Annotated in this window: 49 protein-coding genes and 1 pseudogene; 30 read left to right on the top strand and 20 right to left on the bottom strand. The window is 54.9% G+C overall.

The window, feature by feature from the left end:
- Positions 1 to 35 precede the first annotated feature (35 nt).
- The gene (ydeE, locus tag HMPREF3143_RS19815) at positions 36 to 1229 is read right to left on the bottom strand and encodes an efflux MFS transporter YdeE (protein WP_023292430.1); all 1194 of its coding nucleotides are present in this window, start codon (positions 1227 to 1229) and stop codon (positions 36 to 38) included.
- 194 nt (positions 1230 to 1423) lie between these two features.
- On the opposite strand from ydeE, the gene eamA reads away from it, so the two are divergent.
- Entirely contained in the window at positions 1424 to 2329 is a 906-nt protein-coding gene (gene eamA / locus HMPREF3143_RS19820) for an O-acetylserine/cysteine exporter (RefSeq protein ID WP_023327461.1), read from the top strand.
- Between the two features lie 32 nt (positions 2330 to 2361).
- On the opposite strand, the gene marB is transcribed toward eamA, so the two are convergent.
- The 3 genes from marB to marR are packed head-to-tail and all read right to left on the bottom strand — an operon-like array spanning position 2362 to position 3450.
- Positions 2362 to 2580, bottom strand: coding sequence for a multiple antibiotic resistance protein MarB (gene marB, locus HMPREF3143_RS19825; RefSeq protein WP_008502238.1), 219 nt, complete (start codon positions 2578 to 2580; stop codon positions 2362 to 2364).
- Between the two features lie 33 nt (positions 2581 to 2613).
- Positions 2614 to 2994, bottom strand: a complete 381-nt coding sequence (gene marA, locus HMPREF3143_RS19830) for an MDR efflux pump AcrAB transcriptional activator MarA (protein WP_008502237.1) — start codon at positions 2992 to 2994, stop codon at positions 2614 to 2616.
- 21 nt (positions 2995 to 3015) lie between these two features.
- The gene (marR, locus tag HMPREF3143_RS19835) at positions 3016 to 3450 is read right to left on the bottom strand and encodes a multiple antibiotic resistance transcriptional regulator MarR (RefSeq protein WP_008502236.1); all 435 of its coding nucleotides are present in this window, start codon (positions 3448 to 3450) and stop codon (positions 3016 to 3018) included.
- A 255-nt stretch (positions 3451 to 3705) separates the two neighbouring features.
- On the opposite strand from marR, the gene HMPREF3143_RS19840 reads away from it, so the two are divergent.
- Positions 3706 to 4371: a MarC family NAAT transporter gene (locus tag HMPREF3143_RS19840; RefSeq protein ID WP_008502235.1), complete on the top strand. Its 666-nt coding sequence runs from the start codon at positions 3706 to 3708 to the stop codon at positions 4369 to 4371.
- 95 nt (positions 4372 to 4466) lie between these two features.
- Here HMPREF3143_RS19840 and HMPREF3143_RS19845 read toward each other — a convergent pair whose 3' ends face one another.
- On the bottom strand, positions 4467 to 5663 hold the full coding sequence (locus HMPREF3143_RS19845) for a sugar transporter (RefSeq protein ID WP_070534156.1): 1197 nt from the start codon (positions 5661 to 5663) through the stop codon (positions 4467 to 4469).
- A 177-nt stretch (positions 5664 to 5840) separates the two neighbouring features.
- Between HMPREF3143_RS19845 and HMPREF3143_RS19850 the strand changes: the two genes are divergently transcribed.
- The 3 genes from HMPREF3143_RS19850 to HMPREF3143_RS19860 all read left to right on the top strand — a co-directional run bounded on the left by HMPREF3143_RS19850 (position 5841) and on the right by HMPREF3143_RS19860 (position 8024).
- Entirely contained in the window at positions 5841 to 6629 is a 789-nt protein-coding gene (locus HMPREF3143_RS19850; protein WP_055321919.1) for a PhzF family phenazine biosynthesis protein, read from the top strand.
- A gap of 28 nt (positions 6630 to 6657) precedes the next feature.
- Positions 6658 to 7449, top strand: coding sequence for a PhzF family phenazine biosynthesis protein (locus HMPREF3143_RS19855; protein WP_045354027.1), 792 nt, complete (start codon positions 6658 to 6660; stop codon positions 7447 to 7449).
- A gap of 92 nt (positions 7450 to 7541) precedes the next feature.
- Positions 7542 to 8024 (top strand): GNAT family N-acetyltransferase, encoded by a 483-nt coding sequence (locus HMPREF3143_RS19860; protein WP_023292427.1) that lies wholly within the window; start codon positions 7542 to 7544, stop codon positions 8022 to 8024.
- Here HMPREF3143_RS19860 and HMPREF3143_RS19865 read toward each other — a convergent pair.
- Complete coding sequence (locus HMPREF3143_RS19865) at positions 7978 to 8856, bottom strand: putrescine utilization regulator PtrR (RefSeq protein ID WP_070534157.1); 879 nt, start codon at positions 8854 to 8856, stop codon at positions 7978 to 7980. The two genes, HMPREF3143_RS19860 and HMPREF3143_RS19865, sit on opposite strands and share 47 nt — an antisense overlap.
- 98 nt (positions 8857 to 8954) lie before the next feature.
- On the opposite strand from HMPREF3143_RS19865, the gene sad reads away from it, so the two are divergent.
- The 9 genes and pseudogenes from sad (at position 8955) to HMPREF3143_RS19910 (ending at position 19325) form a co-directional block, all read left to right on the top strand.
- Positions 8955 to 10343 carry a succinate-semialdehyde dehydrogenase gene (gene sad, locus HMPREF3143_RS19870; protein WP_070534182.1) on the top strand — a complete coding sequence of 463 codons (1389 nt, stop codon included), beginning with the start codon at positions 8955 to 8957 and terminating at the stop codon, positions 10341 to 10343.
- A gap of 112 nt (positions 10344 to 10455) precedes the next feature.
- Positions 10456 to 12046: pseudogene (locus HMPREF3143_RS19875) on the top strand (methyl-accepting chemotaxis protein).
- Between the two features lie 62 nt (positions 12047 to 12108).
- Positions 12109 to 13035, top strand: coding sequence for a glutaminase B (glsB, locus tag HMPREF3143_RS19880; RefSeq protein WP_008503201.1), 927 nt, complete (start codon positions 12109 to 12111; stop codon positions 13033 to 13035).
- A complete protein-coding gene (locus HMPREF3143_RS19885; RefSeq protein ID WP_021242499.1) occupies positions 13035 to 13391 on the top strand; it encodes a DUF4186 domain-containing protein in 357 nt (118 codons plus the stop codon). Before glsB ends, HMPREF3143_RS19885 begins: the two co-directional genes overlap by 1 nt.
- A gap of 113 nt (positions 13392 to 13504) precedes the next feature.
- Positions 13505 to 14953, top strand: coding sequence for a GGDEF domain-containing protein (locus tag HMPREF3143_RS19890; RefSeq protein ID WP_069598286.1), 1449 nt, complete (start codon positions 13505 to 13507; stop codon positions 14951 to 14953).
- A 110-nt stretch (positions 14954 to 15063) separates the two neighbouring features.
- Positions 15064 to 16029, top strand: coding sequence for a sensor domain-containing diguanylate cyclase (locus HMPREF3143_RS19895; RefSeq protein WP_021242497.1), 966 nt, complete (start codon positions 15064 to 15066; stop codon positions 16027 to 16029).
- An 82-nt stretch (positions 16030 to 16111) separates the two neighbouring features.
- Entirely contained in the window at positions 16112 to 16639 is a 528-nt protein-coding gene (locus tag HMPREF3143_RS19900) for a GNAT family N-acetyltransferase (RefSeq protein ID WP_070534158.1), read from the top strand.
- A 118-nt stretch (positions 16640 to 16757) separates the two neighbouring features.
- Positions 16758 to 18209 (top strand): tagaturonate reductase, encoded by a 1452-nt coding sequence (locus HMPREF3143_RS19905; protein ID WP_070534159.1) that lies wholly within the window; start codon positions 16758 to 16760, stop codon positions 18207 to 18209.
- Between the two features lie 201 nt (positions 18210 to 18410).
- On the top strand, positions 18411 to 19325 hold the full coding sequence (locus tag HMPREF3143_RS19910) for a bestrophin family protein (protein ID WP_023292420.1): 915 nt from the start codon (positions 18411 to 18413) through the stop codon (positions 19323 to 19325).
- Here HMPREF3143_RS19910 and HMPREF3143_RS19915 read toward each other — a convergent pair.
- On the bottom strand, positions 19313 to 19861 hold the full coding sequence (locus HMPREF3143_RS19915; protein WP_023292419.1) for a GNAT family N-acetyltransferase: 549 nt from the start codon (positions 19859 to 19861) through the stop codon (positions 19313 to 19315). The genes HMPREF3143_RS19910 and HMPREF3143_RS19915 overlap by 13 nt on opposite strands.
- 176 nt (positions 19862 to 20037) lie before the next feature.
- Between HMPREF3143_RS19915 and HMPREF3143_RS19920 the strand changes: the two genes are divergently transcribed.
- The 8 genes from HMPREF3143_RS19920 (at position 20038) to HMPREF3143_RS19955 (ending at position 27074) form a co-directional block, all read left to right on the top strand.
- Entirely contained in the window at positions 20038 to 21000 is a 963-nt protein-coding gene (locus HMPREF3143_RS19920; protein ID WP_032674783.1) for an Ssp4 family T6SS effector, read from the top strand.
- Positions 21000 to 21587: a hypothetical protein gene (locus HMPREF3143_RS19925; protein WP_070534160.1), complete on the top strand. Its 588-nt coding sequence runs from the start codon at positions 21000 to 21002 to the stop codon at positions 21585 to 21587. Before HMPREF3143_RS19920 ends, HMPREF3143_RS19925 begins: the two co-directional genes overlap by 1 nt.
- 11 nt (positions 21588 to 21598) lie before the next feature.
- Complete coding sequence (locus HMPREF3143_RS19930) at positions 21599 to 22069, top strand: GNAT family N-acetyltransferase (protein WP_008503210.1); 471 nt, start codon at positions 21599 to 21601, stop codon at positions 22067 to 22069.
- A gap of 12 nt (positions 22070 to 22081) precedes the next feature.
- A complete protein-coding gene (locus HMPREF3143_RS19935) occupies positions 22082 to 22522 on the top strand; it encodes a GNAT family N-acetyltransferase (RefSeq protein ID WP_070534161.1) in 441 nt (146 codons plus the stop codon).
- A gap of 145 nt (positions 22523 to 22667) precedes the next feature.
- Positions 22668 to 23663, top strand: a complete 996-nt coding sequence (locus HMPREF3143_RS19940) for an alpha/beta fold hydrolase (protein WP_021242489.1) — start codon at positions 22668 to 22670, stop codon at positions 23661 to 23663.
- A 44-nt stretch (positions 23664 to 23707) separates the two neighbouring features.
- Positions 23708 to 24448, top strand: coding sequence for a response regulator (locus tag HMPREF3143_RS19945; RefSeq protein ID WP_070534162.1), 741 nt, complete (start codon positions 23708 to 23710; stop codon positions 24446 to 24448).
- Positions 24445 to 25746, top strand: coding sequence for an ATP-binding protein (locus HMPREF3143_RS19950; RefSeq protein ID WP_070534163.1), 1302 nt, complete (start codon positions 24445 to 24447; stop codon positions 25744 to 25746). The genes HMPREF3143_RS19945 and HMPREF3143_RS19950 overlap by 4 nt, the downstream gene beginning before the upstream one ends.
- 137 nt (positions 25747 to 25883) lie before the next feature.
- Positions 25884 to 27074: a cytochrome c biogenesis protein/redoxin gene (locus HMPREF3143_RS19955; RefSeq protein ID WP_070534164.1), complete on the top strand. Its 1191-nt coding sequence runs from the start codon at positions 25884 to 25886 to the stop codon at positions 27072 to 27074.
- Between the two features lie 5 nt (positions 27075 to 27079).
- Here HMPREF3143_RS19955 and tam read toward each other — a convergent pair whose 3' ends face one another.
- Entirely contained in the window at positions 27080 to 27838 is a 759-nt protein-coding gene (tam, locus tag HMPREF3143_RS19960; protein WP_047748916.1) for a trans-aconitate 2-methyltransferase, read from the bottom strand.
- Positions 27839 to 28277: 439 nt separating this feature from the next.
- Here tam and HMPREF3143_RS19965 point away from each other — a divergent pair, with 439 nt between their 5' ends.
- A complete protein-coding gene (locus HMPREF3143_RS19965) occupies positions 28278 to 28916 on the top strand; it encodes an acyl-homoserine-lactone synthase (RefSeq protein WP_070534165.1) in 639 nt (212 codons plus the stop codon).
- Between the two features lie 14 nt (positions 28917 to 28930).
- Here the strand turns inward: HMPREF3143_RS19965 and HMPREF3143_RS19970 are convergent, their stop codons facing one another.
- Together HMPREF3143_RS19970 and HMPREF3143_RS19975 are read right to left on the bottom strand one after the other, a co-directional pair.
- The gene (locus HMPREF3143_RS19970) at positions 28931 to 29623 is read right to left on the bottom strand and encodes a helix-turn-helix transcriptional regulator (RefSeq protein WP_008503218.1); all 693 of its coding nucleotides are present in this window, start codon (positions 29621 to 29623) and stop codon (positions 28931 to 28933) included.
- 286 nt (positions 29624 to 29909) lie between these two features.
- A complete protein-coding gene (locus HMPREF3143_RS19975) occupies positions 29910 to 30494 on the bottom strand; it encodes an NUDIX hydrolase (RefSeq protein WP_070534166.1) in 585 nt (194 codons plus the stop codon).
- Between the two features lie 86 nt (positions 30495 to 30580).
- On the opposite strand from HMPREF3143_RS19975, the gene HMPREF3143_RS19980 reads away from it, so the two are divergent.
- A complete protein-coding gene (locus HMPREF3143_RS19980) occupies positions 30581 to 31354 on the top strand; it encodes a DeoR/GlpR family DNA-binding transcription regulator (RefSeq protein ID WP_021242483.1) in 774 nt (257 codons plus the stop codon).
- Between the two features lie 17 nt (positions 31355 to 31371).
- On the opposite strand, the gene HMPREF3143_RS19985 is transcribed toward HMPREF3143_RS19980, so the two are convergent.
- Positions 31372 to 31758: a VOC family protein gene (locus tag HMPREF3143_RS19985; RefSeq protein WP_021242482.1), complete on the bottom strand. Its 387-nt coding sequence runs from the start codon at positions 31756 to 31758 to the stop codon at positions 31372 to 31374.
- 94 nt (positions 31759 to 31852) lie between these two features.
- Positions 31853 to 32296 (bottom strand): PACE efflux transporter, encoded by a 444-nt coding sequence (locus HMPREF3143_RS19990; protein ID WP_070534167.1) that lies wholly within the window; start codon positions 32294 to 32296, stop codon positions 31853 to 31855.
- 401 nt (positions 32297 to 32697) lie between these two features.
- On the opposite strand from HMPREF3143_RS19990, the gene HMPREF3143_RS19995 reads away from it, so the two are divergent.
- From HMPREF3143_RS19995 to HMPREF3143_RS20005, 3 genes are all read left to right on the top strand, one after another.
- Positions 32698 to 33735 (top strand): aldo/keto reductase, encoded by a 1038-nt coding sequence (locus tag HMPREF3143_RS19995; protein WP_070534168.1) that lies wholly within the window; start codon positions 32698 to 32700, stop codon positions 33733 to 33735.
- A 195-nt stretch (positions 33736 to 33930) separates the two neighbouring features.
- Positions 33931 to 34839, top strand: a complete 909-nt coding sequence (locus HMPREF3143_RS20000; RefSeq protein WP_070534169.1) for a LysR family transcriptional regulator — start codon at positions 33931 to 33933, stop codon at positions 34837 to 34839.
- Positions 34840 to 34943: 104 nt separating this feature from the next.
- Entirely contained in the window at positions 34944 to 35531 is a 588-nt protein-coding gene (locus HMPREF3143_RS20005; protein ID WP_070534170.1) for a hypothetical protein, read from the top strand.
- A 28-nt stretch (positions 35532 to 35559) separates the two neighbouring features.
- Here the strand turns inward: HMPREF3143_RS20005 and yjjJ are convergent, their stop codons facing one another.
- From yjjJ to HMPREF3143_RS20030, 5 genes are read right to left on the bottom strand one after another with little or no spacing between them, the layout of a single operon-like run.
- Positions 35560 to 36864, bottom strand: coding sequence for a type II toxin-antitoxin system HipA family toxin YjjJ (yjjJ, locus tag HMPREF3143_RS20010; protein ID WP_070534171.1), 1305 nt, complete (start codon positions 36862 to 36864; stop codon positions 35560 to 35562).
- 44 nt (positions 36865 to 36908) lie between these two features.
- A complete protein-coding gene (silA, locus tag HMPREF3143_RS20015; protein ID WP_070534172.1) occupies positions 36909 to 40085 on the bottom strand; it encodes a Cu(+)/Ag(+) efflux RND transporter permease subunit SilA in 3177 nt (1058 codons plus the stop codon).
- 10 nt (positions 40086 to 40095) lie between these two features.
- Positions 40096 to 41343: an efflux RND transporter periplasmic adaptor subunit gene (locus HMPREF3143_RS20020; RefSeq protein ID WP_025911096.1), complete on the bottom strand. Its 1248-nt coding sequence runs from the start codon at positions 41341 to 41343 to the stop codon at positions 40096 to 40098.
- Positions 41344 to 41354: 11 nt separating this feature from the next.
- On the bottom strand, positions 41355 to 41693 hold the full coding sequence (gene cusF / locus HMPREF3143_RS20025) for a cation efflux system protein CusF (protein ID WP_008503519.1): 339 nt from the start codon (positions 41691 to 41693) through the stop codon (positions 41355 to 41357).
- Positions 41694 to 41721: 28 nt separating this feature from the next.
- The gene (locus HMPREF3143_RS20030; RefSeq protein WP_070534173.1) at positions 41722 to 43107 is read right to left on the bottom strand and encodes an efflux transporter outer membrane subunit; all 1386 of its coding nucleotides are present in this window, start codon (positions 43105 to 43107) and stop codon (positions 41722 to 41724) included.
- Positions 43108 to 43269: 162 nt separating this feature from the next.
- Here HMPREF3143_RS20030 and HMPREF3143_RS20035 point away from each other — a divergent pair, with 162 nt between their 5' ends.
- Together HMPREF3143_RS20035 and HMPREF3143_RS20040 are read left to right on the top strand one after the other, a co-directional pair.
- Positions 43270 to 43953 (top strand): copper/silver response regulator transcription factor, encoded by a 684-nt coding sequence (locus tag HMPREF3143_RS20035; protein WP_008503517.1) that lies wholly within the window; start codon positions 43270 to 43272, stop codon positions 43951 to 43953.
- Positions 43943 to 45397: a Cu(+)/Ag(+) sensor histidine kinase gene (locus tag HMPREF3143_RS20040; RefSeq protein ID WP_070534174.1), complete on the top strand. Its 1455-nt coding sequence runs from the start codon at positions 43943 to 43945 to the stop codon at positions 45395 to 45397. The genes HMPREF3143_RS20035 and HMPREF3143_RS20040 overlap by 11 nt, the downstream gene beginning before the upstream one ends.
- Positions 45398 to 45400: 3 nt before the next feature.
- Here HMPREF3143_RS20040 and HMPREF3143_RS20045 read toward each other — a convergent pair whose 3' ends face one another.
- A complete protein-coding gene (locus HMPREF3143_RS20045) occupies positions 45401 to 46306 on the bottom strand; it encodes a LysR family transcriptional regulator (RefSeq protein WP_070534175.1) in 906 nt (301 codons plus the stop codon).
- A gap of 117 nt (positions 46307 to 46423) precedes the next feature.
- Between HMPREF3143_RS20045 and HMPREF3143_RS20050 the strand changes: the two genes are divergently transcribed.
- Positions 46424 to 47827: an MFS transporter gene (locus HMPREF3143_RS20050; RefSeq protein WP_070534176.1), complete on the top strand. Its 1404-nt coding sequence runs from the start codon at positions 46424 to 46426 to the stop codon at positions 47825 to 47827.
- Positions 47828 to 47865: 38 nt separating this feature from the next.
- Here the strand turns inward: HMPREF3143_RS20050 and HMPREF3143_RS20055 are convergent, their stop codons facing one another.
- Together HMPREF3143_RS20055 and HMPREF3143_RS25810 are read right to left on the bottom strand one after the other, a co-directional pair.
- Positions 47866 to 48351 (bottom strand): Hcp family type VI secretion system effector, encoded by a 486-nt coding sequence (locus HMPREF3143_RS20055; RefSeq protein ID WP_045354100.1) that lies wholly within the window; start codon positions 48349 to 48351, stop codon positions 47866 to 47868.
- Between the two features lie 21 nt (positions 48352 to 48372).
- Positions 48373 to 48567, bottom strand: a complete 195-nt coding sequence (locus HMPREF3143_RS25810) for a hypothetical protein (protein WP_139145880.1) — start codon at positions 48565 to 48567, stop codon at positions 48373 to 48375.
- Between the last annotated feature and the right edge of the window lie 72 nt (positions 48568 to 48639).

The following is a 48639-nucleotide window of genomic DNA, read 5'->3' on the forward strand; positions in this document are numbered from 1 at the left end:
CGGGTGGCGGCTTCGCCTTACCCGGCCTACATTTGCTACGCCGCTTTGGGTGACTCGCACCATGCCTTCACGCTCATCCCGCGCAAAATCATCAGCCACGCCACAATAATCGCGGCCATCATAATCACAAACAGCGACCAGTGCGGCAGGTTGGTCAGGATGATACCGGTGATCATCGGGTTTGCCGCCGCGCCGAGCCAGCCCAGCGCCTGCGCGGAGAAATAGCTCGCCTTCATTCCCGGTGGCGCAATGTTGTCAATCAGCATGTATTCACCAGGGGCATAGATAATCTCACCCAGCGTAAAGATGGCGGCAGCGATGCCCCAGTAAACCAGGTTTTCCCCGGAGAGCATAAAGCCGCCCAGCCCCACGATAAAAAACAGGGTGGCGAGGGACATCAGCGGGCGGATATTGCTGGCTGAGATTTTGCGGCCCAGCGCATATTGCAGCGTTACCACCACGGCGGCGTTGACGGGCAGTACCACGGCGACCACCTTTTCGGCGAAATCGCTGTCCGCATGTGCAGCGAGAACGTATTGCGAAATACAGCTCGCGAACGACCCGCCCACGTACGACGCCAGCAGGCCAGAGAGCGTGTACCAGAACAGCGCGCGGTCTTTCAGCAAGACCGACGGCTGCCACGGCGTCTTCTCCTCGGCGGTATCTAACGCCACGCTTTTCTGCACAAAGAAGTGGATAAAGCCCAGCGGCAGGGCGGCACAGAAGGCTGCCAGCCAGAACGGCAGCTGCAGGCTGTACATCACCAGCAGGGTGCCAATCGGCGGGCCGACCGTCCAGCCAATGTTCAGGAAGCTGTAGTTCAGCGAGAAGACCCGCGCCTTCTGGCTGGAGGTGAGCACGTCGGAGAACCAGGCTTTCAGCACCGTCGAAAAGACGGAGTAGGCGCAGTTGATCAGCGCAAAGAACAGCACCACCAGCGTGACGTTATTGACCAGCGGGATCGCCACAAATCCGGCGATAAAGGCTACGATGGCGATGAGCATGTAGCGTTTTTTATCAAACTTATCGGCCAGAATACCAAATCCCAGGCTGAACACCACGCCAATGGTCAGCGCCACGGTCAGGGCATAACCAATATTCTCGACGCTCATGCTGTAGACGCGCGTGAGATAGATGGTCATGAACGGCAGCGTTGCCCCTCTACCGATGGTTAACAACAATGACGATGCCAGCAGCGCTGCGGTTGAGCGCCTGAGAGATGGTTTCATATTCCTGCCCGACAGTTGCTTATGCTTTTATTCGATGTGTGTTAACAGGATTACCATGACATAAGGGGCTTGTATAGCACCCGATTTATCCCTAAGTGCTTCAGCTGCCTGCCAGAAATAATGATCTTCTCGTGGCGCACTTTTTTCTGTTACCTTGAAGTGTTAACAAATTATTAATAATTCAGGGGCGGGATATGACGCGGAAAGACGGGCTGCTGGCACTGCTGGTGGTCGTAGTATGGGGGCTCAATTTTGTGGTCATCAAGCTGGGGCTGCACAACATGCCGCCGCTGATGCTGGCCGGCTTACGTTTTATGCTGGTCGCTTTCCCGGCCATCTTCTTTGTGGCGCGTCCAAAGATCCCCTTTAAACTGCTGCTGGGCTACGGTCTGACCATCAGCTTTGGCCAGTTCGCGTTTCTCTTTTGCGCCATCAAGTTCGGTATGCCGGCCGGTCTGGCCTCGCTGGTGTTACAGGCGCAGGCGTTCTTTACCATTATTCTCGGGGCGTTTGTGTTTGGCGAGCGCCTGCAGGGCAAACAGCTGGCGGGGATCACGCTGGCGGTGTTTGGCGTGCTGGTGCTGATCGAGGCCAGCCTGAATGGTCAGCACGTGGCGCTGCTCGGGTTTATGCTGACGCTGGCGGCGGGGCTGAGCTGGGCCTGCGGGAATATCTTCAACAAGCTGATCATGCAGCACGAGGCGCGCCCGGCGGTGATGTCGCTGGTGGTGTGGAGCGCGCTGATCCCGGTTATCCCGTTTCTGCTGGCGTCGAGTATTCTGGACGGTCCGGCGGTGATGCTGAACAGTCTGGTCGACATCGATATGACCACGATCCTCTCTCTCGTCTATCTGGCCTTTGTCGCCACCATTGTGGGCTACGGGATCTGGGGATCGCTGCTGGGGCGTTATGAGACCTGGCGCGTCGCGCCGTTATCTCTGCTGGTGCCGGTGGTAGGGCTTGCCAGTGCGGCGATATTGCTGGATGAAACGCTAAGCGCGCTGCAGCTGTTCGGTGCCGTGCTGATCATGGCCGGGCTGTACATTAACGTGTTTGGTCTGCGGGTGCGTCGGACGACGCGGGTAAGCGAAAAGGCATAAAAAAAGCCCCGCGTCTGCGGGGCAAAAACGAATCAGAAGCCGTGCTGATTATAATAAGGCACGCCTAATTCGTCGGATTTGTCGCTACCAGCACCCATGTGGTTGAAATCATAGGGCGACTGGTCATGTGCGGACGGCAAAATCATCGTATCAGGATTATTTTGCTGCGTTGCACGAGGGGTTTGCTCCGCGAAGGTCTGGCTGGAGAACAGCACCAGCAAGGCGAGGGCGGCGGAGGCGATAACTTTCATGATTTCCTCGGTTACGTCTGTGACAGGCGATGATTAACTACAGTGTTTTAACGGATACAGGTATCGGGATTCGCCCGGCACGCTGGTGATTCGGTACTTATGAGGCGGCACGTCAAAATAGTTCTTGAACGTACGCGTCAGGGTTTGCTGCGATTCAAATCCGTAACGCTCCGCCAGATAAAGGATCGGCTCATTGCTTTCTTTCAGTTTCTGGGCAATCTCCGTCAGCTTGCGGCTGCGAATATATTGACCTAATGAATGGCCGGTCTCTTTTTTGAACATCCGTTGCAGGTGCCATTTGGAGTAACCCGAACGCTCTGACACTTTTTCAAGGGAGAGCGGCGATTCCAGGTTATCCTCGATCCAGTCCAAAATGCTATGAATGGTGATAGCGTCAGTATTGCGTCTGGACATCGTCATACCTCTTTTTTCTGTTTACGGCAGGATTTTCTTCAGCAAAAGCTCAAGGGTTGCCACTTCATCTGCCGTTAAGTTTTTTGTTAGTTCCTGATGCAGTGTTTGTCCTACTAATTGATGACATTGCTCGCACATGGCCGCGCCATCGCTGGTCAGCTTCACCAGTACGCCGCGTTTGTCATTCGGGTTAGGGCTTCGTTCTATCCATCCTTTGCAGACGAGACGATCGAGCATGCGGGTTAACGCACCCAGATCGACAGAGAGCACCTTTTTCAGCTCAACCGGCGTGATACACACTTCGCAGCGAATGGAACACAGCACTTTGAACTGTGTTGCGGTGATATCCAGCGGTGACAGATAGTCATTGAGCAGGCGATCTTTTTTCTGATTGACCATATGAATAAGACGACCCAGCGGAACAACGTCGTTAAAGATATCACTGGTGCTTTTCACAATGGTTGCCCTGGCAAGTAATTAGTCACGGCAGATATTATTGCTCAGGCAAGTATAAGTCAACTGAATGAATCAGCCGATGCCACGAATTGCTAAAACGTTTCATGAACTTTTTTTAAGGTGTTTCAAATCATAGGGATAACTTCCTGTTATCTTTTCAGAAGGAAAATAATCGTTACGTTGCGCCCATGGCTGAATGTCACACTTTCCCCCTATAATTGCTGTGTTAAATATGGATAAGGACGACAACGCACTATGTTGGATTTGATTAAAGCAATCAGCCTTGGGCTGGTGGTCTTGCTGCCGTTGGCTAACCCGTTAACGACGGTGGCGCTTTTCCTCGGGCTGGCAGGGAATATGAATAGCGCCGAGCGCAATCATCAGTCGATGATGGCCTCGGTGTATGTGTTTGCCATCATGATGGTGGCTTACTACGCCGGGCAACTGGTGATGAATACCTTCGGGATTTCCATCCCTGGCCTGCGCATCGCCGGGGGGCTGATCGTGGCCTTTATCGGTTTCCGCATGCTGTTCCCGGCGCAAAAAGCGCATGAGTCGCCGGAAGCGACCAGCAAATCGGAAGAGCTGGAAACCGAACCGAGCGCGAATATCGCCTTCGTGCCGATTGCCATGCCGAGCACGGCGGGGCCGGGGACCATCGCGATGATCATCAGCTCCGCGTCGACGGTGCGTGACAGCGCAACCTTCCCGGACTGGGTGCTGACGGTGGCACCGCCGCTGATTTTTGCGATTATCGGGATTATCGTGTGGGCATCGCTGCGCAGCTCCGGCGCCATCATGCGCTGGGTAGGCAAGGGCGGTATCGAGGCGATTTCCCGCCTGATGGGCTTCTTACTGGTCTGTATGGGCGTGCAGTTTATTATTAACGGCGTGCTGGAGATTATTAAGACCTATCATTAAGTTCATTGCCGGGTGGCGGCTTCGCCTTACCCGGCCTACGAAATACGTCTTTTTGTAGGCCGGGTAAGCGCAGCGCCACCCGGCACCAACAAACCTCACCCGTGCTGCCCCTGTTCCTCCAGCGCCACCGGCCACTTACGGAAGATAAGCACTGACCAGATCAGCGCCATCAGGGCCGGAATGGCACCCAGATAGCCAATCGCCGACATCGACACGTGCAGGATGACCTGGTTACCCACCAGCGCACCCGCGCCAATCCCCAGATTGAAAATTCCCGAGAACAGCGACATGGCGACGTCCGTCGCATCCGGCGCCAGGGCCAGCACCTTCACCTGCATGCCCAGGCCAATAATCATGATCGCCACGCCCCAGAACAGGCTGAGGATCGCCAGATGGCTTTCACTGCCCGCGGCGGGCATCAGCAACAGCAGACAGGCCAGCAGCAGGCAGATAGCGCTGCTTACCAGCGAGGAGGCATGCCGGTTACCCAGCTTGCCGAACAGCACGCTGCCAATAATCCCCGCGCCGCCGAGGATCAGCAGTAAGACGGTGGCAAAGTTGGCGCTAAAGCCTGCTACCACCTGCACAAACGGTTCAATGTAGCTATACGCCGTGTAATGGGCCGTTACCACAATGGCGGTCAGCAGGTAGATGCTCAGCAGCGCAGGGCGACGCATCAGCAGCGGCAGGCTTTTCAGCGAGCCGGAATGTTCGCTCGGCAGCGCGGGCAGCAGCTTAATCAGACACACCAGCGTCACCAGCGCGCCCATGCCGATGGCGAAGAAGGTGGTACGCCAGCCGAAGTATTGCCCCACGATGCGGCCAATCGGCAGGCCCAGCACCATCGCCAGTGCGGTACCGGTAGCAATCAGGCTCAGCGCCTGCGCGCGTTTACCCGCCGGTGCGAGGCGAATCGCCAGCGACGCGGTGATCGACCAGAACACCGCATGGGCAAAGGCGATACCGACGCGGCTGATGACCAGCACCGTAAAATTCCACGCCATAAACGACAGCACGTGGCTCGCGATAAATAAGACAAACAGACCGATCAGCAGCCTGCGCCGCTCTATCTGGCTGGTCAGCAGCATGAACGGCAGGGACATCAGCGCCACCACCCAGGCGTAAATGGTCAACATAATGCCCACCTGCGCCGTTTCCATCTGGAAACTGTTGGCGATGTCAGACAACAGCCCAACCGGCACAAATTCTGTGGTGTTAAAAATAAACGCGGCAATGGCCAGCGTGACCACGCGTAGCCACGCAACCCTGCGGGAAACTGTGTTCGTTGTCATAGGGATGTCGGAGATTCGTTGCTGAAAAGAAGAGGAGACGATCTTAAAACGTTGAATGGCGAAAACTCAACCATTATGTGACGCAGATCTCAATATTTACCTTATGAAAGCGGTAGCCGGGAGCGCTGTTTTCATTGAATATAAAAGAACAACACAATAAAAACAGGCGGTAAGACAATGCAGGAGATTGATTTTTATCTGGTCGATGCGTTCAGCAATACCACGTTTGGCGGCAACCCGGCCGCCGTTTGTCCGCTCAAGGAATGGTTACCCGATGAGACCTTGCTGAAAATGGCGCAGCAGCATAATCAGTCGGAAACGGCCTTTTTCGTCTGCACTAAAGGAGGCATTGAGCTACGCTGGTTTACCACGCTTACCGAAGTCAATCTCTGCGGCCACGCCACCCTTGCCGCCGCGTACGTTCTGTTTAATGAACTGGATTATCCCGACTCGCGGATCCACTTTGATACCGCCTCTGGCCGCCTGACGGTCAGCCGGGAGGGGGAGTGGATGACGCTGGACTTCCCGGCATGTCCAACCCAAGAAGAGACGCCGCCGCCGGAGATGCTCTCGGCGCTCGGTATCCGTCATTACGTTGCAGCCCGCAAAGGGCGCGCCTGGCTGATCGTGCTGGACAATCGCCAGCAGATTGAAGCGCTCGCGCCACGCTTTTCGGCGATGACGCCGGGCGAGCATAAGGTGAGCGTGACGGCACGGGGTGAGGGGGAATACGATTTTGTCAGCCGCTTTTTCTCCCCCGGGGTATCCGTTCCGGAAGACCCGGTCACCGGCTCCGCGCACACCATGCTGATCCCATACTGGGGTGAACGGTTGGGGAAAACAGCCATGCTTGCCCGTCAGGTTTCCGCGCGCGGCGGCGACGTGCGCTGTGAGCTGAAAGGCTCGCGCGTGCTGATGAGCGGACAGGCTTCACTTTATCTGAAAGGCACAGTTTTTCTGCGCTAAATAACCCATAACAAGAGAGGAAGAGACAATGCAGGAAATTGATTTTTATCTGGTGGATGCCTTCAGCGACAAAACCTTTGGCGGCAACGCGGCAGCGGTATGTCCTCTGGAAGCGTGGCTGCCGGACGAGACGCTGCTCAAAATGGCGCAGCAGCATAACCAGTCTGAGACCGCTTTTTTTGTACGCACCGACGGTGGGTTTGAACTGCGCTGGTTTACCACGCTCGATGAAATTAACCTGTGCGGCCATGCTACGCTTGCCGCATCGCACGTTATTTTCGAATACCTTGACTATCCGCACACTGAAATTACCTTCACCACGCGCTTCGTGGGCGAGCTGACGGTGAAACGCAGCGGCGACTGGCTGACGCTGAACTTCCCCGCGTGGTCAACCGAGGTGGTCGAGAACCCACCTGCGCTGCTGTTTAGCGCGCTGGGCATCCCAGACGCAAAAGAGGTGCGCGTCGGACGTGATTACCTGGTGGTGCTGGAGAGCCAGCAGCAGGTGGAAGCGTTAACGCCGGATATTGGGGCGATGATCCCGCTGGATAAAATGGTCTGCGTGACGGCGTCGGGCGAAAAATATGACTTCGTCAGCCGCTTCTTCTGCCCGGGGGAAGGGGTGCCGGAAGATCCGGTTACCGGATCCGCCCACAGCATGCTGATCCCTTACTGGAGCGAAAAGCTGGGTAAAACGTCACTTTATGCCCACCAGGGGGCGCACCGTGGCGGGGATCTGCGCTGCGAAATGAAGGGCGACCGCGTGCTGATTGGCGGTCAGGCTACCCTGTACCTGAAAGGGAAAATCTTTTTGCGCTAACGGAGCGGTACGATAAGTTAATTGTATGAAGCACCCCGGCAGGCCTGCGCTATGTTGACATTTAGCCTCACAAAAAAAGCAAGGAGCCTGCCATGTATTCCATTACCTCTGAATCTGCACGTCACCCGGACATTCTTAGCCTGATCGCGGCGCTTGACCGCTATCAGAGCGAACTCTATCCCGCCGAAAGCAATCATCTGATCGATCTGGCTGCGCTGCCGGAAACGTCGCTGATCCTGATGGTCATTCGCGACCAGCAGCTTCAGGCCGTTGGCTGTGGCGCCATCGTGCTCAACGGCGACGGTACCGGTGAAATGAAGCGGGTCTATATCGATCCGGCCCATCGTGGGCAGCACCTTGGGGAGACGCTATTGGCCGCCCTGGAAGATGAGGCCCTGAGCCGTCATTGCCATACGGTACGGCTGGAGACGGGCATCAAGCAGCGCGCCGCGGTGCGTCTTTATGAACAGTGCGGATACGATTTGCGCCCGGCGTTTCCCCCGTACGTTGACGACCCGCTCAGCCTGTTTATGGAGAAGGCGCTGGTTGAAGACGTTCGTTTAGCAGCGCTATAAAGGCCTCCAGCTGGCGGGTCATCGCCCCGCGTCGCCACACCAGCCAGGTGGTGAGCCAGCGCCAGTTTTCTGCCAGCGGCCAGGCTTCAACCTGATGATACCCGGGCATACTCTCCAGCATCGAGCGCGGCATCAGCGCGATGCCCGCGCCCGCAATGACGCAGGCGAGCATGCCGTGATAGGACTCCATCTCGTGAATGCGGCCGGGCGCGGCGCGGTCAGCGTGAAACCAGCTCTCCAGGTGCCGGCGATAAGAGCAGTTGGCGCGAAAGGCATAAACGTCGCTGCCGCTCACCTGCGCGGCGCGTGAGATTTCCGCCTGCCCGGCAGGCGTGACCAGCATCATCTCTTCCCGGTAGACCGGCATTCCTTCCAGCTCCGGGTGCGAGAGTGGCCCGTCGACAAAGGCGGCGCTCAGGGTTCCCTCCAGTACGCCATCAATCATCGTCCCGGATGGCCCGGTAGAAAGGGCAAACTGAATGCGCGGATAGCGCTGGTTAAACTGTGCCAGCGTTTCAGGAATGCGCACGGCGGCGGTACTTTCCAGCGCGCCGAGGGCAAATAACCCCTGCGGCTCATCCCCCGCGACGACCATGCGCGCTTCATCCACCAGGGCGAGGATCTGCTTGCTGTAGTGCAAAAAGTTATGGCCAGCCGGGGATAAACGCAAACGCTGGTTCTCACGAATAAACAGCTCAACGCCCAGATCGGCTTCCAGCTGGCGAATGCGGGTCGTCAGGTTAGACGGCACGCGATGCACCTTCTGCGCCGCCTGGGTGATACTGCCCGTCAGCGCGACGGCGTTAAACATTTCAAGCTGGGTTAAATCCATAGCGTTCTCGTTTCGTGAATAAGGTGGTTAGTATTATTCATTTTTAAGAAATAGCAGAGTGAGCCACAATGAATCAACCGAAAAACGTGGAGAACACCATGACTTATTCCTCTGCAACACATGCCTTCTCTGTCAACCCGGCAACGGGTGAAACCCTCGCCGCGTATCCGTGGGCGACGCCGGAACAGGTTGAACGCGCGATTTCTCAGTCCGACGCGGGCTATCGCCAGTGGCGTCGCGAAAGCGTCTCCCACCGGGCGCAAAAGCTGCGCGATCTTGGTGCCGCGCTGCGTCATCGCGCTGAAGAGATGGCGCAGACGATCTCCCGTGAAATGGGCAAACCCATTCAGCAGGCGCGGGCGGAAGTGGCGAAATCCGCTGGCCTGTGCGACTGGTACGCCGAGCACGGCCCGGCGATGCTGCGTGCGGAACCCACTCAGGTGGAAAACCAGAACGCGGTTATTGAATACCGTCCGCTGGGGCCGATCCTCGCGGTCATGCCGTGGAACTTCCCGCTCTGGCAGGTGCTGCGCGGTGCGGTGCCGATTCTGCTGGCAGGGAACAGCTATCTGCTCAAACACGCGCCCAACGTGCTCGGCTCGGCGGATCTTATCGCGCAGATTTTTGCGGATGCGGGTTTCCCTGAAGGCGTGTTCGGCTGGGTGAATGCCACCAACGACGGCGTCAGCCAGGCGATTAACGATCGTCGTATTGCGGCGGTGACCGTCACCGGCAGCGTGCGTGCCGGGGCAGCCATTGGTGCTCAGGCGGGGGCCGCGCTGAAGAAATGTGTTCTTGAACTGGGCGGCTCAGACCCGTTCATCGTTCTCAACGATGCCGACCTGGATCTTGCCGTGAAGGCGGCGGTAGCAGGCCGCTACCAGAATACCGGACAGGTGTGCGCGGCGGCCAAACGCTTCATTGTGGAAGAGGGTATTGCGAAGACCTTTACCCAGCGCTTTGTCGATGCGGTTGCTGCGCTGAAGCTGGGCGCGCCGGATCAGGAAGAAAACTATATTGGCCCGATGGCGCGTTTTGACCTGCGCGATGAACTCCATCAGCAGGTGCAGGCGACGCTGGCGGAAGGTGCAACGCTGCTGCTGGGCGGTGAGAAAATCAGCGGTGAGGGGAATTATTATGCGCCAACCGTGCTAGCGAACGTCACCCCGTCGATGACGGCCTTCCGGCAGGAGCTGTTTGGTCCGGTCGCGGCCATTACGGTCGCGAAAGATGCGGAGCACGCCCTGATGCTGGCCAACGACAGCGATTTTGGCCTGTCTGCCACGGTCTTTACCGCCAGTGATGCGCTGGCAGAAACCTTCTCCCGCGAGCTGGAGTGCGGCGGGGTGTTTATCAACGGCTTTAGCGCCAGCGATGCGCGCGTGGCCTTTGGCGGCGTGAAGAAAAGTGGCTTTGGCCGCGAACTTTCCCACTTTGGGTTGCACGAGTTCTGCAACGTGCAGACGGTGTGGAAGGATCGCGTGTAATCCCGCGATGTCGGCCCTCATCTCGAGGGCCGTTGTCATTAATCTGCAATGGTTCTGTCATTTTCATTTCGTAGACTCGCTCGCGTCTAACGCCTTGTAAATGAAGCTAATTATGAAACTAACGCAAATTTTTCGCCGTATTGCGCAGCGTCTCACTCCCCGTCACTTTGGCCTGCTGACAGGGATCTTTTGCATTATTGGCCTTTTCTCCGCGCTGCAGCTCTCCTCGTCATTCCTGCTTAACGCCTCCCTGAACGAAGCCCAGCGCAACGAGCAGCAAAACCTGCTGGCGTGGCAGCAGCAGAGCAAGCTGGATCTGGCCCGCGTCTCTCTGCTGGCGGCAAGCGATCTCCTTAACCGCTCCGGGGTGTGGTTTATGCAGGATAAAGAGACCGGATCCGACGGAAGCTGGCACAGCCTGATGGATGACGCGCAAAAGGCGCTGACGGTGTCTCAGCAGGCGTGGAAGGCCTGGCTGGCGCTGAATCCACCGAAAGACGACGCCCTGGTGAACAGCTATCAGCTCTTCTACGGCGCGATCAACGAGCAGGCGGAAGGTCTGGTCAAAACCAATACCATCGACGCTTTTTTTGCCGTCCCGGCGCAGGCTTTTCAGACTGATTTTAACGACAACTATGCGCGCTACCAGCAGGCAAGCGAGAAGCAGGCCATGCAGGGGCGTCAGAGCCTCATGGCGCAGCTCTCTGACCTGCAAACGTTATTCCTGTTTGCCCCGTTGCTGTTAGTCGCCATTGCCGCTGTCGTCTGGTTCGGTATGTCCCGATGGGTGATTACGCCGCTGCGTCGGCTCATCGCGCATATCAACCGGCTGGCAGCAGGGGATCTCTCCGGCACGCCGCCGAACGTCATGCGCTTCAACCGGGAGATAGGGCAGCTTAGCGACAGCATTGCCACGATGCAGCACGGCCTGCAGCAGCTGGTGACGCAGGTCAGCCACGCCACGGCTACCATGGTGGAGAACATTGATTCTCTGGCGCAGGGTAACCAGAAGCTGTATCAGCAGTCGGCACGCCAGGCGAAAGAGCTTGAGGATGTGACGGCGCATATTGCGGCGCTGGAAAGCCACGTGGAAGGGAATACCGGCTATGCCAGACTCGCCAGCTCCCGGGCCGATGAAGCGCGCCAGGCAGCCGTGGGCGGCGACCAGATGATGTCGACCGTAAATGCGTCTATGCAGGCGATCGTCGACCGATCGTCTGAGATGCGCGGGATCGTGGCGATGATCGACAGCGTGGCGTTTCAGACGAACATCCTGGCGCTGAATGCCGCCATTGAGGCCGCCCATGCCGGAAATCAGGGGCGCGGGTTTGCCGTCGTCGCCCGCGAGGTTGGACTCCTGGCCAGAAAGAGCAGCCACTCGACGCAGACCATTCAGGAGCTGATCAACCGTTCACTGCAGGGTATCGAAGACGGTTCCCGTGCCGTCACCCTGATGGAAGAGAATTTGCAGCAGGTCACCGGTCTGGTGGGCAATTTGAGCAGTTTGCTGAATGAGATCTCCACCGCCACGCTCAGTCAGGGAGAGCGTATTCACCTGATGACGCGTCAGCTTCAGGCGCTGAACCAGGTTCTCCCGTCAGACGGACCTGCTGGTCTCTGACGCCTCGGAGGCCTCTGAGCGGCTGCAAAAGCAATCCGATCTTTTATTGCAGGCCGTTTCGCGTTTTCGTCTTAGCGCCTGACGCAATACATAAGCCTCTGTTATACTCGCAGCCCGTTTTAGCCTGAGGGCAAGGAGCAAAGTGTGGCTGCGGTCATCCATAATGAGATGTTGGACGAGATTCTGGCGCAGGTTCGTCCGTTAATTGGAAAGGGGAAGGTTGCCGACTATATTCCGGCCCTTGCCTCGGTCAGCGGAAATAAGCTGGGTATTGCTATCTGCACCATTGACGGACAGCGATTCCAGGCAGGGGATGCAACAGAACGTTTTTCCATTCAGTCCATTTCGAAAGTGCTCAGTCTGGTTGCGGCGATGCGCCAGTATGAAGAAGACGAAATCTGGCAGCGCGTGGGTAAAGATCCGTCCGGCCAGCCTTTTAACTCGCTGCTTCAGCTTGAAATCGAGCAGGGTAAACCGCGAAATCCCTTTATCAACGCCGGGGCGCTGGTGGTCTGCGATATGCTGCAGAGCCGCCTCAGCGCGCCGCGTCAACGAATGCTGGAGATAGTACGCCAGCTCTCGGGGGTTGACGACATTGCCTACGATCCGGTGGTGGCCCGCTCGGAGTTCGAACACTCTGCCCGTAACGCGGCCATCGCGTGGCTGATGAAATCCTTCGGCAACTTCCATAACGACGTGGCGACCGTCCTGCAAAACTATTTCCACTACTGCGCCCTGAAAATGAGCTGCGTTGAGCTGGCTCAGACGTTCCTGTTCCTTGCGCATCAGGGGCATGCGCCGCACCTCGATCAGGAGGTGGTTTCTCCTCTGCAGGCGCGCCAGGTCAACGCGCTGATGGCAACCAGCGGGATGTATCAAAACGCCGGCGAGTTTGCCTGGCGCGTTGGTCTCCCGGCCAAGTCGGGCGTGGGCGGCGGAGTGGTGGCGATTGTACCGCATGAAATGGCGATTGCGGTCTGGAGCCCCGAGCTGGATGAAACGGGAAATTCCCTTGCCGGTGTCGCGGTTCTGGAGAAACTGACCCAGCGTATGGGACGTTCCGTTTACTGATGTCTGACCTGGATCCCCTTTTTTCCCGTCTGGCGCGATCGACGTTTCGCTCGCGCTTCCGCTTAGGCGATAAGGAACGGCAGTATTGCTGGGACAAAGGCCCCGATACCATTGATCAGCATGCCGCTGATTTTGTCGAAAAGCGCCTTGCCCCTGCACAACCCGCGAATGACGGCAAACAGACGCCCATGCGCGGTCACCCGGTATTTATCGCCCAGCATGCCACCGCCACCTGTTGTCGGGGCTGTCTGGCGAAATGGCATAATATTCCTCACGGTGTTCAGCTCACCGCGCAGCAGCAGCAGTATATCGTCAGCGTGATTCACCACTGGCTGGTGCTCCAGATGAACGCCTAAATTTGACGAGTTATGATCCCGTTATATTTGTGTTATAGATTCATCCTAAGTGAGCGCCGATCGTGCTGACGACCGCAATAACTGCCATAAGCTTTCATATGGAATGAAATTTAATGCGTTCTGCTCTTACCGCTTTCAGGCCGTTCCAGCCTGACACGCCGCTGCGAAATGCATCGACGATCTTTATCCTCACCACTTTGTTCTATTTTGTGGGTGCGGAATTACGTCTCGTGGAGGCCTTGTCGCTGTTCTGGCCCCTCAACGGCGTGATGGCAGGGATCTTTGCCCGCTATGTTTTTCTGAATCGCCTGCATTACTACGCGGTATCCTATGTCGCCATGCTGATGTATGACGCGGTGACGACCAACTGGGGGATAGCCTCCGTGGTGATCAACCTGTCTAACATGGTCTTTATCGTCGTGGTCGCCGTGCTGATTCAGCGTGACAGGCGGCTGATGAAGAAAACCCCGGATCCGCTTAACGCCTTACGCCTGTTCAACTACTGCCTGATTGCTGCGCTGCTGTGCGCACTGCTCGGCGCGGTGGGGTCGGTCGGGATTGACAGCCACACCTTCTGGCCGCTCTTTGCCGACTGGTTTAGCGAGCAGTTCTCAACCGGCGTGCTTGTTGTGCCATGTATGCTCACGATAGGCATGCCCGTGCGCGAATTCAGGTTACGTCTGGAGCAGCTATTACCGGTTATTGCGCTGATCGTCTCGGTGGTCGCGTCAGTCGTGATTGGCGGCGCGGGGAGCCTCTCTTTTCCACTGCCTGCGCTTATCTGGTGTGCGGTACGCTACCCATTGCCTGTGACCTGCTTGCTGACGTTTGTCACGGGCGCCATTGAAATTATTCTGGTCGCCAACTCGGTGATTAATATTGCCGTGGCGACACCGCTGACCACCCCAATGATGTTTTCTGCCCGGCTGGGTATTGCCACGATGGCGATCTGTCCGGTGCTGGTTTCCGTCAGCATGGCGGCCATTAATTCTCTGATCCGTCAGGTTTCCCTGCGGGCGGATTATGACTTTTTAACGCAGGTTTATTCGCGTTCCGGGCTTTATGAGGCGTTAAAACACGAAGAGACGCACCGCCATTCGCGTTTCCTGACCGTTATGCTGCTGGATATCGATTACTTCAAAAGCATCAACGATAACTACGGCCACGAGTGTGGCGACCGCGTGCTGGCGTCATTCGCCCGGCAGGTTCAGCAGGTGGTCGGTGAAGACGGGATGGTCGCGCGTATGGGCGGGGAAGAGTTCGCGGTGGTGGTCAACTCTGGCGACGCTCGACACGGTTATGAACTGGCGGAACGTATCAGAACTACCGTCGCTAACCATCCTTTTACATGGCGTCAGCAAACGCTCTCTCTGACGGTCAGTATTGGCCTTGGAAGCGGGAAGGCGCAGGCATGGCAGTTGACCGAGGTCTTCAACAAACTCATGACCGAAGCGGACGATCACCTCTATCGTTCAAAAAAAGCGGGTCGAAATCGTACCAGCGCCCGGGTCGCGGACGAGCATATTACTGCCGCCACCGGGCATGAAACAGAGCTGCGTTAATCGTCATAAGGCATTGTCGTGAATAGCAAGTGGCTTAACAGGATGTCAGAACACTGACAATGTCACTGTTTAAGCTACGCTTTGAGTAACGCTTTACGTCAGGAGACATTATGAAAGCACCTGCAACCCCTGAAAATGAAACAGACAGACTGAACTCGCTGCGCGAATCAGGTCTGCTTGAGATCGACAGTTCCCCGGCGTTTGACCGGCTTACGCGTCTGGCGAAGCGCTTCTTCCAGGTGCCGCTGGCAATGGTCAACCTCATTGATGAGCACTCGCTGATCGTGAAGTCGGCCGATGGCAAGGCGCCTGACACCGTTCCGCGTAATATCTCGTTTTGTGGCCATACGATCCTCACCGAAGCACCGCTGGTGGTAGGGGATATGCTGCAGGACGATCGTTTTGCGGATAATCCGCTGGTGGCGGGTGAACCTCGCGTGCGTTTTTATGCGGGCTTCCCGCTGCGCCTGCGCGACGGCGCCAGCGTGGGCTCGCTGTGTCTGATTGATTACGCCCCCCGTGAGTTCTCGGCGGCCGATCTTGCCGTGCTGGGAGACCTGGGCGCGCTGGCAGAAGATGAGTTTGCCGCCATCAGCGCGGCGACCACGGATGAGTTAACCGGCTTATTCAACCGTCGCGGCTTTAATCAGCTCGTGAGATTCACGCTTTCCGTTGCCCGACGCAGGGCGGAGCCGCTGACGCTCGGCTGGCTGGATTTGGATCGCTTTAAGGAGATTAACGATCGCTACGGGCATGAAGAGGGCGATAAGGCGCTTAAAGTTATGGCGCAGCTGATGCGCAGCGCTTTCCGTGAGGCGGATATGCTGGTGCGTTTTGGCGGGGATGAGTTCGCGGTGCTGTTCGCGGATACCGACGAGCAGGGCGCCTGGATAGCCATGCAGTATCTCGCCGAGCAGGTGGAAAGCTATAACGCCCGCAAGCTTCACCCGTGGTCGCTACACTTCTCATGGGGGCTCAGTGAATTCGATCATAACGGCAACGACCTGCAACAGTGGTTAAAAGACGCCGATGAAAAGATGTATGCCATGAAGCAGCAGCGCCAGCGCGCCCGGTGACATAATAAAAGCCTATGTCCGAACCGCTTGCGTTAATAAGTTGTTAAACCCAAAGTGAGCGTATTCAACGTAAGGAAAAACAATGAATACCTCACTGCAAATCAAAACCCTCACCCGGGAAGAGATCCTCATCCATCTTGATGCGCTGGCCGGGATCCTCGAAAACTGCGTAAACGGCGGGGCATCCGTCAGCTTTATGCTCCCTTTTAGCCTCGACAAGGCCCGTACTTTCTGGCGCGGTATTGCCGAAAGCGTCGCGCGAGGCGAGCGGCTGGTGCTTGCCTGCGTCGATGCGCAGGACGGGGTCATTGGAACGGTGCAGCTGATCGCAGACCAGCCGGAAAACCAGCCGCACCGGGCGGATGTGGCGAAGCTGCTGGTCCATGAAAAAGCGCGTCGAAAAGGGGCCGCAATGGCGTTAATGGAAGCGCTGGAGGCTGAGGCCCGGGCCAGAGACATTTCTGTATTGGTGCTCGATACCTCCACCGGCAGCGGGGCAGAAACCTTCTACCAGCGTGCCGGCTGGCAAAAGGTTGGTGAGATCCCGCGCTACGCGCTGATGCCTGACGGCGCCATGACCGCCACCTCTGTGTTTTATAAGTTCTTATAATTATTTTGCACAACAGCACCGCGGATTGATCAAAACAGGGTTTCTGGTCGTTAAGTTTTGATAAGTTATCGTACCAATCTTATCAGGCTGTATGACTAATCATAAAAGGACCCCCCTTGTGAACACGCTCAACCGTCGTGATTTTCCCGGTGCGCACTATCCAGAACGCATCATTCAGTTTGGTGAAGGCAATTTCCTGCGTGCGTTTGTCGACTGGCAAATTGACCTGTTAAACGAACATACCGATCTTGACGCTGGCGTGGTAATCGTTCGCCCGATTCAGAGCGACTTCCCGCCGTCGTTAAGTACCCAGGATGGGTTGTACACCACGATCGTTCGTGGCCTGAATGAGCAGGGCGAGGCGGTGAGCGAGGCCCGGCTGATCCGCTCCGTTAACCGGGAAATCAGCGTCTATGACGACTATGGCGCATTTCTGAAACTGGCTCACAATCCCGATATGCGGTTTGTATTCTCGAACACCACCGAAGCGGGTATCAGCTACCACGCGGGTGACAGCGTCGACGATGCCCCTGCGGTGAGCTATCCGGCGAAGCTGACGCGTCTGCTGTTTGAGCGCTTTAGCCACTTCAACGGTGCGGCTGACAAGGGCTGGATCATCATTCCCTGCGAGCTGATTGACTACAACGGTGACGCACTGCGTGAACTCGTCTTGCGCTATGCGCAGGAGTGGGCGCTGCCTGCCGCCTTTATTCAGTGGCTCAACGACGCCAACAGCTTCTGCTCGACGCTGGTTGACCGTATCGTGACAGGCTATCCCCGCGATGAAGCGGCCGCACTGGAGGCTGAACTGGGTTATCACGATGGGTTCCTCGACACGGCCGAACATTTTTATCTGTTTGTGATTCAGGGGCCGGCATCTCTTTCGCACGAACTTCGTCTGGATAAGTACCCGTTAAACGTGCTGATTGTCGACGACATCAGGCCCTACAAAGAACGCAAGGTGGCCATTCTGAACGGCGCGCACACGGCGCTGGTGCCGGTCGCCTTCCAGGCCGGGCTGGATACGGTAGGCGAGGCGATGAATGATGCGGAGATCTGCGCGTTCGTCGAAAAAGCGATTTATCAGGAGATCATTCCGGTCCTCGATTTGCCGCGTAACGAGCTGGAATCGTTCGCCAGTGCGGTGACAGGACGTTTTCGTAATCCCTACATCAGACACCAGCTGCTCTCCATCGCGCTTAACGGTATGACCAAATACCGCACCCGCATCCTGCCGCAGCTGCTGGCAGGGCAGACGGCGACGGGGCAATTACCGGCTCGCCTGACGTTTGCTCTGGCCGCATTGATCGCGTTTTATCGCGCGGAGCGTAACGGGGAGAGCTATCCGGTGCAGGATGATGCACGCTGGCTGGAACGTTATCAGCAGCTGTGGGCGCAGCACCGCGATCGGCAGCTTAGCACCCGTGAACTGGTGCAGTCGGTGCTCAGCGCACGCGAACACTGGGAGCAGGACTTGACGCAGGTAAGCGGTCTTGTCGACCAGGTCACGCTGGATCTGGATGCCATTCTGCTTAAGGGCATGCGCGCCGCGGTTAAACCGCTTTGCTAATGCGTTCACCCGGCTTCGGCCGGGTTTGAATAGGACTTATTTAGTTACAACATACTATGTGCTTTGTTTTTAAAAAAACACATGCAGCACCGTGCTGATTTCGCTAATCAGGGGAGAAAATGCAATGTCCCGTTAACAAGCTTGCAACGGTGACGGGGATCACGTTTAATAGCCTCGCTCTTTTCTTGCCTGATACTCACTATGATCGTTCGTCCTAAACAGCACTGGCTACAACTGATTTTTGTCTGGCACGGTTCGGTACTTCCCAAGATCTATACCCGATTGCTGCTCAACTTCCTGCTCTCTATCGCCGTTATCCTGATGTTACCGTGGTATACCTCGCTCGGTATCAAATTTACCGTGGCGCCATTCAGCATTCTCGGCGTGGCGATCGCTATCTTTCTGGGTTTCAGAAACAACGCCTGTTATTCACGCTACGTTGAGGCGAGGCTGCTCTGGGGGCAGTTGATGATAGCGGCCCGCTCGCTGTTTCGCGAGGTAAAAAACACCTTACCCGACGATAAGCACCTCGGCGAATTTGTCCGCCTGCAGATTGCTTTCGCCAACTGTCTGCGCATGACCCTGCGCCGGGAACTGAATGCTGAGCAGCTCTCTCGTTATCTTGCTGCGGAGGATTTACGTAAAGTCATGGACGCCAACTCACCGGCGAACCGTATTTTGCTGATCATGGGGGAGTGGCTGGCCGTGCGGCGGCGAAACGGGCAACTCTCAGACATTCTGTTCCATAGCCTGAACAACCGTCTGAACGACATGTCTATCGTCCTTTCCGGCTGCGAGCGCATTGCGACCACGCCGGTGCCGTTTGCCTACACGCTGATTTTGCACCGCACGGTATATCTGTTCTGCATCATGCTGCCGTTCGCGCTGGTTGTGGACCTGCACTACATGACGCCCTTTGTCTCTGCGCTGATTTCTTATACCTTTATTTCGCTGGACACCCTGGCGGAAGAGTTGGAAGACCCGTTTGGAACGGAAGATAACGACCTGCCGCTGGACGCCATCTGCAACATGATGGAACGCGATCTGCTGCAGATGAATGATGAAGAGAACATTCCGGACAGGCTGATGCCGGATAAGCACTATCAGCTGACCTGACGGGCGTTCCACTCGTCGCGGGTAATCTCCCACAGCTCGGAGTCCAGCATCCCGCTGACGTAGGCTTTCTTCTCCGTTCTGATAAGCCGCATGCCGCTACTGTCAGAAATACGACGGGAGCGGCTGTTGGCGGCGGCCTTCGGGGCCCGCAAAACGGATTTGTTTAGCGTGTTGAACCAGTAATCCGTCGCGGCAATGCTGGCTTCGCGCATATATCCGTGCCCCTGAAACTCCGGCGCGAGCCAGAACCCGCGGTTGTTATCCTCGACGTCGTACAGGCAAATAATGCCCATCAATTCATCCGGCACCTCACGTCGCCGGATGCTCCAGAACCAGGCAATTCCTTTTGCCATATCCGGCAGCGCCACGTTGTTGACATAGTTTTCCGCGCCGTTATCCGGATAGGGCCAGGGCACGGAAGAGACCATATAACGGACGATCTCCCAGCGCGGATACAGCGTTTGTATCTGGGCGGCATCTTCGGCAACCAGCGGTTTCAGCAGTAAACGTTCTGTCGTGAGCGTCGGTATCGTCATGCGCGGATCTCCCTATTTAGGCGTTATGCTTTTGTTTGCGTTCTGGTATTTTCATCTATATGACGTTCTGTTTAGTTGCGTTGTAACGTATTTACTACCAAAATTTTGCTCTGCTGAGCGTTCGACTACCATCAGATTAGTTGGGCTAACTTACCTACCCACATAAGGAATAATGTATGGTTTTGCCTGGAATGAATCCTGAGACCAATCTCCCCGGTTATGATTATGCGCGAATGGCAGGTTTAGGGGCTGCAGATTTCGATTTCAAAGCACTGGGTTCCGCCATGGACTGTAATCGCGAATTTGCTCAGGCCGGTATCATTTATTCTGATGGTACTCAACGCTACCTGGTTCGCTCTGGTCAGCGTCATCCTAATGGCCAAAGTGGTATTGTAACCCACGTAATTGTAACGAAAGCGAACTCGCAGCCATCCACATCCAGCGTAGGTAAATCATTGACTGACGCTGTGACATCGACATCCATGGGTACTGAGCTTGCGTCGACTGTACTATCCTGTGGCGCGATGATCATTACTGGAGGTGTAATGCTTGCAGGCACGGCAGCAACACCTCTTACCGCAGGAGGCAGTGGTGTTTTAGTGGCTATCGGCTACGCTGGTACTCTCGCTACCGGATTACAATGTGTTAACGGTCTTTATCGAATTTATGATCTGGTTGAAAACGGTGGCGGAAATGTTGCATGGCTCGATACGCAAGAATGGTACGTCGCCACCTCCACATCACTGGATGTAATTTCGTTAGCAAGTGCAGGTGGGGCATTAAAAGAAGCCGTTACCACCTGGCGTGCAATGAAATCCATATCTTCCTTGAAAGCCACTGAATGGTTAAAAAGCTATCCTCGTCAGGATCGTGCTCGTTTGACCGAATTGATAATTCGCGCGCAAAACCCCGGTATAAGCAACAAAGAAATCAAGGCTCTTATCCGCGCGGGTCTTTATCCGAAACGCTTTCCAACCGGGCCGGTTCAGGTAGAACTCACTCGACAACTTGGGCAAGTGGTAACAAGTGCCGCAGCATTAGCAGGAAGTGCGGTGAGCGGCGTTATTGCAGCGCCCAGTAACTTACCACGGACCGGTAAATACATTATCGGTACCATTCAGTCACTGGCGGTATTCTGATGAAGTTTTTGAGTTTGTTAACCGGACGGGTTTTCCAGGATCTCCTGCAACATGGTAAAAATATAGAGGAGGCTATTGCTCGTCGTGATACCCGCCTTCTGGATAATTCCACTCCCGAGCTGGAACGGTATTTTTCGCGACCCCTCAGCGAGCTTCCGCGTCAAAATCCTTACCCGGTAGCTATGCTGTTACCTCTGTTTTTAGTGGCGTTTGCGCTAAACCTTTTGCCTTTTCTCAGCACGTTGCAGGGTTTGTCACCTTTACATCATGCATTGAGCTTTTTCTTACCATCATTGACGATGACAGGCGCGCTCATTGTGACAAGCGTACTACTGGCTCGTGGAAAGACGTCGGGATTGTCGGGCTTTATGGCGTTGTTCATCATCCTGCTGATAACGACCCTCGTTCAGGTTCTACATGTCATGCTTTCTCATGATGGAAGCCTCTGGCCACACGTCATTGCATCTTTCGCGCTGTTACTTTGTCGGGTGGTGATGAACGGCAGCGGCTTTGTTCTGTTTACGCTCTATTGTCGTACTCAGCGTCTTGCCAGATTGGCACGGGAAATGCGGCTAAATAGCCGTTAAAGGGGGAGGTTATGACATTACGAAAAGCCACGCCACAGGAAGCCGAAACACTCTGGAATATACGCAATCAGGCGATTCGTCACGGCTGTACAACCAGTTACGACGCTGAGGTCATTGCGCGCTGGACGCCCGATCTGATGCCAGAACGCTATCGGCAAATGGTCATTGAATACCCTTTTTACGTGGTTGAAGATGAAAAGGGCGATGTTGCGGCAACAGGCTACCTCGATCTGGATACCCATTGCCTGGAGGCGATTTTCACCTTGCCCGCAGCCTCCGGCAAAGGCATGGCGACCCGGATTATTGAGGCCCTCAAACATGAGGCCCGTAGCCGGGGGATAACCCGCCTGACGCTTGATGCAACGCCTAACGCCCAGTCGTTTTATCAGAAGCTGGGGTTTGTGACGCTGCGCGAAAACTATCATCACTCGCGTATGGCGGGGGCTGATTTACGCTGTTTTGAAATGGCGATTACTCTGTAATGTGAGGAAAACATGGCTGTTACGGTACGACCTCTATGCAAAGACGACTATTCCCAATGGCGACCGCTGTGGGACGGCTATACCCATTTTTATGATTGCTACCTCGAGGAATCCGTCACCGCAGCGACGTGGGAAAGGGCGCTCTCAGCGCATTCATCGATGTTCTGCCGGGTCGTGGAGAAGGACGAAAAGATCATCGGTTTCGCAATGTGTGTTCTGCACGAAGGCACCTGGTCAACCGCGCCCATCTGCTACCTGGAAGATCTGTTTGTTGATGCTGCCGAACGCGGGGCGGGGGCCGGTAAGGTGCTCATTGACGCTCTGATTGAGGAAGGCAAGCGCGAAGGGTGGTCGAAACTGTACTGGGTCACCCGGGAGAACAATCCGGCGCGTAAACTTTATGACAAATATGGTGAAGCTGACGACTACGTCCGCTACCGTCTCTCCCTCTAAGGCTTCAAGGCCTGTGTTTGTATCACACTGTATCAGCGTCCCGGATACATACACAGGCTTGCAATAAACCCGCTTTCGCACATATCCGCTATACATTGAGGTGTTGTGATATCCCCGTGAATTGTACTCAACCGGAGATACCAACATGTTCAGCAAACTTGCTTACTCAACCCTCGCACTGACCGTTTCGCTTGGCACCGTGATGTCCTGTCAGGCGGAAGCCACCGGCACGAATTTCGCGGCCGCCTTTGATCATCCCCAGCAAATTAACGCTGGCGATCTGAACGTCGGTTATGTCGACATTGGCCCGAAAGACGGTCAGCCGGTTATTTTATTGCACGGCTGGCCCTACGATATTCACAGCTACGCCGAGGTTGCACCGGCTCTGGCGGCAAAAGGTTACCGGGTCATTGTGCCGTCTCTGCGCGGCTACGGTACCACGCGCTTCCTGTCAGCAAACACACCGCGCAACGGCCAGCCCTCGGCGATGGCGAAAGATATCGTTAATCTGATGGATGCCCTGAATATCAGGCAGGCGGTATTTGCAGGCTATGACTGGGGCGCCCGGACGGCGGATATCGTCGCGGCGCTGTGGCCAGAGCGCGTAAAATCACTGGTGTCGGTGAGCGGGTATCTCATCAGCAGCCAGCAGATTGGGAAACAGCCGCTGCCGCCAAAAGCAGAGCAGCAGTGGTGGTATCAATTCTATTTTGCGACAGAGCGCGGTGCGGAAGGCTATGCCAAAAACACGCATGACTTTGCGCGCTTAATCTGGTCGCAGGCCTCGCCTGACTGGAAATTCAGCGACGCGGTCTTTAACGCCAGCGCCAAATCCCTCGATAACCCGGACCACGTCGCGGTGACGCTCAGTAACTATCGTTGGCGTTTAGGGCTGGAAAAAGGCGAGCGCAAATACGACCGCTACGAGCAAAAACTGGCCACGCTGCCGAATATCACCGTACCAACGATCACCATCGAAGGCGGCAACAACGGCGCGCCGCATCCGGCACCGCAGGCCTATGCAGCTAAATTTACCGGCAAATATGAGCACCGTACCTTCGGCGCAACCGTGGGGCACAATCCGCCTCAGGAAGATCCGCAGGATTTCGTTAAGGCGGTTATCGACGCGGATAAGCTGTGAAATGTGCTATTTTCAGTACGTTACCCTTCGGTCTGGAGAGTTCGGTGGAACATATTGACCACATCCTTATCGTCGATGACGACAGGGATATTCGTGAACTGATTGTCGATTATCTCATTAAGTCCGGTTATCGCGCCTCCGGCGCGGCGAACGGCAAAGAGATGCGTGCCGTGCTGGATAAACAGCATATCGACCTGGTGGTGCTGGATACCATGATGCCCGGTGACGACGGCCTTACGCTGTGTCGAGAGCTGCGCGTCGGGAAGTATAAAGATTTGCCCATTCTGATGCTGACCGCGCGTAACGAGGAGACGGACAGGATCCTGGGGCTGGAAATGGGGGCGGATGATTACGTCGTGAAGCCGTTTGTCGCGCGTGAGCTACTGGCGCGCATTAAAGCGATTTTACGGCGTTTTCGCACGATGCCGCCCAGTTTACAGGTAACGGAAGCAGGGCGGCTGGTGATGTTCGGTGAATGGCAGCTCGATACCGTCGCTCGCCACTTAATCGACCCGGAAGGGGTGATCGTCGCGCTCAGCGGAGCGGAGTATCGTCTGCTGCGCGTTTTCCTTGACCATCCGCAGCGCGTGCTGACCCGAGACCAATTGCTCAACCTGACGCAGGGGCGAGACGCCGAGCTGTTTGAACGCTCAATCGACCTGCTGGTTAGCCGGGTTCGCCAGCGTCTCAATGAAGATGCCCGCACGCCCGCCTATATCAAAACCGTGCGCAGCGAAGGCTACGTCTTTACGATGCCGGTGACCATCAAAGAGGTTAACGAATGACGATCTGGCCGCGCTCGCTGCTGGCCCGTTTGCTGCTCGTCGTGCTGGCCGGTCTGCTGCTGGCTAACGCCCTGAGCCTGACGCTGGTCATGGTTGAACGCATGCACAGCGCCCGCACGGTGATGCTCGGTAATCTGGAAAACGATGTCGCAACTAGCGTCGCCATTTTAGATCGCTTACCGGCCAGCGAACGCGCCGCCTGGCTGCCGCGGCTTGAACGAGGTAACTATCGTTATATCCTGGGCACAGGGGAACCCGGCGCAGAGCCGACGGATAAGCGTTCGCAGGACGCCATCAGAACCTTAAAAGCGACGCTGGCCGCGCATTACCCGCTTAGCTTTACCGCCGTTCCTGGCGCCATTTCACATATTCAGGCCCACCTTACGTTACGTGATGGCGCACCGCTGACCATTGACCTGATCCCACGCATGCCGCCCGTCGCCAGCTGGCTACCGGTCGTCCTCATCCTGCAGCTGCTCGTACTGGCAGTCTGCGCCTGGATCGCCGTGCGGCAGGTGGTACGGCCTTTTTCACACTTTACCCGCGCGGTGGATGCGCTGGATCCGGCGGCCAGCACGCCTATGACGGAAAAAGGGCCGCTTGAGGTGCAGCGGGCAGCGCATGCCTTCAACGCCATGCAGGCGCGCATACAGTCTTATCTCCGGGAACGCGCGCAGATCTTGGCCTCGATTTCTCACGATCTCCAGACGCCCATTACCCGCATGAAGCTGCGCGTCGAAATGGCCGGAGAGCCTGAACTTCGCGACAAGCTCCTGAACGACCTTGATAACATGTCTCGTCTGGTGCGGGAGGGCATTGCGTATGCCCGGTCATCGGAATCACTGGAGGAGACGTCACTGAAGCTGGAGCTGAACGCCTGGATCAACAGCATCGCCTGCGATTATCAGGACATCGGTAAAAACGTGCACTTTCAGGCAAGCGAAACCCGCTTGCCCATCGTCACGCGGCCGCAGGCGCTTCGCCGGGTGATGACCAACCTGCTGGATAACGCCCTCAAATTCGGCGAGCGTGCTGCGATTGCGATAGACGATTCGTCGGACAGCGAGGTCATTATTCACATTATGGACGACGGACCGGGAATACCCGAAGCCGAGCTGGAGGCGGTTCTGCAGCCGTTTTATCGGGTTGAAACCTCGCGTAACCGCGATACCGGCGGGACAGGACTCGGCCTGGCGATTGCCGCGCAGCTGACCGCACAGCTGGAAGGAAAACTCAGGCTGGCGAACCGCGCCGAGGGCGGACTGGATGTCGCCATTACGTTACCGCGTCGTTCGTAAAATTGTACGGCTTTGTATCTCCCGGCCTGGGCGATACAGAGCCAGACAAAACCCACGCGTTTACACATACCCTGAACACATCCGCACGATGAAATAGCCTCACTGCAGTGTCGCAGGACATGTCATGTGAGGTCACTATGTTTCTGGTAATCGCTTTTCTGGGCGGGATGATAAGCCTGCTCAGCCCATGTACGCTCCCGGTTATTCCACTCCTGTTCGCCGGTTTCCAGGGGCAGCGTCGGCATATTCTGGCCCTGCTTGCGGGGATGATCGTGATGTTCACTCTGGTGGCAATGGTCGTCACCGTCGCCAGCGAGTGGATAACAGAGGCAACCATTGTCGGGCGCTGGATCGCGCTCGTCATTCTGGCCACCGCCGCGCTGGCCTTGATTTTCCCGTCTTTCGCCCAGCGTATTGCGGGACCGGCCGTCAGCGCGGGAAATGTTCTCAACAGCCGTAGCGGGCAAACGCGCGGAATGGCATCGGCTTTTCTGGCCGGGCTAGCGGTTGGGCTGCTCTGGTCTCCCTGCGCCGGGCCTATTCTGGGTGCGATTTTCAGCATTAATATTGCGGGGCATTCGGCCATCGCCACAGGCGCACTGCTTGCCGCCTATGGCAGCGGATGCGCGCTGATGCTGGGTCTACTCGTGTTCGGCGGACGCTCGCTGATGGCTCCACTGAGAGCAAAATCGGCGCTAATGGCGAAGCTGCGTCAGGGTGCGGGGGTGGCGATGTTAGCCGCAGTCGTCCTGAACGCGACGGGGATGACTTCGCTGCTGAGAGGGGCAAACGGCGTCGCGGACCGTCTTGAGACGGCGCTCTTGAATCTGGCGAAACCTGCCACCGCGCCGGTGAACCTCCAGCCAGTAGTCATGACAGAGCCCAGCAGCCAGCTGCCTTCGCTAAGCGGTGGAACAGGGTGGATAAACGGTGACCCTGTCACGTCTGAATCGTTACGGGGAAAGGTTGTACTGATTGATTTCTGGACGCGGGACTGCATTAATTGCCAGCATACGCTCCCCCATGTGCGGGAGTGGGCCACAAAGTACCAGCCGCAGGGTCTGGTGGTGATTGGCGTTCACACCCCGGAATATCCCTGGGAGAAACCGCTGTCGTCGGTTAAAAATGCGGTGAATAAATGGCAACTGCCGTATCGGGTGGTGACGGATAACAGCTATCAAATCTGGAATGCGTTCGGCAATCAGTACTGGCCAGCACATTACTATTTTGATGCCAAAGGGCAGCTGCGCTATACCGCCTTTGGCGAAGGTGACTATGAGCAACAGGAAAAGGTTATCCAGCAGCTGCTCAAAGAAGCCCGCTCATAATCGGATCAGGGCTGGCGTTGAGCCACGATAAACAACCTTGGAAAAGCCAGCAGTATCTGCCCGTTTTCCTGAAGCGGATACTGCTCTTCCAGCAGTTCATGGTAGCGTTTCAGGAACCGTTTCTGCTCGCTCTCGTTTAGTTCCTGAAGCCAGGGGCGCAGGCCGGTGGCGCTTACCCAGTCAATAATCGCCTGATGAGAGCTCATTTTGTGATAATAGGTTGTCCGCCAGATATCCACGTCACAGCCAGCTTCAGACAGAATATCGTAATAAGCGTGTACGCCCGGCAGCGGTTCGCGGCCACGATCTGGGTAGTCTTGCTCCAGCGCCACTTCACGCATCGCCACATGGGTGGGTTCCAGCCAATTATCAGGCATCTGGATCGCCAGCACGCCATTTAGCTTAAGCAGGGAGACTAGATGCGGCAGGAGATCGTAATGGTCCGGAATCCATTGCAGCGACGCGTTGGCATAAATCAGGCTCAGCGGCTGGCCGGGCGTGTACTGACGAATATCGGCCTCAACAAAATGGCAATCGGGTAAGGCGGCGCGTGCTTCCTCAAGCATGGCAGGGGAGTTATCGACCCCGGTGATGTGAGCAGAAGGCCAGCGATGCTTCAACAGCGCGGTGCTGTTTCCCGGTCCGCAGCCCAAATCCGCGATGGTAGCGGCCTCATCCAGAGGAACTCTGGCGAGCAGTTCTGCGGCCGGACGCGTTCTTTCTGCGCCAAATTGCAGGTAAAGAGAAGGGTTCCAGTCGGCCATTATCAATTCTCCGTTTTGCATGTTTCTGCAAGAATAGCACAGGCAGATGCCTGCAAAGCGGTAGTGGCGAGGGTGTTTGCCAGAAGAAGCCAGCAGAGTCAGAAAATGAGGAGAGGTGCAAAAAAAATAATAGAACAGAAATACTACCCCTTAAAAGATTAAGGGGCAATACATTTATTGTAATTATTTTATGATTATTGTTTTTTAATATTTTATCGGCAAAGTGCTTCTTATGCTCTGTACCCGAAACTTTAAATATTAGATAATCATCGATGGGTATATCCCTGGTGTTTCGTAGGTCTTTGACCTCCTGGCCGCTTAGTTTTGCGAGAACTTCGTGGTCAGGTACTTTTTAAGTATAGGGAATATGCGGCACAATGAAAGCTGTCCTAAAAGACAGGTGATAATAGTTTCAGGTGTTATTATCAGGAACAAGAGCATGAATTCTGTCATTGAATTTTTTTTACACGACTACGATGATTTACCCCCAGCATTAGCGCGCGAACTTTACCGACTCCGGAGAAAAACGTTTCGGGACCGACTCGACTGGAAAGTGGAATGCGTCGAAGGTATGGAGAAGGATCAATTTGATTCCCATAACACGACATATTTACTGGGTATGTATGATGGACAACTGTTATGCGGCGCACGATTTATTAACGCAACGCAGCCCACAATGATAAGCGAAATTTTTCATAATTATTTCGATAACCCCATTGTTTTTCCCGCAGATGTTCCTTGTTGTGAAGTGAGCCGTTTATTTTTAGATAAAGAAATACGAGATTCCGCAAGTCTGCATGGCGTGCCCGCCAGTAAAGCATTGTTTCTTGCAATGAATATTTATTGCATAAAGAACAAATATCATGGGATGTATGCTGTAGCCAGTCGTGGAATGTATGCCATATTTCGCCATGCGAACTGGAAAGTTGAAGTTATTCAGCGCGGTGTTTCTGAAAAAGGCGAGATTATTTACTATATTTATATGCCCGCCAGCACCAGCATTATTGAAGACATTATTAGCAAAGACAAATCCAGTCACTGGCTTCGCGAAATGCTCGAGCACTTACGCCATTTATAACCAGTGGCTGAGGCTCAGTCCTCCAGTAACCGGAGTTCCGTTCCAAGTTTTATTGCGTGCCTTGCATTATTCACGCCGAGCTTTTTCATGATGTTGCCCATATGGAATTTAACGGTGCGCTCAGCAATAGACAATATAACAGAAATTTCTGCGTACGTTTTTCCGGCGCTGACCCATTTAAGGATTTGGCGCTCACGTGGCGACAGGAAAACATTCTTTTTCTGCTGATGCTGACTATACAGATTGAGTGTCTTCTGGTGTAACTGAACAAGGAAACGTAGAAAATGCGGCCGATATTTTTCAATGTCAATCCCAGAATGCTTAGGACTGATGACGGATAAGACAACAAGATTATTCAAATAGTCATGCAGAGGAAACGTCTGTCCCTGATAAATATCATACTGGACACTTTCGTCGAAAATACGCGTCAGGTTATAACCATCTGACAGGACAACATCACTTTCCCAGAAAAAATCTTCCACACAGCGTAAAGCCCGAATGATAACAGGGTCAATGAACTGATATTTTTTTTCAAGGTAGATAGTAAACCACTCTGGACTGTTATTGATTATCCTCATCTGTGAGGGATCTTTCTTGTTCATAATGGCGTAGGCGAAGACGATCCCTTTGAAGTCCTCAAAAAACGCGTCCAGCTCACTCTGAATTTGCGTATTGATCGTTAAGTCGTTGTAATATGTATCCTTCACGTGAGTTGCTGCCTCCTGTACGAGTGGAGGAGCAAGTATAATATGCTTCGTTATCTGTAGCGAGTCGCATTTTAATCCAGTCAACAGATAAGACAGGCTGCCTCAACTGGCAGCCTCGTGAACGTTTGGGATTTTTGAATGGTAAATGCAGATGACTTAGGGAATTGTTGATGTTTTTATCGAATTTCGAAATCGTTCACTAAATATAGTAGGCTGCAAAATTTAGGAGGTTTTACCCTTTTCCCTCAGGTTCATACAAATTGAAATCAGGATTTAAACCAGTGGGTTACATAATGCCTTTCAGGGCAATATGATAAAGCAGCATGATGGTTTTACCGTCGACAATCCTGCCGGTTTCAATGCGGCGTAATGCCTCTTCAAGCGTCATTTCCAGCACGTCGATATCTTCTCCCTCAGCCTTGATCCCGCCGCCGGCGCCGGTTCTGTCTTTCGGCTGATACTCGGCAAGATAAAAATAGAGTTTTTCCGTGACAGAGCCCGGGCTCATATAGGCTTCAAAGATTTTCTCTACGCGCGTAACGTGGAATCCGGTCTCTTCTTCCGCTTCTGCTTTGATGCGGCTTTCAGGATCCATGTTGTCCAGCAATCCCGCCGCCGCTTCAATTAAATCGTCCTCATGGCCGTTAATAAAAACAGGGAAGCGGAACTGGCGCGTCAGGATGACCGTTTTTTTCTCACGGTTGTAGAGAAGAATCGTCGCGCCGTTGCCACGGTCATAGACTTCCCGCTGTTGCCGCTGCCATTCGCCATCACGACGCTGCAGGTCGAAGGTGTATTTTTTAAGGATGTACCAGTTATCTGACAGGGTTTCACTGTTAATGATGCGCATATCTGCACGTTTTGATTGCACGATTGTTCCTCCTTACGTAAAGTAATACTCACAAACAGCAATATCATGCACTTTCAAGGTAAAACATGCAACATCAGGAAAACAGGATGCTCACTCGTCAGCGAAAACAATTGATCCTTGAAAAGCTGGGTGCCGAAGGTCAGGTCCAGTCAAAAGCGCTCAGCATTCTTTTCGACGTCTCTGAAGATACTATCCGGCGCGATCTCCGCGAGCTGGCGGCAGAAGGGCGTTTGCAGCGTGTTCACGGCGGCGCACTACCGTCATCTTCCGCAATTGCTCCGTTTGCCGAACGGCAATCCGTGAAGATGGATGCAAAAAAAAGGGTGGCCCGGAAAGGGGCCCAGCTGATTTCATCAGGCCAGGTGGTAATTATCGACGGTGGCACGACAACCTCGGAGCTGATTACCTTTTTCCCGCCTGACTTGCGCATCACCGTGGTGACGCACAGCCCGAGTATTGCTCTGGGGCTTGTTGATCATCCTGCCATTGAGGTGATTTTGATCGGCGGACGGTTGTATAAACACTCGATTGTTGCGGTCGGCGCGGCGGCCATCGAAGGCATAGAGAATATTCATGCAGATCTGTTCTTTATGGGCGTGACCGGTATTCATCCGGATGCGGGGCTGACAACCGGCGATTTCGAAGAGGCATGCATCAAACGTGCATTTTCCGGCAGAGCCGCGGAAACGGTCGTTCTGGCGTCTCCGGAAAAGATCAACACCGCGTCGTCGTTTGTGATTGGTGATGTATCATCAGTGAATACCATCATCGTTGAAGACGGTACAGATAAGGAGTGGATCCGCGCAGTATCGGAAAAGGGGGTATCCGTCGTGCTGGCCTCAGATCGTGACAGCCTCTGACAGCCAGCGACTGGCTGTCAGGATTTAGCTTCTAAATGACTTTCCGGCGCATGGCATACGGCTTCGATGTTATGACCATCAGGCGAGATGACGAAAGCGGCATAGTAATTTTCACCATAGGAACGTAGCCCCGGCTCACCGTTATCACGTCCGCCAGCGCCCAGCGCGGCATGGTAAAAATCATCTACCTGCTGACGGGTCTTGGCCACAAACGCCAGATGCAGAGGAGCTGGTTTGTCATTTGTCTGGAAAAGGCAAAGCGAAACGTCGCCAGAGCTCATCTCAACACCATAATCCGGCGCGCCTTCATCGACGAGTTCAACACCAAGCGGACGAAGCGCCTCGAGGAAGAAGGTTTTACTTTTTTCATAATCGCTGACGCCAAATTTCACATGATCAAACATTATCGACTCCTTGAAAGCGATAGAGAAATGAAGAGTATAGAAGGTGACAGGAGTCGAATATGAGCACAGGTGCGTCTATGTGACAGATATCTCGTTACATAGCAGACTGTTTCCGTCCAACAAATGTCCAGCGCAGGTAATCGTAAATCCAGTTAAACAGCATCGTGTACGGCAGGAAAAACAGTACCAAACCAATCTCAACAAAAAATGCCTCCGTCATCGTTAAATGCAGCATCACCATGGCCACAGGAATTAACGTGATGATAAGTCCGGCTTCGAAACAGGCCGCATGGAGCGCGCGGACGAGGAACGTTCTTTCAAACTGGTATTTTTTCTGAAGAGCGTCAAAGAATTTGTTAAACACAAAATTCCAGGCCGTGGCGGTAAGCGCGGATATCACGGACAGCGAACCAGACTGGAGTATCGACACGTTCATCAGCCACGCAAGCGACAGCGCGATGATAATGTTGGCCGTGACTTCAAAAATGACCGCGTGGAAAATCCTTTCTCTAAAGCTTTTATCTAATTCAATTTCCATAAGTTTACGGCAGCAGTGGGCAAAGGCTGAAGTATATCAAACGTCTTTCAACCATGTGTAAACGTAGACGTTGGGTCGTGCGGGGCCTCGACACAAATCATGCTTGAAAGGTGGCTTCACATGCGGTCAATCATGACCGCAGAAATGCAGATTTTGCCTCCACTTACGTTAGTGCGCATAATGTATATTATGTTAAATGACATCTGATAGCTAATCACGAGCTGATACATCAATCTGTTATTAATTCTGACCACCCTCTCGCTTCTCGTCTTTCACTGTCGATAACGACGATTTGTGAAAAAAACTCATAACACCATTCGATGGCGCATGCTGGTTCCCTTCATGTCAGTGCAATACCCTGTCACATACAGAATTGCTGGCAATAAAAGAAGGAACACAGAATGAAGTATGTGAATCTGGGTCGTAGCGGTTTGCAAGTCTCCCGTCTTTGCCTCGGTTGTATGAGCTATGGTGAACCTGAACGCCTGCCTCAACCCTGGTCCCTGGATGAAAAAGCGTCACGACCGCTCATCCGTCAGGCGCTTGAAGCAGGCATTAATTTTTTTGATACCGCGAATATCTACTCGGGCGGAAGTTCTGAAGAGATCACTGGAAAAGCGCTGAGAGAAATGGCCAGACGCGATGAGATCGTTGTGGCGACAAAGACCTTCTTTCCGTGGCGCAACTCACCCAATACCGGGTTTCTTTCCCGCAAGGCCATTTTTCAGTCTATTGACGATAGCCTGATGCGCTTAGGTATGGATTATGTGGATCTCTTTCAGATTCACCGCTTTGACCACTCTACGCCTGTTGAAGAGACCATGGAGGCTCTGCATGACCTCGTTAAATCAGGAAAAGTACGTTACATCGGCGCATCATCTATGGAAGCCTGGCGCTTTGCAAAAATGCAGCATACTGCAGAGCGTAACGGCTGGACCCGATTTATTACGATGCAACCGCAATACAACCTGCTTTACCGGGAAGAAGAGCGCGAGATGTTGCCCCTGTGTGAAGACCAGGGCGTTGGTGTGATCCCCTGGAGTCCGATGGCACGCGGCAGGCTCACGCGCGACTGGAGTGTCACGTCCCGACGAACGCAAAACGATGCCTTTGCATTAAAAATGTACGAGAACGCAGCCCTTCTGGATAAGCCCGTTATTGATGTTGTTGCCAGCATTGCTGAAAAGCACCATGTGCCAAGAGCCTATGTTGCACTTGCCTGGTTGCTATCAAAAACGGTCATCACAGCCCCGATCATTGGCGCGACCAAACCAGAACATCTTTCCACGGCTATCAGCGCACTGGACTTTACACTTAGCGATGCTGAAATCACGGAACTCGAGGCACTCTATCTGCCGCACCCCGTCGACGGGATCATTCCCCCGCTTCCTGATACGCCCCCTTCACTCACGCCGCCCTCAGCAATACAGAACCGTTAACACCCTTCCCTGGCCCGGCGTTGCCGGGTCTCATTATTTTCAAGAATAACGAAGCACAACGTGTTCAGTGAGAGGCGATGAGAGGATGGACTTGTGAAATAAATTCAGCAACGGATTAGCGCTAATCGGTCTATGGTGTATATCATTTCCGTATCAATACATTCGGGCCTTAACGCACAAGGAAAACGATTCTGTATGCAAATAAGCAGAGCTGATGTTGCCGATCTCATTTATTTCATGGCTATTGCACGTCATCGCAGTTTCAGCCGTGCTGCCATTGAATTAGGTGTCAGTGCATCAGCGCTTAGTCATGCCCTGAAGGGACTGGAAACCCGGCTCGGGGTTCGCCTGCTTAATCGCACGACCAAGAGCGTCACCCCTACGGCAGCAGGTGAAGAACTGGTTCAGTCTGTCCTTCAGCCTTTCGACACGATAGAAGGCGCGCTTGAATCGCTTAACAAGTATCGTAATACCCCTGGCGGACGTATCCGCATCAATGCTGCCGTTGAAGCGGCCAATCTTTTGCTTGCGCCAGTTATGCCCGCGTTTATGGATCGCTATCCCGATATTGAAATCGATATTGTGGCCAGCAACCGTATGGTTGACGTCACTGATGCGGGCTTCGATGCCGGTATCCGCTATGGTGGCACCGTCCCGGAAGACATGGTTGCCCGGCGTTTATCTGCCGATATTCGCTGGGTTATCGCCGCATCCCCAGACTACCTGGAACGTTATGGAACGCCTGAACATCCTGATGATTTATTACACCATCGCTGTATAAGCAATCGTCTCGGCGACGATCGGATTTATCGCTGGGAACTTGAGCGAGACGGCGAAACGTACCAAATCACTGTGCCAGGCTCTGTGACGGTCAACCAGGCTGAAACGGGCCTTGTGGCCGTCTTAGGCGGAGCCGGCCTAATGTATTTTCCGGAGCCTCTTGTTGCACCCTATGTGAAGGATGGACGGCTCCGCCTGGTGCTTACGGAATGGTCCCCGCTGGAGGAAGGTTTTTATATCTATTATTCAAGCCGCCGGCAACTGCCGACCGGGCTTCGCCTTCTGATTGAGTTCATACAGGAGGCCAGGCCGCTGGGGTTGTGAAATAGCGCTTCCATGCGGGACGATGCAATGTCGTCTTTATCGCCCCGTAGCGGATATCATAAAATCAATCAGGGCCTTCACTCTTTTAAAAGCCGTATAATCAAATGATTAAAATTTTATCCCTTCGCCTGAAACACTGTAACGCGCTGGCCAACAGCATGAGCAATGCCTCCCCGACACAGCTGCAGCAGTTTAAGACGCAATTGTCCGAACAGATGGGTAAGCCTGTGGGACTACATACCATGGGTATTCCTGCAGCGATCAGTACGCTCGGGGTGATTGTCAGTTTCGCCATTCCGCAGCTGTGGTTGGGCTATGGCGTACTCGCCGCACTCAGCCAGCCAACTGAACGCGTATTCGTGTGGGTTGTGCTGGTCGCCCTGCTTTTCGCTGGCATCAACGGCGTGACGATGTTCATGATTGGCAAAGGCAGCATGCGCGCCGTGCGGATACACCTTGCGCTGGCGGTGATAAGCCTGGTATTAACGGCAGCCTATCTGCTGGCCGCGCTGATCGGTAGCCCTTTTCCGGGCGTCAGTCTGACTGCGGCACTGGTGAGTATCGTCATGTTATTGCTTAGTGGTAGCGCTATCCTCTCCACAGCCTTTTATAAGATGCTGCTATTTACTCTGCATAATCGCGCCTGGCGCAAGCTGATCAGACAGACTCGCGATGCACATATGCCACGCTAAGCCTGCCCCTCGTAAACATCCCGCCCCATTATCCCAGACGCGATATCCTTGACCTCGCCTCGTCCAGATGGCTGCGCAATGCGGCAAGACATGGCGCAAAATTGGTAGAAAAGCGGCCGCAACTGCTGGCCAGCGTATAAAAGCGCTCGGCCAGCGCCAGTGCTTCATGCCAGGTTTCTCCCGCGATCGCGTCAATAAGCGTAGCCGGACGCAGCGTATTCACCAGTGCGCCCCCTGATTTCGGGGCAAATCCCATGGGCAGCATGTCATAGGCAGGAGCAAGATCGTAAGGCCGTCCATGGGAACTGATAAACGACAGATTACCGTGGTGCATGTCGGTATTGCCGATCAGCATACCAAACGCCCAAAGCCTTGACGTGCTGGCGACCGCATCCTGGTGAACACAGCCCTGCTTTGCCAGCTCATTCACCAGTACTGGCCAGGATTCTCTTGCCCTGCCGACAAACTCCGCCTCGAGCGCACGTAAAGAAAAGAGTCCCTTACGACCAAGGGGTCCCGTACGGTCGAACCGCGGGATCTCAAGGAAGCGCTGTCCGCCAAAATCAAACACCTCGGTTTCGACGCCAAGCACGCTTAACGCAAGATGTTCTGCTAGCAAAAGGTCTCGCCAGCGTTCGCTTACAGAGTTATCGTCCGGTGCCGTGAATTTCACAATGACGTGGCCACGTTCTGTATAAGTACAGAACTTAGGCTGTTCACCCCCAGCAGAGGAGCCCGGTACTTCGCCCGCGCTCACGGCCTGCGCCAGCGACGGGTATGCGGTTGCGCGGTCCACCGCAACAGGCGACGGCATCTCTACAAAATGATTCCTCGCCTGTTCTCCGATTAACAGGTTCCCCACCGCATCGTGTCCATGAGCGAGCAAAGCCCTGATAACGTCAGTATCACTCCAGTTCTCTGGATTCGGCGGCAGGCCCAGCTCGGATGAAAATCGCGAGGCGTACGCGCGGCCAAGGTATCCCTGAGGCCGCATGTCAAACAACCACCACGGCAACCCATCGCTATGGAGGCACACATTGTCCGTTTGCGCCATTACAAAACCGTCTGGATAAACCGGAATGAGTTTACCCAGCGATTTAACCTGACCCTCTTCCGTGATGCGGTAGACAGGAGCCGAACTGAATCCTCGATGTGTATCCCGCAGCACATAGTGAATAGATGGACCGGAGCCAATGCGAACAACCTCATCGCCAAGCGCTTTAATCGATCGTGAAACGGTAGGCTGACTAATACCCATAATATCAGTTAGTTGCCTTACCGATACCGGGCCTTGTCTCAGCAATTGTCGTAGTGTTTCGGATCGATTAATCATGGTTTTGAATAGCTTTGTGAATAGGTTATTGAATAGCTAATTTATCAGGTATTGACTCCCCTGTCATCTTCACCAACGGCTGTCTCTGGTTTATGCCTGCGCAACCAAATTAACTTATACGCCGCAGGAATAATAAACAGTGACAGCAGCGGTGCCGTGATCATCCCGCCGATCATGGGCGCCGCTATCCGGCTCATGACTTCTGAGCCTGCCCCGGTCCCCCAGAGAATGGGCAGCAGACCGGCAATAATCACCGCGACGGTCATCGCCTTTGGCCGCACGCGCAGCACGGCGCCCTGATAAAGGGCGTCATCAAGCCCCTGTTCAGTGAACGTTTCGCGCTGGGACAGCGCCGGATGTGCTTCAACGGCATGACGCAAATACATCAGCATGACCACTCCAAACTCTGCTGCCACCCCGGCCAGGGCGATAAACCCGGTGCCGGTTGCCACGGACATATGGAAGCCCTGCCAGTACAGGAACCATATCCCGCCGACCAGCGCGAACGGCAGGCTCATCAGGATCAACAGGGCCTCATCCACGCGACGGAACGCCAGATAGAGCAGAACGAAAATGATCATTAGCGTCATCGGCACCATCAGCTTCAGTTTCTTGTTGGCATGCTCAAGCAGTTCAAACTGCCCGGAGAATGACACGCTGGTACCCGGCCTGAGCTTCACGTTCTGGCTGATGGCCGTCTTAATGTCGTTCACCACCGACACCATATCCCTGCCGCGGGCATCGATATAAATCCAGCTCGCAGGCCGGGCATTCTCCGTTTTCAGCATCGTGGGGCCTGAAACAACGTTGATATCCGCCACATCACCCAGCGTAATCTGCTGTTTCATTGGAGTCAGGATCGGCATCTGCCTCAGCGCGCTCGGGCTATTCCGGTAGTCCTGAGGATAACGAATATTAATCGGATAGCGGGCCACGCCTTCCACCGTTTCACCCACCGTCGCACCGCCGATGGCCGAGGAGACAAACAGCTGCACGTCACCCACCGTCATTCCGTAGCGGGAGGCTTTTTCCCGGTTGATATCGACATCGATGTAGCGCCCGCCCTCCAGACGTTCAGCCAGGGCAGACACCACGCCCGGCACCGTTTTGGCTACCGTTTCGATGCTCTGCGCCGTGGCGTCGATATCAGCCAGAACGGTACCAGACACCTTGATGCCAATCGGGCTTTTAATCCCGGTCGACAGCATATCAATGCGGTTGCGAATGGGCGGAACCCAGAGATTCGCCAGACCGGGCAAACGAACGGTCTTATCAAGCTCCTCAACGATCTTGTCAATCGTCATCCCGGGACGCCACCGATCCTCAGGCTTAAGCTGAATGGTGGTTTCCACCATTTCGAGCGGCGCGGAATCCGTTGCCGTTTCGGCTTTGCCGGTCTTGCCGAAGACAGAGGCCACTTCAGGGACGGTTTTTATTAACTTGTCCGTGGTCTGTAAGAGCGCGGCCGCTTCTGCCGGAGAGACGCCGGGCAACGTTGACGGCATATACAGCAGATCGCCCTCATTAATCTTCGGCAGGAACTCGCCGCCCACCTGGCTCAGGGGCCAGATCACCGTGAAGATGGATAAGGCCGCAACCAGCAGGGTTGTTTTGGGCCAGTTGAGCACCCGAATCAGCAGCGGATGATAGGCGTTAATCAGCAGCCTGTTCAGCGGGTTACGGCTCTCGGCGGGGATTTTACCCCGGATCCAGAATCCCATCAGAATGGGGATCACGATGATGGCCAGCGCGGCCGCCCCTGCCATGGCGTACGTTTTGGTGAAGGCCAGCGGACCAAACAGCCGCCCTTCTTGCCCCTCAAGGGTAAAGATGGGAATGAAGGATAACGTGATGATCAGCAAGCTGATAAACAGCGCCGGTCCAACCTCTACAGAGGCGTTGGTAATCACCTTCCAGCGGGTGGCGTTATCAATCTGCTGTCCCGGGTGCTGGTGATCCCACTCTTCCAGCCGCTTATGCGCGTTCTCAATCATCACGATGGCGGCATCCACCATCGCGCCGACGGCGATGGCAATGCCTCCCAGCGACATAATATTGGCGTTCAGCCCCTGGAAATGCATGACGATAAAGGCAATACACAGGCCAAGCGGCAGAGAGATAATCGCCACCAGCGCCGAGCGAATGTGCCAGAGGAACAGCGCGCAGACGATGGCCACCACGAAAAACTCTTCGAGAAGTTTGCTGCTCAGGTTATCAATGGCCCGGTCGATGAGCTGGCTGCGATCGTAGGTGGTCACGATTTCAACGCCTTCCGGCAGGCTGGCCTTCAGCGTCTCCAGCTTGTCTTTTACCGCCGTAATGACCTCGCGCGCGTTTTTACCCGAACGCAGGATCACCACGCCGCCCGCCACTTCACCCTGCCCGTTCAGTTCGGCAATACCACGGCGCATTTCCGGCCCCGTTTGTACGCGGGCAACATCACGCAGGTAAATCGGCACACCGTTCTCACCGGTTTTCAGGACGATGTGATTGAAATCATCGATGGTCTGCAGATAGCCGCTGGCCCGCACCATATATTCCGCCTCCGCGATTTCTACGGACGATCCCCCCGCTTCCTGATTAGACGATTCAAGGGCCTGCTTAACTTCCGGCAGGCTGACGCCGAACTGCGCCAGCTTTAACGGGTCAACCTGAATCTGATACTGCTTCACCACGCCGCCGACGGAGGCCACCTCGGCCACGTTCGGGATTGTTTTCAGCTCAAATTTAAGGAACCAGTCCTGCAATGATCGCAGCTCGGCGAGATCGTGTTTTCCGCTGCGGTCCACCAGCGCATACTCAAATATCCAGCCTACGCCCGTGGCGTCCGGGCCGATTTCGGAACTCACCCCGGCGGGGAGTTTGCCCTGAACCTGATTCAGGTACTCCAGCACGCGCGAGCGGGCCCAGTACAGATCGGTCCCGTCTTCAAAAATAACGTACACATACGAATCACCAAACTGTGAAAAACCGCGCACGGTCTTCGCGCCAGGAACCGACAGCATGGTGGTGGTGAGTGGATAGGTCACCTGGTTTTCAACAATCTGCGGGGCCTGCCCGGGATAGCTTGTTTTGATAATCACCTGAACGTCAGACAGATCGGGCAAGGCATCGACCGGGGTGTGGATGATGGTCCATGTCCCCCAGACGCTGAGAAACAGCGCGCCCATCATCACCAGGAAACGGTTGGCAACCGAACGCCGGATAATCCATTCAATCATCATCGTCTCCTTAATGGCCTGAATGCGCGTCGTCAGCGGCTTCAGCGTGGCGCATGCGCTCCAGCGCGCCGGTAATATTGGCCTCCGAGTCAATCAGAAACAGACCGCTGACTACCACCGACTCCCCCTCTTCCAGTCCGGTACCAATGCCGGACTGCTGCTGAGATTCATGCAGAACGTGGATCCTTTTCGGTACAAACTTCCCGTTCGCATCAACGGTAATAACGCGCTGTTCTTTCCCGGTATCGATAACGGCCTGAGACGGAATGAGCAACATTTCCTGACTTTGGGTATTCAGCTTCAGGTAGGCATTCATGCCCGGTTTCAGCAGTTCATCCTTGTTGGAGACCTGCAGGCGCACCTGCAGCGTACGGGTGGTTTGATCCACGCTCGGCAGAAGACGCCATTTTTCAACCGGGAAGGATTTATCCGGATAAGCCGGTACCGAAACAGTAAACTGCGAGGTATCTTTCAGCAGATAAGCAATGGATTCAGGGACCGCCGCGCCGATCCAGACCGGATCCATCCCCTGAATCTGCGCCACCACCTTATCTTTGGAAATATTCATCCCGGTGCGCAGGTCAAAGGCCGTGATCACCCCGTCAATGGGCGCCTTGATGGTAAACCGGGTCTGGATAGTACGGGTCGCACGCAGCCGCTGAATATCGTCATCCGGCATACCCGCCAGGCGCAGACGCTCCAGAACGCCTTTTATCTGCGTGGGCGTTCCGCCGGTGCCGGAAAGCAGGAGGAACTCGCTCTGCGCTTCGACCCAGTCCGGAATGGTGATATCAACCAGCGGCGTGCCTTTTTTCACCTTATCGCCAATCGTCAGCGGGTACACTTTCTCAACGAACCCTTCCGCACGCGCCTGCACAATGACAAACTGATAGTCGTTATAGCTGACGTTGGCCGGGATCGTCTGGGCATAATTCAGCTTTCCGCGCGTCACTTTTTGCGTTTTTAATCCCAGGTTCTGAACCTGGGTCGGATCGATACGGATACCGTCACTGCTTTTACCATCCTCATCGGCATATTTCGGCACCAGATCCATATCCATAAACGGTGATTTACCGGGCTTGTCGAATTTCACGTCAGGCTTCATCGGGTCATACCAGAAAAGGACCTTTCTTTCCGCAACGCTATTTGCTGTTTTTTCAGATGAATAAAGTGTCTGCCATGCCGTCACGGATATCAGCCCTCCGGCAATAAGGCTGCTGACTATCATGGCAGCATATTTTATTTTTAATGAGGCCATGCCGTTTCTCGCTATTTAATGCTCTTGAGTAAAGAGAGATTGCCCTGCTGAACAAACGAGAAATTCACGTGGCTGCCGACTTTTAAGGCAGTAATACTCGCGTCGGCCTGCATAAAAGTAAAACGCATGGTCATCGCGGGCCAGCCAATTTCCGGGATGGCTTCGTGAGAAATCGTGACTTTTTTGTTCGTGAGATCAATATCCTTCACAATGCCGGTCCCGGTGATAACCTGCTCTGAGGCACCTTCGCTGGCGGCGCTCATCTCCGCGTGCTGATGAACCTCAGCCTGAAGACCGGCAGAAAACATAATGATTGCACCAAATACGACGGCGTTAAGTGAATTGCGCATGTTTAATATCCTTTTTAATTAAATGAGGTTATTCGGCCCAACCGCCGCCCAGCGCGGTGAAGAGGTTAATTTCATTAACCTGCCGGGCATAAATAAGGTCGAGAATATTTTGCTGCGTGGAAAACAGCGACCGTTCCGCGTCTAATACTTCGATATAGCTCACCGCACCGCTGGTATATAATCCTCTGGCTCGCTGCAGGGTAATATTTAGCGAATCAAGATACCGTTCTTGCGCAGCAAGCTGCTGGTTGAGGCTGTCCCGCAGCGCGAGCGCGTCGGCAACCTGCCTGAAGGCAGCCTGTATTTTTTGTTCGTAATTCACAACCGACTGCTGCTGACGAATTTCAGCCAGCTTCAGGTTGGCCTTATTCCTGCCCGCATTAAAAATCGGAAGTTCAATTTTAGGAATGAAATTCCACATCCCACTGCCCGCGGTAAACAGGCTGGATAATTCCGTACTTCCTGTTGAAAGCCCGCTGGTCAGGGAAATTGACGGGAAAAAGGCGGCACGCGCGGCGCCGATATTCGCATCGGCCGCGTTAAGCTGATGCTCCGCCTCCATAATATCCGGGCGCTGCAGCAGTATCGCTGAAGAAAGATGGGGCGGGAGTTTTACCGGCGCAATATCGCGGGCGTTCATTCCGCTGTCGCCCGGCAATCCGCGATAGGTGCCGAGGAGCAGCTGCAGAGCATTGTTGGCCTGCGCCAGCTCCCCCTCACGTTTGGCAATCTCTGCCTGCGTGCTTTCGATCTGTCCCCGGGCCTGTTCCAGCGCCAGCACGTTGGTGCTCCCCGTCACCAGCTGTTGCTCAACGAACGCATAAGACTGCCGGTAATTTTTCAGCGTTTCCCGCGCGATGCGCAGCTGTTTATACGCCAGCTGCTGGTTGAAGTAGCTCTGCGACACGTTAGAGACAAGCAGAATATGCACCGCGCGACGGGCCTCTTCGCTGGCGAAATAGTTTTGTCGGTCGGCCTCGCTCAGGTTCTTCAGCTTGCCGAAAAAGTCGAGTTCGTAGCTAAGCGCAAGACCGGCGTCGTACTGCCGTGAGGTCGGTTTGTCACTTTTTAGCCCACCGCTGTACGTGATACCCGCGGATCCATTCAACTGCGGATAACGATCCGCCTCCGTCACGTTGAACTGCGCCCGGGCCTCTTCAATCTTCAGGGCGGCCATTTTGATATCGCGGTTGTTTTTCAGGGCTTCTGTAATCAATCCAGCTATCTGAGGGTCGACGAAGAAGTTGCGCCAGCCGGTGTCCTGATACCCGGCCGCCGCGGGCGTCAGGCCGTTGCGCGAGAGCGAAAACTGCCGGGGTACCGGTGATGCCGGGCGCGGGTATTCAGGCGCCAGCGAGACGCAGCCTGCCAGGATAAATACCGTAGTGATGCTGAGTCGTTTTAACAGGAACATAGCGGTTCAAATCAAGTCCAGAGGATTTTTAGGGCTACTCTACTGAACGCATTCTGTTTGACCGGTGACGGGATAATGACAATGCTGTCATTTATGGCGTAAGTCATTGTTAACGATCGCGGGCTCACTAGAATGTCATCAGCAGCCAGTCTGGGGAGCAAGATGAAAATACTGATCGTTGAAGACGAAATGAAAACCGGGGAATACCTCAGCAAGGGGCTGACGGAAGCGGGGTTTGTCGTGGACCATGCGGATAATGGCCTGACCGGGTACCACCTCGCCATGACCGCGGAATATGACCTGCTGATTCTGGATATCATGCTGCCCGACGTGAACGGCTGGGATATTGTCCGCATGCTTCGCTCTGCCGGCAAAGGAATGCCCATCCTGTTACTCACGGCCCTCGGGACGATAGAGCACCGGGTTAAAGGGCTTGAGCTGGGCGCGGATGATTATCTGATTAAGCCTTTCGCCTTTGCGGAACTGCTCGCCCGGGTCAGGACGCTGCTAAGACGCGGAAATACGGTGATCGCGGAAAGCCAGCTTCAGGCGGCTGACCTGACGGTTGACCTTGTGTCGAGGAAGGTCAGCCGGGCGGGCAATCGCATCCTGTTAACCAGCAAGGAGTTCAGCCTGCTGGAGTTTTTCATGCGTCATCAGGGCGAGGTGCTGCCCCGCTCCCTGATTGCCTCCCAGGTGTGGGACATGAACTTTGACAGCGACACGAACGCAATAGATGTGGCGGTAAAGCGCCTGCGCGCAAAGATCGATAACGATTTTGAACCCAAGCTGATCCAGACGGTACGCGGCGTGGGCTATATGCTGGAGGTGCCGGATGCCCGTTAAGCCCCTCCGACGCCCGTTCTCGCTTGCGCTGCGGCTGACCTTTTTTATCAGCCTCTCCACCATACTGGCCTTCTTCGCCTTTACCTGGTTTATGCTGCACTCCGTTGAGAAGCACTTTGCCGAGCAGGATATCAGCGACTTACAGCAGATTAGCAGCGCAATGCACCGCATCCTCCAGTCTCCGGCCGATCCCGACCAAAAGAAAATCAGCAAGCTCAAAGAGTCGGTCGCCAGCTACCGCAACGTGGCCGTCCTGCTTCTGGATCCGCAGGGCAATACCCTGTTCAGCTCGGCGCAAGGCGCGGCATTGCGCCCGGCGATGAACACAGCGAACTTTAGCAAACACCGTCAGGCACAGGATGTGTTTCTCTGGACGGTAGAAGACCCGGTCAACCCTATGCATGCCGGGTCCGACATGAAAATGGAAACGTACCGGATTATCGCCTCTTCAGGCAGGACAACGCTGCAGGGCAAAACCCAGGACTACGTCATGCTGATCGGGCTCTCAATTAATTTTCATCTCCACTACCTTGAGGCGCTGAAGAAGAATCTTTTTGCCATTGCCGCGGCAATCAGCCTGCTGATTGTGCTGGTGATTCGTATCGCGGTGCGTCAGGGACACTTGCCCCTGCGTAACGTCAGCACCGCCATTAAAAATATCACCTCCGAAAATCTGGATGCGCGACTGGAGCCGTCCCGCGTGCCCGTTGAGCTGGAACAGCTGGTGATCTCCTTCAACCATATGATTGGGAAAATTGAAGATGTCTTTACCCGGCAGGCGAATTTTTCCGCCGACATCGCGCATGAAATCAGGACGCCCATCACCAACCTGGTGACGCAAACGGAAATCGCGTTAAGTCAGAACCGCTCCCAGAAAGAGCTGGAAGATGTCCTCTACTCCAGCCTCGAAGAGTACAACCGGATGACCCGCATGGTCAGCGACATGCTCTTCCTGGCGCAGGCGGATAATAATCAGCTCATCCCGGATCGGGTGATGTTTGATTTAAGCGCCGAGGTGATGAAAGTCTTCGATTTCTTCGAAGCCTGGGCGGAAGAACGCCACGTCTCGCTGAAATTTAACGGGATGCCCTGCCTGATAGAAGGCGATCCGCAGATGTTCAGAAGAGCAATCAATAATCTGCTCTCCAACGCCCTGCGCTATACGCCGGAAGGGAAAACGGTAACGGTCTCCATCAGAAAACGGGATAACGACGTTGAGCTGGTAACAGAAAACCCCGGCACGCCGATCCCGCAGGCGCATCTGCCAAAGCTGTTTGACCGTTTTTATCGCGTCGACCCGTCCAGGCAGCGTAAGGGCGAAGGCAGCGGGATTGGGCTTGCCATCGTGAAGTCCATCGTCACCGCGCACCACGGAAAAGTCCGCGTGGAATCGGATGCGGTGTCGACGCGCTTCATCCTCACCGTGCCGGGGAAAGTGCTCTGAGCGTCAGCAAACCGCGCGGCACACCTCAAGGACCTTTTCCCTGAGCCAGCGATGCGCCGGATCTCGCTCCATGCGCGGATGCCACATCTGGGATACCGTAATAGTGCGGGTCTTAAAGGGCAGTTCAAAGACGTGCACGCGCTCGGTCATCGCCTGATTGAGCAGGTACAACGCCGGTACCATAGCAATCAGGTCGGAGGCCAGCGCTACGGATAACGCCGTCGGGAATCCAGGCACCACGCTGGCGATCTTTCGTTTCATCCCCCGCTCCGCCAGCGCGTCGTCCACAGACCCGTGTAACGCCCCATCAGGCGACGCCACCACATGGCCCCAGGCAACATAATCGTCAAGGGTGACCTCAGTCTGTGAAGACAGCGGATGTCCCTTGCGCACCGCGCCAACAAACCGATCCTGAAAGAGCCTTTGCAGCCGTATTTCAGGCCCCATGTTGCTCTGCACGCCGATCTCCAGGTCGACAAGCCCCTCCCGTAAATAGCGCGACGTTTTTTCAGGTTTGGGAGCGAAGCGGATGCAGACCCCGGGCGCAACGCTCGCTACCGCGGCTATGAGCATAGGTCCAAACGCCACCACAAAACCGTCGTTGGCCCGAATAGTGAACAGCCGTTCAAGGCTTTCCACCTTCAGCGTGTCGGTGGAGGGCTGCAGCACCGCTCTCGCCTCGTGCACGGCGCATCTGGCGCGGTCCCGGGTGGCTTCGGCCCAGGGCGTCAGCACCATATGACGCCCGGCCCGCACCAGAATAGGATCGCCGGTCACCTCCCGCAGCCGGCTCAGGGTACGGCTCATGGCGGAGGTGCTCAGGTTCAAACGTCGCGCCGCGCCCGCCACGCTGGCCTCGGCCAGCAAAACGTCGAGCGCAACCAGAAGGTTAAAGTCAGGATCGGACACGATGGCTCCTCAGATAAGGCGTTATATGCAACGATTAAGTGCAAATGCTGCGTCTTCCGCCCTGTATAGCGCATGATTATAGTTTCGTCATCACTATTCTTATCCGGAGTAACGACGATGACGCTATTTACCAACCAGCCCGGCGATGAAGGTTTACCCGGGCATGAACGCGCCCGGGTCCTGGCCGCCGTCATGACCACCACGCTGATGGGGGTCTTTGACGGCACCATGATCAACATCGCGCTCCCCTCCATGGCTAGAGCGATGCAGGTCCCCGCAAACGTTGCGGTCTGGTTCGCTAACGGTTATCTGCTGTCAGCGGCGATGACGCTGGCTATTTTCGCCGCGCTGGCGGCCCGCGTGGGCTATCGCCCGGTCTTTCTGAGCGGGCTTGCCACCTTTACGCTCACCTCGCTCGGCTGCGCGCTGGCAACAACGCCGGAAATATTAACCGGGATGCGAATCCTGCAGGGCATCGGCGGCGCGGCGACCCTGAGTATCGCCCCGGCGATCCTGCGGTCCGTTTTTCCGGGCCGACTGCTGGGCCGCATTCTGGGGCTGCACGCCCTGCTTATCGCCTCCAGCACGGCGATTGCCCCGGTACTCGGTGGAACAATACTGGACGCCCTGAGCTGGCAATGGCTGTTCGCCATTAACCTCATTCCGGGCAGCATCGCCCTGCTGCTGGCGTGGCGAGCCTTGCCGCGGGAATCGGCTGCTGACAGACCGCCCTTTGATGCGCCGGGCGCCGTGCTCTCCGCCGTCCTGTTAGGTTCCGCGATCATGCTGGCCGACAGCCTTCAGCACGTGGCGCAACACATTAGTCTGCAGGCCGTCTGCTGGAGCGTTCTCGCGCTGGTCAGCGCCTTCGCCTTTACCTGGCGTATCCGGCGCGCGCAACATCCGTTACTGCCGCCGGTGATGTTCAGAAACGGGCGCTTCACCCTCGCCGCGCTGACCTCGCTGGCCTCGTTTGTGAGCCAGGGGATCACGTTTGTCGCGCTGCCGTTCCTGTTTCAGAGCGTGTATGGCTACAGCCCGGTGGTGTCGGCTCTGCTGTTCACCCCGTGGCCGATTGGCATCGTGCTGATCGCGCCGCACGCGGGTCGCTGGGCGGATACGATCTCCGCACCGCTCATCTCGACCCTCGGGCTTATCGTCTTTGTCGGCGGGCTGGTCCTGCTGGCCACGTTGCCGGACAATCCTTCCGCCTGGAATATCTGCCTGCGCAGTCTGGTATGCGGTATTGGATTTGGCTGCTTCCAGAGTCCCAATAACCGGGAAATGCTCGCTAACGTCGCGCGGGAACATGCCAGCTATGCCTCCGGCGTGTTGTCGATCGTCAGAACATTCGGCCAGTGTCTCGGCGCCGCCGTGGTGGGCGTTCTGCTGGGAGCGGCGGCAGGATGGGACCATCAACATGCTATCCAGGTTGCACTGTGGTTAGCCGTCATCGCCTCGACGGGTTCGGTGGTATTTAGCCTGAGCAGGCTGCGCCCTGCGGTTCGGGCATCCGCGTAAATTGTTGCAGCGCCTCTCGGCGCTGCTCGTTTTTACGCCTACGCTGCGGGGCGTTCGTTCCACGCATCAGTGTACTGAATATTCCCGTCCAGAATTTTCCATGTGATTTTTGCATATCGCAAAGATACATTTTCCATGTGACCAGTACCGGGACAATCTCTTGTATCATGCATTATTGGAGTTATTGAAATGACCTTCACCCCTTCCATAAGAATATTGAAGTATTCCACTTCCTGACCAGCATCATTGATGTGGTAGAACTTTAATTCAGCACTATGAAGCGTTTGACCTGTAGCCACAGCTTTGTATAGATAGGGTGAAGATGAATCAATTGCTTTTGTTAGACTGAAAGCAGAGTGTTGCCTTGTACCTGTAAGTTTACCCGTTGCATCATCTGTTGGAATGCTCAGGTTATGAATCAGATCTCTGAGCTCTATACTTCCTTCACGGTCTGCAACATCAGAACCGCCACGGATCATTGCTCCGCCATCGTCTTTCAAAAAGAGGTGTACTGGTACAGCCATTTCTATAACTCCTTATGTTAATTAATCTCTTATTCCATTGGCTATGAGGTTAATTACAGGCATGATCGCTACACCATCTGCATAGAACAGATCAGAATTAGTGAATGAATAAACCTTGCCGGTGATTTTTACATTTACCGTGTTCCCATAAGCCGAAGCAGTAACATTGCTTGTATTGGCTTCAAGGAATGGTGATCGATCTTCAAGGGCTTTCATAATGTTCCCGCTGTTGTCTTTATCTAAATAGAAGCGGTAAACTGAATCGCCACGGATAATCTAGACACTTCC

Origin of the sequence: Enterobacter sp. HMSC16D10, assembly GCF_001807145.1 — a bacterium.
In the GTDB taxonomy this organism is placed as follows: domain Bacteria; phylum Pseudomonadota; class Gammaproteobacteria; order Enterobacterales; family Enterobacteriaceae; genus Enterobacter; species Enterobacter roggenkampii.

Bases quoted from the DNA above. Each gene is read 5' to 3' on its own strand.
- HMPREF3143_RS20005 (WP_070534170.1), top strand. From the start codon at position 34,944: ATGATTAAAATTTTATCCCTTCGCCTGAAACACTGTAACGCGCTGGCC.
- HMPREF3143_RS19940 (WP_021242489.1), top strand. From the start codon at position 22,668: ATGTTCAGCAAACTTGCTTACTCAACCCTCGCACTGACCGTTTCGCTT.
- sad (WP_070534182.1), top strand. From the start codon at position 8,955: ATGACTTATTCCTCTGCAACACATGCCTTCTCTGTCAACCCGGCAACG.
- HMPREF3143_RS19885 (WP_021242499.1), top strand. From the start codon at position 13,035: ATGTCTGACCTGGATCCCCTTTTTTCCCGTCTGGCGCGATCGACGTTT.
- HMPREF3143_RS19890 (WP_069598286.1), top strand. From the start codon at position 13,505: ATGCGTTCTGCTCTTACCGCTTTCAGGCCGTTCCAGCCTGACACGCCG.
- HMPREF3143_RS19985 (WP_021242482.1), bottom strand. From the start codon at position 31,758: ATGTTTGATCATGTGAAATTTGGCGTCAGCGATTATGAAAAAAGTAAA.
- eamA (WP_023327461.1), top strand. From the start codon at position 1,424: ATGACGCGGAAAGACGGGCTGCTGGCACTGCTGGTGGTCGTAGTATGG.
- HMPREF3143_RS25810 (WP_139145880.1), bottom strand. From the start codon at position 48,567: ATGAAAGCCCTTGAAGATCGATCACCATTCCTTGAAGCCAATACAAGC.
- HMPREF3143_RS19935 (WP_070534161.1), top strand. From the start codon at position 22,082: ATGGCTGTTACGGTACGACCTCTATGCAAAGACGACTATTCCCAATGG.
- HMPREF3143_RS20030 (WP_070534173.1), bottom strand. From the start codon at position 43,107: ATGTTCCTGTTAAAACGACTCAGCATCACTACGGTATTTATCCTGGCA.
- HMPREF3143_RS19990 (WP_070534167.1), bottom strand. From the start codon at position 32,296: ATGGAAATTGAATTAGATAAAAGCTTTAGAGAAAGGATTTTCCACGCG.
- HMPREF3143_RS19980 (WP_021242483.1), top strand. From the start codon at position 30,581: ATGCTCACTCGTCAGCGAAAACAATTGATCCTTGAAAAGCTGGGTGCC.
- HMPREF3143_RS19865 (WP_070534157.1), bottom strand. From the start codon at position 8,856: ATGGATTTAACCCAGCTTGAAATGTTTAACGCCGTCGCGCTGACGGGC.
- HMPREF3143_RS20055 (WP_045354100.1), bottom strand. From the start codon at position 48,351: ATGGCTGTACCAGTACACCTCTTTTTGAAAGACGATGGCGGAGCAATG.
- HMPREF3143_RS19920 (WP_032674783.1), top strand. From the start codon at position 20,038: ATGGTTTTGCCTGGAATGAATCCTGAGACCAATCTCCCCGGTTATGAT.
- HMPREF3143_RS19925 (WP_070534160.1), top strand. From the start codon at position 21,000: ATGAAGTTTTTGAGTTTGTTAACCGGACGGGTTTTCCAGGATCTCCTG.
- HMPREF3143_RS19900 (WP_070534158.1), top strand. From the start codon at position 16,112: ATGAATACCTCACTGCAAATCAAAACCCTCACCCGGGAAGAGATCCTC.
- HMPREF3143_RS19950 (WP_070534163.1), top strand. From the start codon at position 24,445: ATGACGATCTGGCCGCGCTCGCTGCTGGCCCGTTTGCTGCTCGTCGTG.
- yjjJ (WP_070534171.1), bottom strand. From the start codon at position 36,864: ATGATTAATCGATCCGAAACACTACGACAATTGCTGAGACAAGGCCCG.
- HMPREF3143_RS19995 (WP_070534168.1), top strand. From the start codon at position 32,698: ATGAAGTATGTGAATCTGGGTCGTAGCGGTTTGCAAGTCTCCCGTCTT.
- HMPREF3143_RS19860 (WP_023292427.1), top strand. From the start codon at position 7,542: ATGTATTCCATTACCTCTGAATCTGCACGTCACCCGGACATTCTTAGC.
- HMPREF3143_RS19915 (WP_023292419.1), bottom strand. From the start codon at position 19,861: ATGACGATACCGACGCTCACGACAGAACGTTTACTGCTGAAACCGCTG.
- HMPREF3143_RS19840 (WP_008502235.1), top strand. From the start codon at position 3,706: ATGTTGGATTTGATTAAAGCAATCAGCCTTGGGCTGGTGGTCTTGCTG.
- silA (WP_070534172.1), bottom strand. From the start codon at position 40,085: ATGATTGAATGGATTATCCGGCGTTCGGTTGCCAACCGTTTCCTGGTG.
- tam (WP_047748916.1), bottom strand. From the start codon at position 27,838: ATGGCCGACTGGAACCCTTCTCTTTACCTGCAATTTGGCGCAGAAAGA.
- HMPREF3143_RS19855 (WP_045354027.1), top strand. From the start codon at position 6,658: ATGCAGGAAATTGATTTTTATCTGGTGGATGCCTTCAGCGACAAAACC.
- HMPREF3143_RS20020 (WP_025911096.1), bottom strand. From the start codon at position 41,343: ATGGCCTCATTAAAAATAAAATATGCTGCCATGATAGTCAGCAGCCTT.
- marA (WP_008502237.1), bottom strand. From the start codon at position 2,994: ATGTCCAGACGCAATACTGACGCTATCACCATTCATAGCATTTTGGAC.
- HMPREF3143_RS19850 (WP_055321919.1), top strand. From the start codon at position 5,841: ATGCAGGAGATTGATTTTTATCTGGTCGATGCGTTCAGCAATACCACG.
- cusF (WP_008503519.1), bottom strand. From the start codon at position 41,693: ATGCGCAATTCACTTAACGCCGTCGTATTTGGTGCAATCATTATGTTT.
- HMPREF3143_RS19930 (WP_008503210.1), top strand. From the start codon at position 21,599: ATGACATTACGAAAAGCCACGCCACAGGAAGCCGAAACACTCTGGAAT.
- HMPREF3143_RS19965 (WP_070534165.1), top strand. From the start codon at position 28,278: ATGAATTCTGTCATTGAATTTTTTTTACACGACTACGATGATTTACCC.
- HMPREF3143_RS20035 (WP_008503517.1), top strand. From the start codon at position 43,270: ATGAAAATACTGATCGTTGAAGACGAAATGAAAACCGGGGAATACCTC.
- HMPREF3143_RS19895 (WP_021242497.1), top strand. From the start codon at position 15,064: ATGAAAGCACCTGCAACCCCTGAAAATGAAACAGACAGACTGAACTCG.
- HMPREF3143_RS19910 (WP_023292420.1), top strand. From the start codon at position 18,411: ATGATCGTTCGTCCTAAACAGCACTGGCTACAACTGATTTTTGTCTGG.
- HMPREF3143_RS19955 (WP_070534164.1), top strand. From the start codon at position 25,884: ATGTTTCTGGTAATCGCTTTTCTGGGCGGGATGATAAGCCTGCTCAGC.
- ydeE (WP_023292430.1), bottom strand. From the start codon at position 1,229: ATGAAACCATCTCTCAGGCGCTCAACCGCAGCGCTGCTGGCATCGTCA.
- HMPREF3143_RS20040 (WP_070534174.1), top strand. From the start codon at position 43,943: ATGCCCGTTAAGCCCCTCCGACGCCCGTTCTCGCTTGCGCTGCGGCTG.
- marB (WP_008502238.1), bottom strand. From the start codon at position 2,580: ATGAAAGTTATCGCCTCCGCCGCCCTCGCCTTGCTGGTGCTGTTCTCC.
- HMPREF3143_RS20000 (WP_070534169.1), top strand. From the start codon at position 33,931: ATGCAAATAAGCAGAGCTGATGTTGCCGATCTCATTTATTTCATGGCT.
- HMPREF3143_RS19845 (WP_070534156.1), bottom strand. From the start codon at position 5,663: ATGACAACGAACACAGTTTCCCGCAGGGTTGCGTGGCTACGCGTGGTC.
- HMPREF3143_RS20050 (WP_070534176.1), top strand. From the start codon at position 46,424: ATGACGCTATTTACCAACCAGCCCGGCGATGAAGGTTTACCCGGGCAT.